The sequence below is a fragment of the Dyella sp. OK004 genome, from assembly GCF_900114495.1.
Classification (GTDB): domain Bacteria; phylum Pseudomonadota; class Gammaproteobacteria; order Xanthomonadales; family Rhodanobacteraceae; genus Dyella_D.
Genome location: NZ_FOZI01000001.1, coordinates 73,132 through 130,802, shown reverse-complemented (window position 1 = coordinate 130,802; position 57,671 = coordinate 73,132). Strand labels below are relative to the sequence as shown.

At 60.6% G+C, this 57,671-nt stretch carries 53 protein-coding genes (1 of these 53 running past the window's edge); 40 read left to right on the top strand and 13 right to left on the bottom strand.

Translation table 11 applies throughout. From position 1 onward, the window contains the following. The 5 genes from BM338_RS00670 to BM338_RS00650 all read left to right on the top strand — a co-directional run. A protein-coding gene (locus BM338_RS00670; protein WP_143109221.1) for a hypothetical protein crosses the window boundary here: on the top strand, positions 1–223 show its 3' portion. 56 nt of this gene lie to the left of the window's left edge; 223 of the gene's 279 nt are visible here — the last part of the coding sequence; its start codon lies off the left edge, out of view; it ends in the stop codon at positions 221–223. A 65-nt stretch (positions 224–288) separates the two neighbouring features. Further along, entirely contained in the window at positions 289–699 is a 411-nt protein-coding gene (locus BM338_RS00665) for a hypothetical protein (RefSeq protein ID WP_090448863.1), read from the top strand. Positions 700–940: 241 nt separating this feature from the next. Then, positions 941–1,753, top strand: a complete 813-nt coding sequence (locus tag BM338_RS00660; protein ID WP_090448862.1) for a hypothetical protein — start codon at positions 941–943, stop codon at positions 1,751–1,753. A gap of 75 nt (positions 1,754–1,828) precedes the next feature. Continuing rightward, positions 1,829–2,152: a hypothetical protein gene (locus BM338_RS00655; RefSeq protein WP_090448861.1), complete on the top strand. Its 324-nt coding sequence runs from the start codon at positions 1,829–1,831 to the stop codon at positions 2,150–2,152. Between the two features lie 81 nt (positions 2,153–2,233). Beyond that, positions 2,234–2,533, top strand: coding sequence for a hypothetical protein (locus BM338_RS00650; RefSeq protein ID WP_090448860.1), 300 nt, complete (start codon positions 2,234–2,236; stop codon positions 2,531–2,533). A gap of 60 nt (positions 2,534–2,593) precedes the next feature. Here BM338_RS00650 and BM338_RS00645 read toward each other — a convergent pair whose 3' ends face one another. Further along, a complete protein-coding gene (locus BM338_RS00645) occupies positions 2,594–3,490 on the bottom strand; it encodes an SDR family oxidoreductase (protein WP_090448859.1) in 897 nt (298 codons plus the stop codon). Between the two features lie 98 nt (positions 3,491–3,588). Here BM338_RS00645 and BM338_RS00640 point away from each other — a divergent pair, with 98 nt between their 5' ends. The 5 genes from BM338_RS00640 to BM338_RS00620 all read left to right on the top strand — a co-directional run bounded on the left by BM338_RS00640 (position 3,589) and on the right by BM338_RS00620 (position 6,283). Continuing rightward, a complete protein-coding gene (locus BM338_RS00640; protein ID WP_090448858.1) occupies positions 3,589–4,425 on the top strand; it encodes a helix-turn-helix transcriptional regulator in 837 nt (278 codons plus the stop codon). A gap of 81 nt (positions 4,426–4,506) precedes the next feature. Next, positions 4,507–4,896 carry a hypothetical protein gene (locus tag BM338_RS00635; RefSeq protein WP_090448857.1) on the top strand — a complete coding sequence of 130 codons (390 nt, stop codon included), beginning with the start codon at positions 4,507–4,509 and terminating at the stop codon, positions 4,894–4,896. Positions 4,897–5,130: 234 nt separating this feature from the next. Continuing rightward, positions 5,131–5,421, top strand: coding sequence for a hypothetical protein (locus BM338_RS00630; protein ID WP_143109220.1), 291 nt, complete (start codon positions 5,131–5,133; stop codon positions 5,419–5,421). Between the two features lie 266 nt (positions 5,422–5,687). Further along, on the top strand, positions 5,688–6,020 hold the full coding sequence (locus tag BM338_RS00625) for a hypothetical protein (protein WP_143109219.1): 333 nt from the start codon (positions 5,688–5,690) through the stop codon (positions 6,018–6,020). Positions 6,021–6,094: 74 nt separating this feature from the next. Continuing rightward, the gene (locus BM338_RS00620) at positions 6,095–6,283 is read left to right on the top strand and encodes a DUF1737 domain-containing protein (RefSeq protein ID WP_090448854.1); all 189 of its coding nucleotides are present in this window, start codon (positions 6,095–6,097) and stop codon (positions 6,281–6,283) included. A 99-nt stretch (positions 6,284–6,382) separates the two neighbouring features. Here the strand turns inward: BM338_RS00620 and BM338_RS00615 are convergent, their stop codons facing one another. After that, positions 6,383–6,760, bottom strand: a complete 378-nt coding sequence (locus BM338_RS00615; RefSeq protein ID WP_218156279.1) for a hypothetical protein — start codon at positions 6,758–6,760, stop codon at positions 6,383–6,385. After that, the gene (locus BM338_RS00610) at positions 6,757–7,053 is read right to left on the bottom strand and encodes an autorepressor SdpR family transcription factor (protein WP_090448853.1); all 297 of its coding nucleotides are present in this window, start codon (positions 7,051–7,053) and stop codon (positions 6,757–6,759) included. The genes BM338_RS00615 and BM338_RS00610 overlap by 4 nt, the downstream gene beginning before the upstream one ends. Before the next feature lie 317 nt (positions 7,054–7,370). On the opposite strand from BM338_RS00610, the gene BM338_RS00605 reads away from it, so the two are divergent. The 6 genes from BM338_RS00605 (at position 7,371) to BM338_RS00575 (ending at position 11,628) form a co-directional block, all read left to right on the top strand. Then, complete coding sequence (locus tag BM338_RS00605) at positions 7,371–7,667, top strand: hypothetical protein (RefSeq protein ID WP_090448852.1); 297 nt, start codon at positions 7,371–7,373, stop codon at positions 7,665–7,667. A 607-nt stretch (positions 7,668–8,274) separates the two neighbouring features. Beyond that, a complete protein-coding gene (locus BM338_RS00595) occupies positions 8,275–8,748 on the top strand; it encodes a nuclear transport factor 2 family protein (protein ID WP_090448850.1) in 474 nt (157 codons plus the stop codon). A gap of 128 nt (positions 8,749–8,876) precedes the next feature. Next, a complete protein-coding gene (locus BM338_RS00590) occupies positions 8,877–9,269 on the top strand; it encodes a DUF7668 domain-containing protein (protein ID WP_090448849.1) in 393 nt (130 codons plus the stop codon). A gap of 447 nt (positions 9,270–9,716) precedes the next feature. Beyond that, positions 9,717–10,199 (top strand): hypothetical protein, encoded by a 483-nt coding sequence (locus tag BM338_RS00585; RefSeq protein ID WP_143109218.1) that lies wholly within the window; start codon positions 9,717–9,719, stop codon positions 10,197–10,199. A 22-nt stretch (positions 10,200–10,221) separates the two neighbouring features. Then, positions 10,222–10,686, top strand: a complete 465-nt coding sequence (locus BM338_RS00580; RefSeq protein ID WP_090448847.1) for a HEAT repeat domain-containing protein — start codon at positions 10,222–10,224, stop codon at positions 10,684–10,686. A gap of 696 nt (positions 10,687–11,382) precedes the next feature. Beyond that, on the top strand, positions 11,383–11,628 hold the full coding sequence (locus BM338_RS00575) for an XAC0095 family protein (RefSeq protein WP_090448846.1): 246 nt from the start codon (positions 11,383–11,385) through the stop codon (positions 11,626–11,628). 53 nt (positions 11,629–11,681) lie between these two features. Here the strand turns inward: BM338_RS00575 and BM338_RS00570 are convergent, their stop codons facing one another. Next, positions 11,682–12,194 carry a nuclear transport factor 2 family protein gene (locus BM338_RS00570; RefSeq protein WP_090448845.1) on the bottom strand — a complete coding sequence of 171 codons (513 nt, stop codon included), beginning with the start codon at positions 12,192–12,194 and terminating at the stop codon, positions 11,682–11,684. A 451-nt stretch (positions 12,195–12,645) separates the two neighbouring features. Here BM338_RS00570 and BM338_RS00565 point away from each other — a divergent pair, with 451 nt between their 5' ends. Next, positions 12,646–13,371, top strand: coding sequence for a hypothetical protein (locus BM338_RS00565; protein ID WP_090448844.1), 726 nt, complete (start codon positions 12,646–12,648; stop codon positions 13,369–13,371). A 329-nt stretch (positions 13,372–13,700) separates the two neighbouring features. On the opposite strand, the gene BM338_RS00560 is transcribed toward BM338_RS00565, so the two are convergent. After that, positions 13,701–14,288: a YdeI/OmpD-associated family protein gene (locus BM338_RS00560; RefSeq protein WP_255367146.1), complete on the bottom strand. Its 588-nt coding sequence runs from the start codon at positions 14,286–14,288 to the stop codon at positions 13,701–13,703. Positions 14,289–15,058: 770 nt separating this feature from the next. On the opposite strand from BM338_RS00560, the gene BM338_RS00555 reads away from it, so the two are divergent. The 7 genes from BM338_RS00555 (at position 15,059) to BM338_RS00525 (ending at position 23,605) form a co-directional block, all read left to right on the top strand. Next, on the top strand, positions 15,059–15,370 hold the full coding sequence (locus BM338_RS00555; RefSeq protein ID WP_090448842.1) for a hypothetical protein: 312 nt from the start codon (positions 15,059–15,061) through the stop codon (positions 15,368–15,370). 266 nt (positions 15,371–15,636) lie between these two features. Continuing rightward, positions 15,637–16,008 (top strand): glyoxalase superfamily protein, encoded by a 372-nt coding sequence (locus BM338_RS00550; protein ID WP_090448841.1) that lies wholly within the window; start codon positions 15,637–15,639, stop codon positions 16,006–16,008. A 337-nt stretch (positions 16,009–16,345) separates the two neighbouring features. Then, positions 16,346–18,208, top strand: a complete 1,863-nt coding sequence (locus BM338_RS00545) for a beta-L-arabinofuranosidase domain-containing protein (protein ID WP_255367145.1) — start codon at positions 16,346–16,348, stop codon at positions 18,206–18,208. A gap of 505 nt (positions 18,209–18,713) precedes the next feature. Next, positions 18,714–20,081, top strand: coding sequence for a phospholipase D family protein (locus tag BM338_RS00540; protein WP_255367144.1), 1,368 nt, complete (start codon positions 18,714–18,716; stop codon positions 20,079–20,081). A gap of 349 nt (positions 20,082–20,430) precedes the next feature. Beyond that, complete coding sequence (locus BM338_RS00535; protein WP_177229187.1) at positions 20,431–21,633, top strand: DUF418 domain-containing protein; 1,203 nt, start codon at positions 20,431–20,433, stop codon at positions 21,631–21,633. A gap of 276 nt (positions 21,634–21,909) precedes the next feature. Further along, on the top strand, positions 21,910–22,857 hold the full coding sequence (locus BM338_RS00530) for a cytochrome b/b6 domain-containing protein (RefSeq protein ID WP_255367143.1): 948 nt from the start codon (positions 21,910–21,912) through the stop codon (positions 22,855–22,857). Further along, positions 22,850–23,605 (top strand): molybdopterin-dependent oxidoreductase, encoded by a 756-nt coding sequence (locus BM338_RS00525; RefSeq protein WP_090448836.1) that lies wholly within the window; start codon positions 22,850–22,852, stop codon positions 23,603–23,605. Before BM338_RS00530 ends, BM338_RS00525 begins: the two co-directional genes overlap by 8 nt. Before the next feature lie 77 nt (positions 23,606–23,682). Here the strand turns inward: BM338_RS00525 and BM338_RS00520 are convergent, their stop codons facing one another. Next, on the bottom strand, positions 23,683–24,729 hold the full coding sequence (locus BM338_RS00520; RefSeq protein ID WP_090448835.1) for a GlxA family transcriptional regulator: 1,047 nt from the start codon (positions 24,727–24,729) through the stop codon (positions 23,683–23,685). A 138-nt stretch (positions 24,730–24,867) separates the two neighbouring features. On the opposite strand from BM338_RS00520, the gene BM338_RS00515 reads away from it, so the two are divergent. From BM338_RS00515 to BM338_RS00500, 4 genes are all read left to right on the top strand, one after another. Continuing rightward, positions 24,868–25,419, top strand: coding sequence for a carboxymuconolactone decarboxylase family protein (locus tag BM338_RS00515; protein WP_090448834.1), 552 nt, complete (start codon positions 24,868–24,870; stop codon positions 25,417–25,419). A 919-nt stretch (positions 25,420–26,338) separates the two neighbouring features. After that, a complete protein-coding gene (locus tag BM338_RS00510; protein ID WP_090448833.1) occupies positions 26,339–29,518 on the top strand; it encodes a TonB-dependent receptor in 3,180 nt (1,059 codons plus the stop codon). Positions 29,519–29,623: 105 nt separating this feature from the next. Next, the gene (locus BM338_RS00505; protein WP_090448832.1) at positions 29,624–32,023 is read left to right on the top strand and encodes a GH92 family glycosyl hydrolase; all 2,400 of its coding nucleotides are present in this window, start codon (positions 29,624–29,626) and stop codon (positions 32,021–32,023) included. A 607-nt stretch (positions 32,024–32,630) separates the two neighbouring features. Continuing rightward, positions 32,631–34,493: a glycoside hydrolase family 2 protein gene (locus BM338_RS00500; protein ID WP_218156278.1), complete on the top strand. Its 1,863-nt coding sequence runs from the start codon at positions 32,631–32,633 to the stop codon at positions 34,491–34,493. Between the two features lie 69 nt (positions 34,494–34,562). Here the strand turns inward: BM338_RS00500 and BM338_RS00495 are convergent, their stop codons facing one another. Then, a complete protein-coding gene (locus BM338_RS00495; RefSeq protein ID WP_255367142.1) occupies positions 34,563–35,963 on the bottom strand; it encodes a glycoside hydrolase family 30 protein in 1,401 nt (466 codons plus the stop codon). 716 nt (positions 35,964–36,679) lie between these two features. Here BM338_RS00495 and BM338_RS00490 point away from each other — a divergent pair. After that, positions 36,680–38,014, top strand: a complete 1,335-nt coding sequence (locus BM338_RS00490) for a Fic family protein (RefSeq protein WP_090448831.1) — start codon at positions 36,680–36,682, stop codon at positions 38,012–38,014. Positions 38,015–38,163: 149 nt separating this feature from the next. After that, positions 38,164–38,598, top strand: coding sequence for a GFA family protein (locus tag BM338_RS00485; protein ID WP_255367141.1), 435 nt, complete (start codon positions 38,164–38,166; stop codon positions 38,596–38,598). Between the two features lie 112 nt (positions 38,599–38,710). Here the strand turns inward: BM338_RS00485 and BM338_RS00480 are convergent, their stop codons facing one another. Next, positions 38,711–40,285, bottom strand: coding sequence for an MBL fold metallo-hydrolase (locus BM338_RS00480; RefSeq protein WP_090448830.1), 1,575 nt, complete (start codon positions 40,283–40,285; stop codon positions 38,711–38,713). Between the two features lie 160 nt (positions 40,286–40,445). Here BM338_RS00480 and BM338_RS21530 point away from each other — a divergent pair, with 160 nt between their 5' ends. Continuing rightward, positions 40,446–40,712: a hypothetical protein gene (locus BM338_RS21530; protein ID WP_177229180.1), complete on the top strand. Its 267-nt coding sequence runs from the start codon at positions 40,446–40,448 to the stop codon at positions 40,710–40,712. Between the two features lie 237 nt (positions 40,713–40,949). Here BM338_RS21530 and BM338_RS00470 read toward each other — a convergent pair whose 3' ends face one another. The 5 genes from BM338_RS00470 to BM338_RS00450 all read right to left on the bottom strand — a co-directional run bounded on the left by BM338_RS00470 (position 40,950) and on the right by BM338_RS00450 (position 49,879). Then, positions 40,950–42,023, bottom strand: a complete 1,074-nt coding sequence (locus BM338_RS00470) for an acyltransferase family protein (protein WP_090450030.1) — start codon at positions 42,021–42,023, stop codon at positions 40,950–40,952. Next, positions 42,020–44,359: a family 20 glycosylhydrolase gene (locus BM338_RS00465; RefSeq protein WP_255367206.1), complete on the bottom strand. Its 2,340-nt coding sequence runs from the start codon at positions 44,357–44,359 to the stop codon at positions 42,020–42,022. The genes BM338_RS00470 and BM338_RS00465 overlap by 4 nt, the downstream gene beginning before the upstream one ends. A 258-nt stretch (positions 44,360–44,617) precedes the next feature. Further along, a complete protein-coding gene (locus tag BM338_RS00460; protein ID WP_090448827.1) occupies positions 44,618–47,356 on the bottom strand; it encodes a TonB-dependent receptor in 2,739 nt (912 codons plus the stop codon). A gap of 85 nt (positions 47,357–47,441) precedes the next feature. After that, on the bottom strand, positions 47,442–48,479 hold the full coding sequence (locus tag BM338_RS00455; RefSeq protein WP_090448826.1) for an ROK family protein: 1,038 nt from the start codon (positions 48,477–48,479) through the stop codon (positions 47,442–47,444). Continuing rightward, complete coding sequence (locus tag BM338_RS00450) at positions 48,476–49,879, bottom strand: APC family permease (RefSeq protein WP_090450029.1); 1,404 nt, start codon at positions 49,877–49,879, stop codon at positions 48,476–48,478. Before BM338_RS00450 ends, BM338_RS00455 begins: the two co-directional genes overlap by 4 nt. Positions 49,880–50,429: 550 nt before the next feature. Between BM338_RS00450 and BM338_RS00445 the strand changes: the two genes are divergently transcribed. The 9 genes from BM338_RS00445 (at position 50,430) to flhB (ending at position 57,542) form a co-directional block, all read left to right on the top strand. Continuing rightward, positions 50,430–51,629 carry an ROK family protein gene (locus tag BM338_RS00445; RefSeq protein WP_090448825.1) on the top strand — a complete coding sequence of 400 codons (1,200 nt, stop codon included), beginning with the start codon at positions 50,430–50,432 and terminating at the stop codon, positions 51,627–51,629. A 261-nt stretch (positions 51,630–51,890) separates the two neighbouring features. Beyond that, positions 51,891–52,406, top strand: a complete 516-nt coding sequence (locus tag BM338_RS00440; protein WP_090448824.1) for a flagellar basal body-associated FliL family protein — start codon at positions 51,891–51,893, stop codon at positions 52,404–52,406. 7 nt (positions 52,407–52,413) lie between these two features. Continuing rightward, complete coding sequence (fliM, locus tag BM338_RS00435; RefSeq protein ID WP_090448823.1) at positions 52,414–53,430, top strand: flagellar motor switch protein FliM; 1,017 nt, start codon at positions 52,414–52,416, stop codon at positions 53,428–53,430. Positions 53,431–53,489: 59 nt separating this feature from the next. Continuing rightward, positions 53,490–53,777, top strand: a complete 288-nt coding sequence (gene fliN / locus BM338_RS00430) for a flagellar motor switch protein FliN (RefSeq protein ID WP_255367205.1) — start codon at positions 53,490–53,492, stop codon at positions 53,775–53,777. Between the two features lie 7 nt (positions 53,778–53,784). After that, on the top strand, positions 53,785–54,153 hold the full coding sequence (fliO, locus tag BM338_RS00425; RefSeq protein ID WP_255367140.1) for a flagellar biosynthetic protein FliO: 369 nt from the start codon (positions 53,785–53,787) through the stop codon (positions 54,151–54,153). Continuing rightward, positions 54,150–54,896, top strand: coding sequence for a flagellar type III secretion system pore protein FliP (gene fliP, locus BM338_RS00420; protein WP_090448821.1), 747 nt, complete (start codon positions 54,150–54,152; stop codon positions 54,894–54,896). The genes fliO and fliP overlap by 4 nt, the downstream gene beginning before the upstream one ends. Before the next feature lie 465 nt (positions 54,897–55,361). After that, a complete protein-coding gene (gene fliQ / locus BM338_RS00415; RefSeq protein ID WP_090448820.1) occupies positions 55,362–55,631 on the top strand; it encodes a flagellar biosynthesis protein FliQ in 270 nt (89 codons plus the stop codon). Further along, positions 55,628–56,398: a flagellar biosynthetic protein FliR gene (fliR, locus tag BM338_RS00410; protein WP_090448819.1), complete on the top strand. Its 771-nt coding sequence runs from the start codon at positions 55,628–55,630 to the stop codon at positions 56,396–56,398. The genes fliQ and fliR overlap by 4 nt, the downstream gene beginning before the upstream one ends. Positions 56,399–56,402: 4 nt before the next feature. After that, positions 56,403–57,542, top strand: coding sequence for a flagellar biosynthesis protein FlhB (gene flhB, locus BM338_RS00405; protein ID WP_090448818.1), 1,140 nt, complete (start codon positions 56,403–56,405; stop codon positions 57,540–57,542). Positions 57,543–57,671 lie beyond the last annotated feature (129 nt).

Below are 57,671 nucleotides of genomic sequence, written 5' to 3'. Positions count from 1 at the left end.
ATCGGCGTTCTTTGTCGTGTTCATTGCTCGCGGCGCGAAGTACAAGGTACTGTCCGACCCGGAATATCCCCGGCTCACGTTGGGCAATCCTTTAACCACACTGTTCATTGATCGTCTGCTGACGCACGATGGTCTCAGGTTTAGGAGTGCGTTCTACAAGACGCTTCTGGCCCTATGGGGTGTTGTGCTCGTCGCGGGCGTGGTTGTGAATCACATTGGCTAAAGTCCGCTTCCGACCCAAAGCGGGCCCAGACGGCAAGGCCACAGTTGGATCGAAGGATCGGGCACATGGATATCAGAGCAGACGTTTGGGACCGCGTTATGGAGTTTGCGGTGCAACTGGCGAACGAAGAGCAGCGCGAAAAATATTGGTCGGCTTACAACGCGCTAAGGGACTATTGCGAGACGCAAAGCCTTGCATGGTATGACCACCCTTTCCTCTGGGAAACTCTTGCGGACTTCACCATTGACGACAGCATTGCAGTGCCGATTTACCAGAGGGCTCTCGATGGTTCCTCGGGTGAGGAAATGCGGGACTTTCGCGTATCGATCCGGTTTGCATTGGCAGAACGCCACAAAGCCAAGGGTGAGGATGAATTGGCTCGCGAATATGCAATAGCTGCGGACGACGAAGCCAAGCACATGGATGACTTGGAGTTGCGCCGAAGAATCAGTAAGTTCCTTCTCTCACGAGAATAGGAAGGTCCGCTTCCGACCGGTAGCGAACCCAATGGGTTAGGCCTCGGGGGAGGCAACTACTGGGCCATCAATTATGGATGGAACCAGATAGCGAATGCACGCTTGCGCTCTTCGAAAGAGGGCACGGCTGCCAAGCAAAGGTTCCCCAATTGATACTCTGGGAAATCCGGGACTCTGGTGGTCCGTCGGTGGACGACCGATACTGATTAGCCACTTATGCAGGTCTTTCACAGGGGAAGTCATGGCCTCATTCTTTCGCATCATGATCGTGTGCACGTGCCTGTTGTTGGCGGCCTGCAGCCAGCAGGCATTGATCGACAAGCTCACGCCTCACCCGGCAGCAGAAATCGCACGATCCGTGCTCGATCAGGTGCGGCAGGGTGATATGGAGCCCATCAAGGCCAAGCTCGACGATGCGCTTCGGCAAGACCCGAGCATCGAGGCCAAACTGAAGGAACTCACCGGATACTTTCCCGCCGGGGCGCCCCGTGCAGTAAAGCTGGTCGGCACCAATACGATGATTATCAACGGGGCCAGCCGCTATAACCTCACCTATGAGTATGAGTTTACCGATGGATGGGTGCTTGGCAACGTGGTGCTGGCTGGAGAGGGTGACGCCATACGCGTGGAGGGCGTGCATGTGCAGCGAATGGCGCAATCTTTAGAACGCCAAAACGCTTTTACGCTCAGTGGCAAAGGGGCGGCCCACTGGATCGTGTTGCTCGCTTGTATTGTTATTCCGGCTTTGAGCCTCTATGCCTTCGTGCTCTGTCTACGTACCCCGATCGCACGCCGCAAATGGTTGTGGGCACTCAGTACCCTGCTCGGCTTCGCGACGCTGCGCTTCAACTGGACCACGGGAGCCTTCGACTTTCAGTTGCTGTCGATCCAGCTGTTTGGAGCCTCCGGCTTTGGTAGCCCTTATGGCCCAGTGATCATGGGGATGTCGTTACCGCTGGGCGCCATCTGGTTTCTGGCTTGCCGCAGCGGACTGATAGCCAATGCGGCAGCGGCCAAGACGGTAGAGGTGCCCGTTGCTCGAGAGCAGGCCTGAGTGGTAAGTGTCCGCTTCCGACCCGAAGCGGACCATTTTGCTCGGAAGCGGTCGTGATCCTAAAGGGAGGGGAAGATGCGGTATGGGCATGTAGTGGATGCCTTGGGGTTGGCGATCATTTGCATCAATTTGATGACCTGGCGTGTCGCGCGACAACTCAGAGGCGTTGACCCGGGTTACTTCAAAACGCGTGATGGCTCGCTTCACTGGTGGGATATTGGTTCTTGGTTTTGCTTGACTGGCATGCTCTTTGACCGGCGACTGCCCGCCTCAAAGCATGGGCGGGAGATGCGTCGGCGCATCATCGTGATCAGGGTGCTCAATGCGTTCGCAATGGGTGCTGGACTGATCTTTCTCTGGGTGACCTTTACTCATCCGGAGCTTATTTTCGGGCAGTAACTTGGGGTCGAGCGTTCAATGAACGAATGTCCGCTTCCGACCCAAAGCGGACAAGCCACTTCCCCATCTAAGGACGGTGCTATGAAGAAGCTTCTCGACATTGCTGATGCCCTAGAGACGCCTAAGCAGGGTGTCGTCCTAGTCGGTCGTACCAAACAGAAGGACGCAATGCTTCAAGCTGGTGACCTCTTCGAACTGCGCTTACCTACCGGGCACCGACGTACGTTGACCGCGCTTGGCGTACAGCCGTTTCCTAAGTGCTTCACTGAGGCCACGACACTAGGCATCCTCGTGGGCGACCAATGGACCGAACTGGAAACCGGCATTGGTTCCGAGCTTTGGGTCAACTTGGATTCGGGACAGCATCAAGGCACCAGCTAATGTCTGCTTTCGACTGCGACTTCAGGCGGTCGTTGCAACACATTGAAACAGGTAGATCGTTCAGCGGACGCTGGAGTAGTCCATCCGTTCGAGATCGTCTAGCAGGCCTGGGCCGCTCGGATGCCATTCCAGAACCTTGCGTGTCCACGCGCTCGACGCCAATAGGTCCATGCCGACGAATCCGGCCAACCATCCGAAATGATCTCCCGCATCACTCGGCGAGATGGACTTTGCGGGCACACCCAAGCCTGCACCGATCACTTCGGCGATATCGCGAACACGAATACCCTCTTCGGCAACGGCGTGATAGCGCGCGCCCGGCTCGCATTTCTCGATCGCCAGCCGATAGAGCCGCGCCACGTCGAGCACATGCGCAGCTGGCCAATGGTTGAGCCCTTCGCCGACATAGGCCGATACACCTTTGGCGCGGGCCATGGCGATCAACGGGCTGATAAGGCCCTGCCTCACCGTGTCATGCACCTGCGGAAGCCGCACGACTGACACGGCGACACCAGCCGCGAGCATCTCCGCCCCCGCGACCTCCGATGCCGACCGCGGGTTGGGATGTTCTGTATTGAAGACATCCTCGGTCGCAGGCTTGCCTGGCATGGTGCTTCCCATGCCCGTTCCCGACGTGATCAGCAGCGGACGGTCGGAACCCGCCAGCGCCGAACCCATTGCCTTGATGGCCTGCCGATCCTTCTCGCAGTTGGCGACGAAATTGGAGAAATCATGATCGAACGCGGTGTGGATCACGGCGTCCGCCTTGGCTGCGCCGCTGCGCAGACTGTCCAGATCTTCCAGATGGCCGCGATGCACCTCGGCGCCAGCGTAGGCGAGAGCATGCGCACCCTCATCCGATCGTGTCATGCCAAGAACGCGATGTCCGGCGGCGAGCAACTCCGGCACGATCCGGGAGCCGATAAAGCCGGTCGCGCCGGTCAGGAATATGCGCATGGAGAGTCTCCAAAGATGGGTATTGGATCTAACTTATTCCAGCGCTCATACTGGTAAAGAAGTGACGTTATCAGGGTATAAGAACCAACAGGATCGCCATGTCTACGCCTATCGGCAATCAGCTCGGCACCTATTTGAAAGACCGGCGCAACCGGCTCGACCCGGCTGCCTTTGGCTTCACTGGCGGGCGCCGGCGCACGCCAGGCCTGCGCAGGGAAGAGGTCGCCCAACGCGCCAACATAAGCCCCACCTGGTACACCTGGCTGGAGCAGGGGCGGGGAGGGGCGCCCTCGGCAGATGTGCTCAACCGTATCGCCAGCGGGCTGATGCTGACCGAACCGGAGCGCGAACACCTTTTCATACTGGGCCTCGGTCATCCACCCGAAGTCCGTTACAGAGCCGTTGAAGGCGTCACGCCGCGGCTGCAACGTGTACTCGAGGCGATGGAGGTCAGCCCCGCGATCGTCAAGACCGCCCTATGGGATGTCGTGGCCTGGAACCGCGCAGCGGCGGCTGTGCTCACGGACTACGGTGCGCTACCTCCCGCAGAGAGGAATATTTTGCGGCTGATCTTTTCCAATTCACGGGTACGCGCCGCGCAGGAAGACTGGCAAAGCGTGGCCCGGTTCGTTGTCGGCGCATTTCGTGCAGACGCTGCGCGTGCGGGCGCTGTTGCGGAGATCGGCCAGTTCGTTGAAGAGCTGTCCCGACTGAGTCCCGAGTTCGAAGTGCTATGGCTGGCCAACGACGTCAACGCCTACGGAGAGGGCGTAAAGCGCCTGCACCATGCCGAACTGGGTCTCCTGGAGCTTGAGTTTTCCGCCTTCGCTGTTGATGGGCGGCCGGATCTGGGAATGATCGTGTACAACCCGGCGACCAGCGCGGACGAGGATCGGATTCGTGCGTACATCAAGTCGCGGGCAGTGTTGAGTTAAAGGTCCGCTTCCGACCCAAAGCAGACCAAAAGTGAGCCTTGGGAATCGCATGAAAGTTATCTATGACCTTCGCGACGATCGATGGACAATCGAGCATGTGCAGGAGGCGTCCCTGAGCTCGGGGCAGTCGGACTTAAGATCACGCATGGGTTGCTTGGCTCGGAAGAGTGGTGGGACAACATCTGGAACAAGGAACTTCCCACCCAAGTATTGCAAGGCACCATCGCTCAATTTTGGACTGGCCGTGCCGGGGACTTCCCGGAGGTGGAAGTGATCGATGCCGACGGTGAGCATTCGCGGTGGCTACTTCAGATAGAGACCAGCGTGGCCCAATGCGAGCTCAAAGTGGGAAGCGCGATCGAGATTTCGTACGTGAACCAGGAGTTCAAATCAGCTTTTAATGGAAGGTCGATGAATCCATTCGTCTTAATGGTCAGGGCGGAGGACAGAAGGGCGACGTTCGCGGGCTAAGGTCCGCTATCGACCCGAAGCGGACATACGGAGATGCCTGGAAACCATCAAGCGTCACCTTTTCTACAGGGGGGGAGAGTGCACAGATTTTTGGGGGTTATTTTTCTGCTTGTGCCTTGTGCCGTGTTCGCACAGAGCAGTGAGTCGGCATCGATAGGTTCACCGCCGACAGTCACATCATCCCGAGTGGACCGTTACGCAGAACATCCTCTCTCGGACTACCAAGCCAAAGTCATGAACGAGGCGACCAAACTTTCGCTCGCGTGCCGTCTTTTCCGCTATTTCTATGGCCGATGGCCCGCGAACTTCCATGAAATTTCGGAGAAGAGCACAGGCATAGATCTTGGGGTCTTCTTAGGAAGGGCGCTCGTTACGCCACTCGACAACGATGCGGCAAAGATCAGTGTTTTCGATGGTGAGAATGTGAGGGAAACGGTCGCCACGCCCATTGATTTTCACATGTCCAATAGCCAAGTCCGGGCCGCACAGGAACCAGGGTTCATGATCGACATTCCGAAGAATTGACGCTTGGGCGAAGATCGCAAGGCGTTCGCTTCCGACCCATAGCGGTCCTGGCGCAAAGCGGCTATTTGTCCGATACCACTAGGCACCGATAGGAGCAAGGGATGAATTGGAAGGGATTGTCTTGGCTACTACTTCTTTGCTGCTTGCCCGCGTTCACCGCGGCGGCACCAGGCGATAGCGAGGTCATCAGAACGAAGCATTCCTTCGCTCCAGTTGCGTTCGCCATAGGTTGTGGGGCTACGACTCGGAGTGAGGATAGAAGCGATTTGAGACGTTCCGCCCGTGCTGTGGGCTATATGCACCAAATCGAGTGCATTGACGTAGGTAAGCAGGTTGAAGGCGTGAAGCTAATCGCGATAGCTATTGGCAAGAACGAGAAACTCGACCAATTCGATGTCATCCTAAAGCTCGATCCGGATAGTGCTCTGAAGCTCGCAAAACTTACAGATCACGGAAATCCGCAGCCAATAGTACTGACGGTAAAGCAAGAAGTTGTCGTAGCAAGCTATATCCAAGTCCCCTTTCATGGTGACAAATTCTGGATATCCGCAAATACGCTGGATGACGCTCGGAAGACAGCGGATTTGTTCGACAACTAGAGTTCCGCGAGGTCCGCTTTCGACCCGGAGCGGACTTAGTCCATTGCGTGAAGCAACGTTAGGGGATTCTCAAGATGTCTAATCTGCCGCCCAATGGCTTGCCTCGATATCGCTTGCTCACGGGCAAGGATGATGCTGCATTCTGTCAACGAGTGTCCGAGGCACTAAGTCTTGGTTACGAGCTGTACGGCTCTCCTGCGGCGACATTCAATGGAGACCATGTAGTCGTCGCGCAGGCAATACTCTGGCCAGTGAAAGATTAGGGTGTCGGGCGAAGTTCGGCGGCACTTATGCGACGTCCGCTATCGACCCAAAGCGGACATCACGGGCCACCAAGCTCGCGAGCCCGAGGAGAGCCTGAATTAGGCGGCTTTCGCCTTGGCTCGCAACGACAGGCAATAGCCAAGCGTGACTGCTATACCCGCCAAGACTGCGACAGTCCCGGCCGTTGTCGCTACCGGAATGGGTGCGAACGCCCACAGTCCGGCATAGACAAGCCCGCTCAGCACCAAGGACCAGCTCGCGACCCGCCTGGCCTGGCCGGCGCAGGCAGGGACCGGGACCATGGTCTTGGGCATCCGGTTGCCATACCAGGCCATCCAGAGCCCGATAATGCCGATGACCACGCGTGTGACTGTGTCGCGGTCGATATAGCCCAGCTTGTGCGCGAAGGTCGCGCCGAGCGCCAGGGCGAGCATGACGCCCGCCCAAGCGAGACTTCCAATCAGTTCCTTTTTCATCGTGCAGTCTCCTTCTTAGGCTCCGGCGCCTCCGCGCCCAAGCCGAACGAATGGACGAAGCCCAGTAACGCCTCTTCAAGCACCGAGAGCTTCAAGTGATAGGTGACGGACTTGCCGGCCTTCTCGGCGTGCACCAAGTCGGCCTCCTTCAGCACCGCGAAGTGCGCCGACATGGTCGGCTTGGAAACGTTGAATTGGTCGCAGAGATCGCCTGCAGTCATCGGCCCTTTACGCAGGAGCTGCAGTACCCGCCGGCGGGTGGGATCGGAAAGGGCTTTGAATACCTTGCTCATGATGTGATAGTTAGCTAATCATCTAACTATGTCAGGGGGCGATCATTGCACCGTCGTATCCCGCATGCGTAACTGGAAATAGATTCGCCAGGTCTTGAGATGCCTGACGTCCGCTTCCGACCCGAGGCGGACATCACAAAACGGTCGGTTTGGCTTTTCTTGGAGGGGGTGAAATGCCGAGCGTCGAAAGTCGCTTTTTCCGAATGCTGATGGTCCTGCCGCTTTTTATCTTGTAGCCGGCGCTCTCTGCGCAAGGTGACTCGCAGCATGAAGATTCGGCAAGCATCTGTACCGTCGTCCAGCGGCCGGACGCCTTCATGGCACGCGTTGTTCGGATCCAGGCGATTTACGCGACAGACGAGATGTACTACGGGGCACTTCTTGACGACGCCTGCAATCCGCCGAGATCGATCAATGTAGTTGACCCGTTTTATACGCGCGGCGATGAGAGCGTGACTTCGTTTTTTAAACTGGCGAAGGATCGTTGCGAGAAACTCGGTCAACTGGTGTGCCCCACCAAGACCAGGCTAGACGTGGAAGCCCTGATCCGGAAAGACCAAAACGGACATCTCATCGCAGAGTTGAAGCATATTTACTCCGCACAATCGCAGTGATGCTTAGGAACAAGTATCTGCTTTTGACCCGGAGCGGATATTTCCACAAGGGGGCAATGGTGAGTCGATTACCCGCTAGGCGGATCGCCTACGAAAGGCCCCTAACCGGAGCCCTGATACACCAAGCTATGTCGAACCTCTTTCCGCGAAGGAATGACTACGGTGATGGTTCATTCGAGGAGTTGGTGACAGAACTGGGAGCGCTCGGAATCAGTTGCGTTGGAGATTTCAGGCGCCTGATGACCCACTATAGGCGCGTGCTTCTCAGCTTTGATCGAGCCCCGTTGTCGGAGTTCGAGCGCCGCTTGGCCATCAATGACTACGGTGCTGACTTCGTGACGGATGCTACGAGGCGCCAATACTGGTTTGCTTATCCGGGTTTGGTGCGAACGGCAGTCGAGATGCATTTTGGCGAGGACGCAGTGCCGTCAAAGTGCGAAGACTAGATGACCGCCGGGAGGTCCGCTTCCGACCCGAAGCGGACATACACACTCATGTGCAGTTCCGCTTGGCGGTGAAGCCGCCCAGGCTAGCGCGCCTGGGCGGCTTCACCCCATCAGGTGATGCACTTCAGAATTGAATTCGCCACCGAAGAAAGGTACGAACGATGAAAAGGCTCCATGCGATTGTGACTTCTTCGCTGATGCTATTGATTGCAGCCTTTCCTCTGCGAGCGGAGTCGCCTGCATCCCTGCATGACACCATTGCGGCGCTTGATAAAGCGCTTTTCGATGCTTTCAATACCTGCAATTTTGAAGCGTGGAAGCGCTACTTGGCGGACGACATAGAGTTCTATCAGGACAACGATGCGGTAACGACGACACGCGATCAGTTGATTCCGGCCTTCAAGGGGCGGTGTGGCCCAAACAATGTTTCCAAACTTCGACGCGAAATAGTCCCCGGGACGCTTGAGGTATATCCAATTAAAGACTACGGCGCGGTCGAAATCGCCACACATCGCTTTTGGATTGTGGAGCCGGGCAAGCCCGATGAACTTACGGCGACACCTCGGCTTGTTCACGTGTGGCGCAACGACCATGGTAAATGGCAAATCACACGCGTCATCAGCTATGGCCATTGATCCGCGAGCTCTTGAGCCTCACTCGTGATCTTCGTGAGGCCTCATCATTTGCGTAATGTCCGCTTCCGACCCGAAGCGGACGTCAGCAAGGATTTACCTGGACTCGCTAACCGAGGAGCTAGACAGCAATGGAACGTCTGCCGCTCTCCGCCACTGATGATCAGCTCATCGAGTTTGCTGATCGCTGGGCCGCGCTCATGGAGCAAGAGAACTATGAGGGCGCGTTCGCATTTACCGGCCATGTTCCTGAAATGAAATGGTCGCCCTCACTCGTGCGAGATGTAATCAAAGCCTATGACCGGCGCGATCCGGCGCAACGAGTTACGGTGTATGGCGAGCCGACTGACATCACTCAGAGAAAAGAAGTGAGTCGCTGGGCTCGCAATAGGAGAGGCGAGATCGCGGAGATCTGGTACGACCTCAATATTGATGGCCTTGCATCAGATCTCACGGCAACGTTCGTTGTCGTTGAAACTGACGCGGGCTTGGAGATAAAGCTGAACGAGATTCATGTCATGTAGCATGACGCCAAGGTCCGCTATCGACCCATAGCGGACATTGCGATACTTTTCTTAAAAACATGTAGAGAGGGCTGCATGGGGATGGCAAGGGAGTGGAACCTGAGTTGGCGATTGCGGTTGGTAATCGCCTGCTGTGCTGTGGGATACCTGCTTTTCGCCAGGCCATGGAGTGGGCTCAATCAGTCGATTGCGATAGGTGCGTATACCTGCTCGGCGGCATTCCTAACCTTGGCGCTGGTTCCGAGGCAAACGCGACTTTGGGTGGCCGTTTGTGCGGCGCTTGCAGTGCCGGTACTCGCAGAGGTCATAATCAATTTGGTTCATTTGTTGCGGTAGTCGGTGGCTTCGCATGTCCGCTTCCGGCTCATAGCGGACATTGCAAGCTCACAATGGGTCTCTAGTAAGAGACATCGGGGGGCCATGGAAGATGCGCGACGTATGGAAAATATGAGCGAGCAAACCTATTCCCTTCGCTACCGATCGGGCCGCATGGAGGTCTGGCGGTGGTATTGGCGTGTTTGGCGAGCCAAGTATTGGTGGTGGCACCTACTAAGCGCCGCAGCTGCATTTGGGATGATCGTGGCGCTGTCGGGCACCAAGCTTGGGCCGAGCAAACTCTTGGTCGGATTCCTGCTGACAGCGTTGATTTTGATCACCCTGATGGCGGCGTGGCCACAGGTGATGTTCAAGAGCAAGGAACGCATTCTAGATGTGGGGCCCGAAGGTTGGTCTACGCAGATTGGGAGAAAGTCCGGCTCGCGGTCCTGGGGGCAGGTCGCATCGATTGAGAGTGCCTTCGGCCTCATAGCGATCGTCAGTACCTCCGGTAATTCGATACTTGTTCCGGAGCGAGCATTTTCCGATCGGGCTGCGAAAGAGGCTTTTCTTCAAGACGCCAAGCGCTGGCACGAAGCGGTCGCTTCTCGTTAGGTCATCAGGGACATGGAGACAGATGGAAACTGCAGCAATTCACGAGCACGTTTTGCGCTTCCAGTCGCCTTCGTCCTTGGAGCATGAGGACGTATGGCAGAAGTTAAAGCCACTTGGCGCCCTGGTCGTGCCTCATTTTCTTGAGGCGTACCCGAAATTTCGTCAGGCACGGGCAAGAGTTTCGCTGCTGTTCTACGCAACGGGATTTGCTCGCATCAGCGAAGAGGCGTTTCAACTCGGAGTTCTTGGATGCAAGGACAGGGCATCCCTGGTGCGTTATCGCGCGTGCGGATTGCTCGCCTACTCGCTGAGGCCGGACGCATTGCCGACACTTCACGATCTGCTGACGCATACCGACAAAAAGACAGTCGAGGACGCGGTGGCCGCCATGGACGCGATACGTTCGGGGAACTACCACTACTTCATTGACCGATCCCACTCGGGCAAAACCTTCTGGGAAGTAAACCGAGGTGACATCCCTCGCTGAGATGTCCAAAGGCGGCGAAACCCGGGCGTATTGGATTTTCAGAGTTAGCTCTCCCGGAACCGCAGACTGCCCACGAAGCTCAAGTCGAATGGCTCGCAGCAGAGGAGTGGCTGGCGCTCCTATAGACAGCATTCGCAAACACCACCAGCAGCCGACACATTCCGCACGTAGCGTGCAGTCCAATCCCTACAGACGTCCATCTGATCTTTTGCTAGCTTCGTTCCGTTGCTCGCGGAGTCTGTCTCACGTCGACGCAAGCAACCATTGCAGTGATGCAGTGTAGAAGCGCGAGCCAGAGGTGTTGGAGCACCCCTGACTCGCTAACCAAACCAACTTACACAGGAGTTGATATGGCTAGGCCAGATCATACGGTACTTGCTCGCCCGCCAAACCCCTCGGCGGCACCCTCACCGATCAACCGGGCGGTTCGCGTTATCAGCGAACACGATTGAGGAACCGCGGCGCTGCCGTTTCCATGCGAATCCACTTATGCCGTTGCACCCGGCGCGTTGCCGCGTGCCTCGATGGAAAGTGCAGACGCTGCGATCCACTTCTTCAATCACACCGCACCGGCGCTCACGCATGAGCCGTCGGTGAGCCCTTGAGTCCTGTGATCGCCCCGCGGCACGTCGTGCATTGCGCACGGTGTGCCGCACCTGGGCGAAACCAACGAGTCCACGCCAAGGAGACACCACCATGGCCGGTATCGCACGCAAGCCGCAGCCCCTCGCGCTGCACTACGACCTCCCCGAGCACGCGTACCGCCGGTTATGCGAGATCCGCGACGTGCTATGGCAACTCGCTGACCTCGCTGCCAGTGCCGACACCAAGACGAGGCCACTGAAGGTCGATGCCAGGCCCGTTTTTGCGTGCTTCGCCAAGCACGCGGATGAACTTGCTGCTGTTGTCGATAGCTGCGAGTTGCGACCACCAGGAAACTAGGGCCAGGCTCCGTACCAAGATCGGGGCCAGCTCAGCCTGACCCCGCTATGCACTTAGCTCTTGCCGACCTCCGTATGCTGCGAATACGCAGCGTGCCAGCCGCCGTTGTAGTAGACGAAGACATCGGAGGACCGCACGCCTTTTTGCGGGCCGAGGGTCTGGTCGTAGAACGAGACGATGGCCACGTCGCCGCTAATCACCACGGTATGTCCGGTGGGGTGCGCTTTGAGATAGGCCTTGATCTCCTTCATGCCTTTGTCCGAATCACGATTCTTCGTCGCATGGGCAAGAATGTCGGCCTTGGCGTGAACGTTTCCGTTGAACCCGACGGAGCGGTATTCGGGAATCAGCAACTGCTCGAGATACATCAGGTCGCCGGTGCCTTCGGCCTGCTCCCAATGATCCTCCGTCGCAAGCACGGCGGCTTCGGTGTGAGCGGTTTCATCGGGCTTGGCGTGCGTGGTGTCGGCGGCATGCCCGGCAACACTGGTCAGGCCGATGGCGAGCGACGTCAGCAGCGTGCTTGCGCGACGGCTAAGGAGGGATTTCGATGGGATGTGGTTCATGGCGATGGTGGCCCTGGCTGGATGGGGACGTGGAGGTGCGCGATCCCATATTGGCGCGGGCCGGTATGCGTGACATGCGATGGGTGATGGGCGGGCGCTGGGCCGTGACGAACGGTTGCTGCGTCAAGTCAGGCGGTTGGCGTAGGCCGAGTGTGTGACATGCGCCGGCGATGGTTTCTACACTCAGGATTTAATGTTCTAGTGGTGTCGGCACTAGACGAGTAACTGATGAGTGAGATGTCCGCTTCCGACCCGGAGCGGACAGTTCTTCGCCCGATAGTTATTCCACCCGTCGGATATGGACGCGCGCTGAGCTGCAATAGCTGGGGGAATGTCGGCGCCTACTTTCGATATAGAGCGTCTGGTCCACCTATTTCCGCGCTCGATGCCTGTCCGCGGCGAATCGTGTCGGCTACGATTCTTCCGGGGTGTTCGATATCGGGGAAGTGTAATGACCAGCATTGACGTGGCCGGTCGTGCGGCGCCCAGAACGCGACCGGCGTTCTATCTGATCCTGTCGCTCGTGATGGCCGCCGTAATCATTGGGGGTTTCTCCCGCACGGTTCCGGATGACTTCACTGCGTCACCAAGCTTGCCTGTGCTCCTCTATGTCCACGGCGCAATCTTCTCGCTGTGGGTCGTGCTGTTGGTGATGCAGCCGGCACTGGTCCTTCGCGGATCGATCCGGCTTCATCGACGCCTCGGCCTGGCGGGCGCGGTCCTTGCGGCGGCTATGGTGGTCATGGCCTTAACCGCGACTTTCCTCGCCATACACGACAACCTGGTGCCATCATTTTTCCCGCCGGCTGTCTTCCTCGCCATGAACACCCTTGGCATCCTCGTGTTCGGCGTCCTGGTGACGGCGGGCGTGAAGCTTCGCCGCCAGGCTGACTGGCATCGCCGACTGATGCTGTGCGCCACGGTGTCGATCCTCGGGCCTGGCGTTGGTCGGCTGTTACCCATGGACTCGTTCGGGCATGCCGCACCAATGGTGATGTTCGGGGTGATCATGCTGTTTGCCCTCGCCGGGCCAGCGTATGACCTGTTCACGCGACGCCGGGTACACGCAGCTTATCTATGGGGCGTTGGTATCATCATGATCAGCATGCTGATTACGGGCCCGGTAGCGTTCTCGCCACCAACCCAGGCGTTGCTGGCGTGGATCCATTCGACTTAATGAATAGCAACGTTGCTGCGGAGGTTCGGCAGCGCGAGCCGATTTTCCGCACCGCAGTCGGCCTATGATTGAAAGACAGGCGTGTTTCGATGCTCCCTGCCAGGATTTGGCTGGAGGGTCGAGTGACGTGGACGCTTGGCGGAGCCTGTAACTCACGACGTCCGTTTCCGCCCCATACACAGATCGGCCGCTTGTGCGCTGTCGGGCAGTGTCCGCTTTCGACCCCAAGCGGCCTGTCGGCGGCCGCGGCTGGAGAGGGCAGCTTAGGAGAGGCGATCATGGACGCGGGAGTGGCGAATGGCAGTGCTTCGACGCACTGGCCTGGGCAGTCAGTGAAATTTCTCGCCGCGCGCGAGCATATCGATAATCAGTTTTATGCGCTTGATCTTTGTCTCTGAGCGCTTTGCTGTTTGCAACCGGTAGGCAATCGAATACAGATTGGCTTTGTTGAGCGTTGCGTAGAACTGCTTTGCCTTGGCGTTACGTGCGAGCTCCTCGATGAACTCCGGAGGCACCGTTGCGTTAGCGGAAGAATCATACGCAGTGGTCCAGCGCCCGTCAGCTTTGGCCGCTTCTACTTCCTTGAGACCAGCAGGCGTCATTTGGCCCTCCTGGATAAGCCGATCCACATGCGCAACATTTATCTTGGACCAACCGCTTTTCGCCCTGCGCGGGGTGAATTTTTGCACCCAGGAGTTCGCGTCAAACGGCAGCTTTTTCCCATCTATCCAACCGAAACATAGCGCCTGGTCAAGCGCCTCGGCATACGTGACCGATGGAACACCAGAGTCTTTCTTGTAAATTCGCAGGAGCAGACCACGGGCTCGGGCGTGCTCCTTCGCCATCCATGCGCGAAGTTCTTTTGATGACCGAAAACTCTGCGGTTCCGGCATAGCACGGGAAGGTAATTTGCCCATAGATGGCTCACTTCAGGTTCGTGCGGGTTTATCGTCGTACTGTATCAAGTCGCGGGCGTGCTTCCAGCACAAACATATGACCGCTCCTGGCCGATTCCGGCCCATAGGCCAACGCTGATCAAGATCCTGGCGCGCTGATCGCGACCCATGGCTTCGATTGATCAACTTCGTCGGTGTGTGCACGCGATGAAGCCGGGGACGATGACATTGGCGAAATCATGGAACTTGAATTGGCACGCTCGGCTTGTGATCACATGTTTCGCCTTGGAATATCTGCTCATTCTTAGGCCATGGAGTCAGTCCAATCCTTCGGCATCCGTTGATTCCTACTCGTGTGCAGGCGCCGTGTTCACCTTGACCTTGCTTGTACGAGGAACCCGGTTTTGGATGGCTATGGGAGCGGCGTTTGGCATGGGGTTATTGATCTTGATCGTGGGCTTCCATCTGAGCTAGTGCACGGTCCGCTTCCAACCCTTAGCGGACATTGTTCGATGGCTCCGCGGGAAGGTTGCAGGCAGGGGCGATCTCATGCGGTTAGCTAAGGAAGGCGAAGTGCTTGGCCCCGCTATCTGTGGCGGGATGGCCTTCATTTGCGCGCTCTGCGGCTTTGGCTTGGTGGTTCTAGCTTCCACTTATCCGCTTTCTTCCGTTGCCGTTTGTCGGAGCATTGCTGGCGATCTACGGCATCGCAGGCGGTTGGGTTGCACTGATCTGGGGGCGGGTTCGGGTTTTTCGGTGGAAGTGGAGATAGTTGGGCTTACAATCGCCCAATGGATTATCAGCTCGTCATCAAGTTCTGGCGCAAGTCTCTGGCCGACGAAGCCTTTCTCGCAGCGATTGAGGGAAAGTTGAAGGAGGCATTGGGCAATGCAGTCGAACTGGAGGGCTACGATGTCAGTCCAAAAGAGATCAATCTTTTCATGCTTGCGTCTGACCCGCGAAATTCGTTTCGGCGCGCAAAAGACGTTCTCGAAGGATTGGGCGTTCTGAACGGCGTTTCAGCCGCCTTCCGCGTGGCAGGCGGCACCCGCTTCACATCCATCTGGCCGCTGCGCACCACTCGCAAGTTCAGACTGCCGTAGTGCTATGAAAGCCCGCTAATTCGTCAGAACCGATGCCGCCGAGCAAAGCCGTGTAGCAGGGTAGGAAGCAGTCGCTTTAGCGGCTCAGAGAGTCTGTTCCCTTAGATTGGCGATGCTTGAGGCATCGTTAACGTCTGCTTTCGACCCAAAGCGGACAGTTGGTGACTAGGGGCCGCGTTCAGCAGGTGAGCGCAGATCTATAATTCGGACGTGCACGTCCGTCTATTCGGTAGTTGGGACGCGCAACGTACCCTCGGAGAAATATCATGCATAGGTGGTATGCAAGGCCGGTCCTCTTTGTCAGTGACGTCAATCGTGCATTGCACTTCTATACCGATATGCTTGGTTTCAAAAGGGCGTGGCACGAGGGCGATGGGCAGGGCAAGGTATGTCAAGTCGATAGAGCGGGCTGTGAAATTATTCTTTACGAGGATGCTGGACGTAGAGACAAAGGGCGCCTGTTTGTAGAGCTCACTCGTGAGGGTATTGCGGAATTCAAGCGCGAAATTGCTGAGCGCTCCATTCCTAGCAAGAAATCCTGGTGGGGCTACGATGTGATCCAGATTGACGATCCCGATGACAACGAGCTGCTCTTTCCGTTAGCGGATGGTGATGACGAAGCAAGTCATGCTGCCTAACTATTCGTTCAAGGCGGACGCCTCCGGCTCCACTTAACTCCAGTGTTGAATGTCCGCTTTCGACTCAAAGCGGACACCCTTGGAATGAAGCCGAAATTCCCGGGCCTATTTGAATTTGTCGGACAATTGAACAACACTCGCCGGATCGCCGCCGGCCGAGAGTAATCGCATGCCACCGCTGTCTTCGATGAGCCGCCGTTCCTTTCTGCAAGGCATGGCCTTGGCAGGGGTGATGAGTGCGATGACATTCCGCCCGCTTCGCGCAGACGCGACATCGGCAGCAGAAGCGGTTGCGGGGCGTGCGCAACAAGCGCCGTTATTTACGCAAGCGCCGTTGATGCAACAGCCCTTTGCGCTTCTGCCGACCGGTTCAATCAAGGCGAGTGGCTGGTTGTTGCGGCAGCTGCAAATCCAGGCGGGCGGCCTGGGCGGTCATCTCGATGAGTTCTGGCCGATCCTTGGGCCGGATAGTGGATGGTTGGGCGGCAAAGGCGAGTCGTGGGAAGACGGCCCCTATTTTCTCGACGGGCTGGTTCCGCTGGCATGGCAACTGGATTCGCCGAAGCTCAAGGCGAAGGCGATGCGTTTTATCGACTGGACGCTGGACCACCCTTGGGAAAACGGCATGTTCGGCCCGCGGAGCAATGACGACTGGTGGCCGCGCATGGTCATGCTCAAGGTGCTGACGCAGTATCACGAGCTCACCGGCGATCCCCGCGTTGTGCCGTTGATGACGCGTTATTTTCATTATCAGTTGCAGGCGCTGCCTGCACGGCCGTTGCGCGATTGGGGGCGCATGCGATGGCAGGACGAGCTCATTTCCGTGCTGTGGCTCTATCAGCGCACTCGTGATGCAGCATTGCTTGAGCTTGCGCATCTGCTCAAGCAGCAAGGTTACGACTGGCAAAGCATGTTTGCCCATTTCCCCTTCACGGAGAAGACCGATGCGGACGCATTACGCAAGCAAGCCGGTGGTTCCGATGCCTTTATGGAAGACCTTGGCTTGCAGGTGTATGGCGTCAACATTGCACAGGCGTTGAAAGCGTCTCCGGTGTGGTCGGTGGCGTCGGGGAGCGGGACCGATCGCGATGCCGTACATCATCAACTGAGCATGCTGGACACGTATCACGGCTTGCCCAATGGCATGTTTTCCGCCGATGAGCATCTTGCCGGCCGCAGTCCTTCGCAAGGCACCGAGCTGTGCACGGTGGTAGAGACCATGTTTTCGTTAGAGGTGGCATTGGCCATTACCGGCGATGCCGCGTTGGGCGATCGGCTGGAGCGCATCGCGTTCAATGCGCTGCCGGGTGCGCTGACCGATGACATGTGGGCACATCAGTACAACCAGCAATCCAACCAGGTCGAATGCAGTCTGCACCGTCAACCGTGGACCACCGACGGGCCGGAATCGAATCTGTTTGGACTCGAGCCCAATTTCCGCTGCTGCACGGCGAATTTCCATCAAGGCTGGCCGAAGTTCGCCAATAGCTTGTGGATGGCAACGGCCGAGCAGGGGCTGGCTGCGATGGGCTACGCGCCGTGTACGGTGACGACCGTAGTGCGTGCGGTGCCCTTAGTGGTTGAGCAGGTCAGCGATTATCCATTTCGGCAAACCGTCAGCATCACACTGAGGCCGCACCGTGCCGTTGCGTTCCCCTTGCGGTTGCGCATTCCCGCGTGGTCGCAGGGCACGCGAATCGCAGTGAACGGAGCGCCGGTCGAAACGACTCCTGGCTTCACGACGATTGATCGCATATGGGCGCCCGGCGATACGGTTGAAGTGACGTTCAACGCCGCGGTAAAGATCGAGCATGGCTACAACGGCGCGCTGAGCTTCACTCGTGGGGCCTTGGTCTACGCATTCCCCATCGGGGAGAACTGGGTCGTCTGGCGCAAGCGTGCCCCAACGAACGATTGGCAGGTGTATCCCGGCTCGCGCTGGAATATCGGCATCAAGCCGGATGTGCCTGTCACGGTGAGCGAGCACCCCGTCGGCGAAAGGCCGTTCGCAGGTGCTGCGGCTGCCGTGCGACTAGCCATGCAAGGGCGTTATGTGCCCGCTTGGAAGGCGTCGGAAGGTAGTGCCGATCCTGTGCCGGCCCATGCCGAATCATCCACCGATGAGAGCGTGCAATCCATCACGCTGGTGCCGTATGCGGGAGCCAAGTTGCGCATCACGGCGTTTCCATCACTTGGCTGATCGTCGGAGCGTTTCGGAAGCGCTCATTCGAAGTCAGCGACTGCGCCCAGTCGAGGCTCCAGTCAGGTTGAGAGACCGAATTGGGGCTCCGGCGATCCCTGGTGCTTCTAGCGTTGCGGATTCCGGGACTATGGTTAGCGGGAATGCTCGGCTGGAAGCCTCTATCTTTCGGCACCAACCCTGAACAAGCAGGTGCAGACTTCTGCGGTCAGTCGGGATAGGGCCTGGCTGTGCTAAATGAACGATGTAACCGGAGCGGGAAAGGTCCACGAGTCGCGGACTGGCTGGCCTATCTGAGGGTGTAGGTATGCGAACAGATCGTTGGGTCGTCGCGTTCGCCTTCACAATCCTTTGTGTTTTCCTTCAGGCGTGCTCCACGCTCCCGCCCAGCACAGAGAAGGCGGAGACGCACCACTTGTCGACAGCGGCCGATACCGCATCAGCGCGGTACGCCCATTCGGAGGTGGACAAGCATCCGCACCAGTCGGGCTTTCGGTTGCTGACATTGAGCACGAACGCCCTGCTAAGTCGGGTGGCGCTAGCCGATCATGCCGCGCACTCGATCGACTTGCAGTACTACATCTTTGCCAACGACATGACCGGACATCTGATGATGCAGCATCTTCTTGCCGCTGCCGATCGCGGCGTGCGTGTCCGGATGCTCATCGACGACAACAACTTCGATGACAAGGGTCATCTGTTCGAAGCGCTGGATTCGCATCCGAACATCGAGGTCCGGCTGTTCAATCCATTCCAGACGCGGGACCCGACGCTGCTGTCCCGTGTCACCCAGCTCATGTTGGAATGGCGACGCCTCAATCGGCGTATGCACAACAAGTCGTTCATCGTCGACAACAGCGTGGCCGTCATCGGCGGACGCAATATTGGCGATCCTTACTTCGACGCGGGCAGCGACACGCGCTTCCGCGACCTCGACGTGGTGGCTATCGGCCCCGTTGTCCCGCAGGCTTCCGAAGCGTTCGATGCTTACTGGAACTGCGATGCCGCCTATCCACTCAACCAGCTCAAGAAGACGGATGGCTCTGGCCAGCGCCTTGCAGCCGCGCGATTGATTCTCCAGAAGGAGGTGCGGGCATTTGCACAATCCGACTATGCGCAGGCCGTGCTGGATGAGTTGCCGGATGGGCCGACCGCCGACAGGCGAGGAGCATGGTTCTGGGGCGATGCCGAGCTCGTAGCCGATCAGCCAGAGAAGATCGAGGCCACCGGCGACGTGCCGGCGCTGCGCATCGGCCCGCGGCTAAAGACCATGGTGGACGGCGCGCAGCACGAGATACTGGCGACGACGCCATACTTCATACCCGGTGATGCCGGCACGAAGCACCTCGTGTCGCTGGCACAGAGTGGCGTGTCCATCAAGATACTGACGAACTCACTGGCGTCGACTGACGAGACGGCGGCGCATGCGGGCTATGTGCACTATCGCAAGGCGCTGGCCGAAGGTGGCGTGCAGCTCTATGAGCTCAAGCCAACGTCGGGCCAGAGTCAGTCATCCACATCTATTGGTAAATCGTCGGGTATCAGTCTTCACGCCAAGACCATCGTCGTGGACGGCCATCAGGTCTTCATCGGCTCTCTCAACATGGATCAGCGCTCCAAGTTGCTCAATACCGAAATGGGCGTCATCGTAGATTCGCCTGGATTGGCCCATGCCGTCAGCGACTTCTTCCATACGGCGACGCGGCCTTCCAATGCGTATCAGGTGACGATCGATTCGGCTTCCCACGACCTCGTCTGGCGGGCAGAGGATGATGGCAAGCCGGTCACTTATCAGCGCGATCCCGCTGCAAACACCAAGCGGCGCACGGAAGTGACGCTGCTGCACCTGCTTCCTATCGATGGCCTGCTCTAGTCGCCGCGTGGATGACGCTCGCGTCACCCGGTTCTTCCGGTACCTGTTCCAGCGCAGCGAGCAGAAAGTCCGTCCGCATCGAAGTGCTGATCCGCCGGCCTACGATTCGGCGTGCGAACACGTCGATGACGAAGGCAAGGTGGCAATATCTACTCGCTCGTAGCTCTTTCTTGAGCGAGGATAGGGGAGACCCCTGGCATACGAAGTCGGTTGGAAATGCTCGTTTCCGATCCAGAGAAGTCCGGACAGTTCCTCTACGGGAGTATCGATGGAACCTTACTCACGCCCATCCACGCACTCGGTCATAAGCACGCGACCCGTACGTACGCGTCATGAGCTGATTGACTCCTTGCGTGGCTTCGCTCTGTTCGGCGTCTTTCTGGTCAACCTGACCTATCTTTCGCTGTATGCCTTCCTTCCAGAGGAGCAGCAGGAACATCTGATTACCGCCGGGTCGGACCGGGTTGTGGCTGCTTTGATGACGTGGCTGGTGGACATCAAAGCCATCACCGTGTTCTCCCTGTTGTTCGGCCTGGGTTTCGCATTGCAGATGGAGCGCACGGATACCGCGAGCACCCGTCGTTATGTGCGGCGAATGCTTGTATTGGCCGTAATCGGCGCGATCCACGGCTGGTTCATATGGTGGGGCGACATCTTGTTGACCTATGCCGTCGTCGGTTTGTTGCTGCTCCCGTTTCGCCATGCAAGTGCGCGCATGTTGATCGGCAGCGGATTAGTATGCGCGCTGCTGCTTCCGCCGTTGCTGCTACCTTGGATTCGTCCATTGATGCAGGGGTTTCCGCGCTCGAATGACGTCTACGCCCAGGCACTGCAGGCGTTTGGCGCTGATTCCTGGTCAGTCGCCTTGTTTCAAAATATTTTCACCGCACAATGGGCGCGCACGACCAACTGGGCCCTGCTGCTATTCGTATTAGGGCGTTTTCTGCTTGGCTATTGGGCCGGCCGTGTCGGATTGCTGCAGCACCCGCGGCAGCATCACAAGTTATTGTGGCGGCTATTTCTTGGCAGCCTGGTCGTTGGCCTGTGGGCGATGCTAGTGGAAGCGTTTCAGGCAGATCTGCGTGCCGAGTTCCCCCTGCTCAACAGCGAACTCGGCAGATACGTGACCCGCGTGATTCAACGTACGGCGCCATTGGCGGTTGGCATCGCCTGGGCCTGCGGTTTCGTGTTGCTGTACCTGCTTCCATCCGCGCAGCGTTGGTTGTCTAAGCTGGCACCCGTCGGGCGCATGGCGCTAACTAACTACTTGTTGCAAAGCATCGTCGGCGTCGCATTGTTCTATGGCATCGGCCTGGGGGTAGGGCCGCGCTATGGTCTTATCGCCGTCACGCTAGTCGGTGTGATGGTGTTTTCCTTGCAGGCGATCGCCAGCTATTGGTGGTTGCGGCGTTTTCATTTCGGCCCGGTAGAGTGGCTCTGGCGAAGCCTTACCTACGGGCTGCGCCCTGCATGGCGCAAGACCGGAGGCCACATAGACGGGGAAGCATCTTCCTCAGCCGTAAGCTCGGCTATCGAAATGGAAAACAGATGACGAGCAGGGCTTCGAAGGCATAGCCGCACACCGCGCACATGACAAGTTAGGCAATCCAAGGGGGCTATGTAAGGTGATTTCCGTGCGGCTAGGGACCCTCTTATCTATTCCACGTCCGCAGGAATCCTGGACTGCCAAGCGACTGCGTTTCGACCCGAGGCGCATGTGGTATCCGCTCTCCGCAAAGGCCCCAACGAAATCGGCGCGCCACCGCCGAGGCAGGAGTAAGCTGATTGCCGTGCCGCTCGGTTTGCCTTGCTTCCGCGGAGTATGGCTATGAGTACGGAAGGCCTTGATGCAGACGTATCCCCTCCGATTCCCATGGCGGTTACGGAATCGCGCAAGGTGATCTATCGGCACCCACTGCCGATTCGGATCATGCACTGGATCAACGTTATCGCGCTGACGCTCATGCTCTTCAGCGGGCTGCAGATATTCAACGCGCACCCAAGTCTGTACTGGGGCAATCGATCCGACGAAGGAACCGAAATTCTGGCCTTGGACGCCCGCAAGGACGCGGCGGGGAACTTGGTGGGTGTTACGCATATCGGGAAGCATGAGTTCACCACTACCGGCGTTCTCGGTGTCTCGAGCGGAAAGGACGGCAACCCTCAAGTGCGCGGGTTTCCGTCCTGGCTCACCGTGCCTGGCCCGCAATGGCTGGCGATGGGGCGACGCTGGCACTTCTTCTTTGCCTGGGTGTTTGTGCTGAACGGGCTGTGCTATGTCGGCTACGCCGTGGCTACGCGACACTTGCAACGAGACTTGTGGCCCACCGGGGCAGACTGGCGCGGCATAGGGCGATCCATCGTCGATCATTTGCGCTTTAAGCACCCTCATGGCGAAGAGGCGTTGCGCTACAACATCCTGCAGCGACTGGCCTACCTGACCGTCATCTTCGTATTCGGCGTGGGTATCGTGCTGATGGGTCTGGCCATGTCGCCACGCATGGATGCCGTGCTTTCGCCCATGGTCGAAGCCGTCGGAGGTCGACAATCGGCCCGCACCATCCATTTCATCATCGCCTGGGGCTTCGTCGTCTTCGTGCTGATCCACCTGTTCGAAGTGTTGATCAGCGGCGTGTTCAACCAGCTGCGAGGCATGATCACCGGCTACTTCGCGATCAACACCACGCCGATCAATACGAGCACCCCGAGCGAGGACACGCCCAGTGAGGATGTGCCCAGTGAATCCGCTCCGACGGAGGAACGCCCCCATGACTGACCGCCGCTCGTTCCTGCATATGGCCATCGTAGGTGCGGCTGGCATCCTCGTTGCCGGCTGCGACCGTATTTCGCAAACCGTGTGGGGACCTAAAGTGCTCGGTAAGGCCGAAGGCCTGAATCGCCGCGTGCAAGCCTTGCTGTCGCCATCCAGCAGCATGGCGAAGGAATATACCGAAGCTGACATATCGGCAGTGTTCCATCCCAATGGCACCACCATGCCAACCACGCCTGCCTATCAGGCGCTGATGGCCAACCATTTTCGCGACTACAAACTTCAGGTGGACGGGTTGGTGAGCCGACCGGCCATGCTTTCCATCGAGGACCTCAAAGGCCTCGATGTGCACACGCAAATCACCCGGCACGATTGCGTAGAAGGCTGGAGCGCCATTGGCAAGTGGCAGGGAACGCTGCTTTCTGCCGTGCTCGATCATGTCGGCGTCGATCCGCGGGCGCGCTTCGTGATGTTCCACTGCTTTGACGACATGGAAGAAGACACGCCTTACTACGAGAGCATCGACATCGCCGAGGCCAGGCATCCGCAGACCCTATTGGCCTTCGCGTTGAACGGCAAGCCATTGCCTGTACCGAACGGTGCGCCCTTGCGCCTGCGGATCGGGCGTCAGCTTGGCTACAAGCAGGCGAAGTACCTGGCGCGCATCGAACTGGTCGATTCGTTCGAGGATATCGGTGATGGGCAGGGCGGCTATTGGGAGGATCAAGGCTACGAATGGTATGCCGGGATCTGATGTCCGGGGCGCCTCTCTCACCCTCCGGACCGATCGGTTGAGAACGCACCAACGGGGTCACGCCAATGGGGTCAGGTTCACTTTCCCTTGTTGGATGAGTGAATCTGACCCTGCTTAGCTGAGCCGAAACGCGCGCGGTAATCCTGTGGTGTCGTGGCGAGCAGGCGCAGGAAGCTTCTCCGCAGTGTCTCTTCCGAGCCAAACCCACATCGCTGCGCAATCCGTTTGACCGGCAGCTGCGATTCTGAAAGCAACCTGCGCGCTTCCTCGACTCGCAGCCGCTCTACGGCGCGGGCCGGTGTCAGGCCGGTGGTCTCGCGATAGTGGCGGCTGAAGCTGCGCGCACTCATTGCAACCTGCTCGGCCAGTACTTCAAGCGAAAGGTCCTGGGCCAGATGCGTACTGATCCACGCATGCAGCGCGCCGAACTTGTCATCCGCCACTTGCAACGAGAGCGCCGTACTGAATTGGGCCTGCCCACCCGGTCGCTTCAGAAACACCACCAGGTAACGTGCCACAGCTAGCGCCACGTCGCGCCCGAGGTCTTCTTCCACCATGGCTAGGGCGAGGTCGATGCCCGCGGTTACGCCAGCCGATGTCCAAACGGAGCCATCGCGCACAAAGATCGGATCGGGTTCGACGCGCACGGCGGGAAAGCGCCGCGCCAGCTCGGTGCAGAACGACCAGTGGGTCGTCGCGCGGCGGCCATCCAGTGCGCCGGCAGCGGCGAGTAGAAATGCACCGGTACAGACCGAAGTGACACGTCGCGCCGATCTGGCGCGCGTTCGTATCCAATCCACCAGCGCCGGATCCGCCGCCGCCGCGTCTACACCCGGGCCGCCGGCAATCACCAACGTATCGAGCGTCACATCCAGCGGCGACAACACCTCCGTTGTCAGCCCAAGCCCACTTGATGCGGTGACATGCACTCCCTCGCGCGCCACGACATGGAGCGCGTAGTGCGGCGCTCGACCTGCCTCGGTGAGAGTGTCGTTAGCCGACGCGAAGACCTGCAAAGGGCCGGTGAGATCGAGCATCTGCACGGCAGGAAACGCAACGACTTCGACTCGCCGTAACAAATCGGGTCGGGCCGTTTCTGGCGCGAATCGAGGGTTATTTGGCATAGGTGCCGGAACCTGTCCTCGCATGATGGGTGCGTCCAGTTTAGCCGAGCTCCCGGAGATGCCCGTGGTCGCCCACGACATCCACTTCGAGATTGGCTCCTTTTCTGCTTTTCCCACTCCCCACAAAAGTCGAACATCATGCAAACCTTTCCAGTTCACACCACCGACTCCGCCCCTGAACTGTCGAAGCCCGCGCTACAGAATCTGCAGCAGGCATTCGGCATGATCCCCAACATCGCTGGTGCGATGGCCAATTCTCCTGTGCTGATCAGCAGCTTGGTCGCACTGTTTCAAAAGGTGCACGGCGGCAGTTTTACCGAGGCGCAAATCCAGTGCGTTCTCCTCACCAACGCAGTCACCAACGCAAGCGCATGGCCGGTCGCGTTTCATACGGCGCTGGCGCTGAACGAGGGTCTCGATCCAGCCGACGTCCAAGCCATCCGTGAGCGGCGTGCGCCGAAGGACGCCAGGCTCGCTGCGCTCTCGACGCTTGCACGGACACTGATCGAGAAACGCGGACACCTTGCCGAACAGGATGTCGATCAGTTCATCGCGGCAGGCTTCGGCAAGGATCATCTCCTTGAGGTCATCGCGATCGTCGCTGCGTCCACCATCACTAACTACACGGGCAGCGTCGCCCATCCACCCGTCGAGGCACCGTTCCTGGCGCATGTGTGGCACGCCCCGTGAGGGAGCTGCCTCGCGTATCGCTGGCCAACTAAGCGCCGCACACCGGCAGAGGTTTACTTCGGTCGCATTCCAGATGCCCGCTTTCGAAAACGAACGTTGCGGGCAGAACATCGGCTCGGCATGTTGTCGCTGCCCGCTTCCGACTGCGGACACTGTCCGCAGTTTGGCGATCTAGCCGGCGCAAACCCCATTAATCAGAAGCTGAGTTTTTGCATCGCAGCGTGACACGCTGCGTCTTCAGCGTCTTAATTTGCGCCAAGGGGATTTAGATCGATCCAAGTCAAGAGTGATCCAGGTCATATCGCAGTTGCGAAGGATCCGAATGACTTGGAGAGGGCGAGGAGCTATGGACGCACGCGTCAGGCGCCGTCCGGGATGTGCTGCTTCCCGCCAAACCGGTTGAGGGGATTGGGGAGTCGCCGCATGAAACCAGAAACTGTCCGTATTCCCGTAATGACAGGCCCACACGCAGCCTGCGTGCCCGTGTTCGCGGGGGCTGTCGCCAGCCGCTGGGATAGTGGCCGCCTTGTTCCCCGCACGAATCACGGGGCGGAGGACAGCGAGTTCTGTCGATGCGTTCCATCCATCGATCGGCGACCGCAACGACGGCAACCGCTGTTTTTCGGCAGATTGCAGTGGCGTTCGGAAAATGCGCCCGGCTCCGGCTGCGCCGGTGCAAGCGGCGACGTGCCGCTTTGGCGACGCCAGACCCGGGCCTTCGCGGCAGCGCATCCGGGGCCTTAAAAACATCCACCGCTGACGAGCCGAGTGCCCGTCGGATATCGAAATTTTAGATCGATCTAATTCGAGAAAAAAGGAGGATGCCTGCTGCAATAAACCGCGCATCGCAGCAGTGATCAACGGGGGATCACCGCGCCGACTCCTGAAGGGCGCATACCAAAGTAGGGGAATCAAGAACATGACTTACCTGCCACACGTATTTACGCGCAAGCCGTTGTACGCCGCACTCGCCTTGGCGACCTTGTCATTTGGGGGCAGCCTCGGCGTACCAGCGGTCGCCTTTGCGCAGACATCTACGCCTGCTGCAACGACAACACCGGCGCCGGCACCAGCGTCCGATAGTGCAAAGGCGAAGGACAAGAAAGCCAATAAAGAGAAAACCGGGGACGCCACCAACCCCACAACGCTGCAAACGGTCGTCGTCACGAGCTTTCGTCAGTCGGTCGACCAGAACATGCAGGACAAGCGCGATTCCAATTCGATCGTCGAGGTGATCAACGCGCAGAACATCGCGCAGTTTCCCGCGAAGAACATCGCCGACGCCCTCGCGCACGTTCCCGGTGTGGTCATCACACGCGAGTCCGGCGAAGGCAAGACGGTCAGCATCCGTGGCCTCGCGCCCGAACTCACGCTGACGGAATTGAATGGCAACTACGTGGCCTCGGCCGATACCTCGGCCGGCCTGACGCGTTCGTTCAACTACACGCTGATGCCGGCCAACATGTTCTCGGACATCAAGCTGTACAAGAGCCTGGAAGCGCGCCTGGACGAAGGCGGCATTGGCGGCAACGTGGACCTGCACACACGTCGTCCGCTGGAGATGAAGTCCAATGACGGCTTCGTTTCCTTCAATGGCGCGGGCTCCGACAACAGCAGCAGGATCACCCCCCAGGCCTCGGCGCTGTGGTCCTGGAAGAACAAGGATGAGACCTTCGGCTTCCTTGTTGCGGGCTCGTACCTAAAGCGTCGCGATATCGACTACACGGCCAATGCCTCGAGCTGGCACTGGTGGGACAACAACTGCACCGACACAGCAACGTGTACCCATCAGCCGACGAACGTGCATGGCCAGGCGTACGGCCCCGACGTGGCACCCAACCTGGCCCTGTGGTCGGGTGGTGGGGTGGTCGACCAGGCCGGCAACGGCTATTCGGGCTACTGGATGCCGCAGCAGTTCGCCACCAGCCGGAACCAGTTGGACCTGAAGTCCAAGGGCGCTCAAGCCACCTTGCAGTTCAAACCCATCGACCACCTCCTGCTGACAGGCAACTACTTCCGCTTCCAGCGCGAGCAGACCCAGATCACCAATACCCTGGAGGTTCCCGAGTGGGGGCTGCCCAGCAACAACAACTTCGCGGACCAGCAGGGCAGGTTGCTCGCTCCCAACGGTCTGACGTTCGACTCGTCGCACACCATCGTCACCGGTGCGAACTACGTTCTTCCGCGCGCCGGGCAGGGCTGTAACTCAACGACGAACCCCGTCACCGGCGCGCAACGACAAGCGGTGAACGTCTGCTCCACGGAGATACCGTGGCTCAACGGCAATTACTCCGTTGAAAAGGCCACGTCGCAGACCCTCAACCTTGAAGGCGAGTGGGATACCGGCGGCAGCCTCAGCGGATCGTTCAACGTCGGCCGCACCTGGGCGACGGGTGGTCCGTCGGTAGAGCTGGGCATGGCCGCCAAGCCGCGTAACTTCGTCAACGGCCAGTGGGTGGACGGCAGCAACGGAGCCGCGTGGACGCTCAACGGCACGCCGACCATCACGGCCTCGCCTGATGTGCTGCGGAACATGCTGGCCGGCCAGGGACAGGTGGATCTTGGCTCGACCGGCTCGAACATGGTCAATACCAAGACCTCGCAGAATTTCGCCCAGGCGGACTTCACGTGGGCCTTCGACGACAGCTGGATGCAATCGCTGCAGTTTGGCGTGAAGTACCGCAACAACCACGCCGAGCAGCAGAGCAACGAACTGCGTTGGTACTGCAAAGGCACCAAGTCGCAGTTCCAGACCTGCGATCCGAATGCTGGCCAGCTGCCAGCGGGCTTCCTGCTGCCGAACCCGTTGGATGGTCATACCGAGGCTTACAACGACAACACCTTCCCGGCAATCAATTTCCCGGCCTACTACAACTATCTCAACTCGACCTACGATCGGGTGGTCTACAACAAGCCCCAGGACAAATCGACGGTCAAGGAAAAGATCGCGGCCGCCTATGTCCAGGCCAACTTCGATACGGGCACGCTGCGCGGCAACGTCGGCCTGCGTTTCGTCAGCACGAAGCAGGACCTCACGGTCGCCAACGACATCACCACCAACAACGCCGTGTATTACCACGATGCGGGCGGCAACATCCTGATCTGTCCGACCACCGGTAAGAACATCGCCGGCGGCCCATGCGCGCCGGGTGACTTCCAGTATCTGCCGCGCGAACAGTCGGTGATCGAGACATTCACCAATGCCACCACCAGCAAGCGGTACAACAAGATCCTGCCCAGCTTCAATGTCGCGTGGACGCTCCCGCACGACGTCGTGGTGCGCGTCGCCGGATCACAGGCAATGGCTCGCGCTAACTACACCGACCTGGCCCAGCTGGGCAGCCTCACCAACAACACGCAGGACTACTACAACGACCGCAAGCAATTCGGCGCACCTCTGCCCGGGTGGTACGGCAGCGGTGCCAACGCGGGCCTGAAGCCCTTTACGGCCACGCAGTTCGACGTGGCGGGCGAGTGGTATTACGCGCCCGAATCAGTGATCGGCGTGGACCTGTTCCAGAAGAAGGTGAAGAACTTTGTCGTACCAGTCACCGTCAACAACATCAACGTGAACGTCGGTGGCTCACAGCAGAACTTCATGCAGTACAGCACCAACGCCAACGGTCGCTCGGGCACGTCCAAGGGTGTGGAGATCTACACGCAGCACACCTTCAACATGGGCTTTGGCTACATCGCCAACTACACGCTCAACAAGACCAACGAAACCCCCGTTTCGCTCGGCGACACGCAGGTGGGCAAATCGGAACTGATCGGCAGCGCCAAGTTCGCGGCGAACCTTTCGGTGTTCTATGAAAAGAATGGACTGCTGCTGCGCGCCACCAGCAACTGGACGGGCCGGACCATGCAAGGGCTGTCATCGGGTCTTCCGATCTATACGCAGCCTTATCACCAGCTCGACTTGAACGGCGACTACGAGTTCAACAAGCACCTGATGTTGACCGCGTCGATCATCAACCTGACGCGTTCCACCCCTCGCCAATACCTGGGTGGCGACACCACGGCGCGGCTATACCAACTCGAATATGCCGGACGCCAGTACTACATGGGCATCACGTACAAGTTCGGAGATGGTGGTTAAAAAACGGCGAGCGGGGTCGGGCGTCCTGCCTGACCCCGCTACCCGGCCTTCTGCTTTTGCTGCCGGCACGGTAGCGGATGCGCTGATTTCCGCACCGAGGAAACCATGAACCCATCTCTTGCACACCTTCGCCGTTGCGTCTCGTTGATCCTCAACCGGCACACTGCTCTGAGCATCGTGCTGGCGATCGTCGCGCTGGGAACCATCGGCGCAAGCGACGCCCAGAGCGGCCATGCGCCTCGATCCACCACGCAGGCCGTTGATGAAGCTAACCCGCTGGTCGGTACCGCGCCGCTGGACCGGCAGGTGCTGATCGGCAACGCGCCGCCGCCGGGCGAGCCGCTGTATTCGGGCATGACGTCGCCGGGCGCGAGCCTGCCGCAAAGTTCGACCGAAGCGGCACCGGTCAACATCAACGTGGATCTCAGTTATCCCACTGGCGTCGCCACCTCTTATGACTATGGCCGCCCCACGATGATCGGTTTCACCGGCGGTGGTGGCTCGACCTATGGCGGTCGCGGCGCGCCGATGGTCATGCCGGTGGTGGGCGACTGGACCGTGCCGCCGGACTACACGCCGTCGTACTACGACAAGGCGAGCGAAAAGGCATCGCCCGGTTACTACGCAGTCGATCTCGCCACGTTCCACACCCGGGTCGAACTGACGGCGACGCAGTGGACTAGCCTGATGCGTTTCACCTTTCCGGCGAGCCACCGCTCGAACGTCGTCGTCAACCTGCGCCGTCCTGGCGGCAAGGTGGAGGTGGTCGGTGACCGCACCCTTCGCGGCGTCAATGCGGATGGAAAATCGGAGCACGACTCGAACGGCCCCTGGTTCGTTGCCGAGTTCTCGCGGCCGTTCGCCAGTTTCGGCACCTTCCGTGCGGACCAAACTAACCAGGGTTACGGGATCGGCAATGAGGATGTACAGGCTGGCCGGCGCAACGTCTCCGGCAGCTACGCGGGCGCCTACGGCACCTTCGACACGCGGGCGGGTGAGCAGGTACTGGTGAAGATCGCTCACGGCCACAGTGCTGAAGAGGCCGAACAGCGGCTACGCGCAGAGGACCCTGATTGGAATTTCGAGCGTGTGCACACGCAGGCACGCGCGGCATGGGCACAACTGTTCGACCGTGTTGAAGTCACCGGCGGCACACCGAAGCAGCGCATGCTGTTCTATTCGACGCTGTACCACGCCTTCGCCAGCCCGCGGCTGGTTGTGCGCAAGGGCGATCGGTTTACCGACACCAACGGCCACGTGCAAGTCGCCGACTACGACCGCTACGGACCGGTGCCTTTCTGGGATACCGGCCGCAACCAGGTCGCGCTGCTGATGCTGCTCGAGCCGCAGGTGGTGCAGGACATCATGCGTTCCGAGCTGGACATGGCACGCGAACGCGGTTACATGAACACGTCGTTCCATGGCGACCATGCCGTGTTCCTCTACGACGGCGCGTGGCAGCGCGGCATCCCGTTCGACTACGCCGCCGCCTATGAGTACCTGCGCAAGAACGCGACCGATCCTAACGGGCCGCGCGGTTACCTGGCCGAATACATGAAGAGCGGCTGGATCTCTGACATCGTCCCGCCGGCAAGTTCCAGTCCGCCCTATGCTGGCGGCAAGGCGGGCGTCGCCACCACGCTGGAATACGCCTGGGACGATCACGCGCTGGCGGATGTCGCCCGTCGGCTCGGCAAGACGGAAGACGCTCAAATGTTTATGCGTCGCGCGGCGAACTACCGCAACGCATTCGATCCGTCGGTGGGTTTCTTCCGCGGCCGCACCGAAGACGGCAAGTGGATTTCGCCGTTCGATCCGGGCGAGCCGTACTACAACTTCATGATGAAGGAAGCCTCGGGCTGGTCCACGCTGTGGCTGGTGCCGCACGACATGCAAGGGTTGATCGATCTGCTCGGCGGACGCGCCGCGTTCAATGCCAAGCTCGACGCATTCTTCTCCACGCCCTACCAACCCAAAGGCATCTGCCGCGACTGCACCGGCTTGATTGGGCAGTACGTGCAAGGCAACCAGCCAGACCAGCAGGCGGCCTACCTCTATGCGTGGAGCGGCCAGCCCTGGAAGACGCAGGCGCTGATACGCCGCATTCTCGCCGAGCTGTACGGTAGCGACGCCAGCGGCTACGGCTTCCCCGGCATGGACGACCAAGGCTCGACCTCATCCTGGTATGTGCTTAGCGCGATAGGCTTCTATCCGGTCGATCCCTCCAGCCCCGACTACATCCTCGGCAGTCCGATCTTCGACCGGGTCCGCCTGCGCATGGGCAATGGCAAAATCTTCGAGATCGTCGCGCACAACAACTCGGTCCGGAATATGTACATCCAGTCCGCCACGCTCAACGGCAAGCCGTGGACCAAACCCTGGTTCAGCCATGCTGACATCGCGAACGGCGGCACGCTGGTGCTCGTGATGGGGCCTGAGCCAAACAAATCTTGGGGCGCTGACGCGAGCGATGCGCCGCTTTCGATGTCGGTGGACCGGCAGTGATCGCCGGGGCTTCGCGAAGCAGCGATGTTGGGTTATCGCGAGCTTGCCGCTTATGCAGCGGGCATTCCGAACCGCTGCCGCGGTCCGGGTCACTTTCTCTTTGCTGGCCCAAAGAGAAAGTAACCAAAGAGAAATGGCCTGAAGAGCAGGCGGTGTGCTTTGTAGCTACACCTTTTCCAGTGTCAGACGTCTGGAGGGCTTCTCTTCCTGTCCTCACTCTTCTGGATCTGATTGGCTTCGAGTCAGAGCCACGCGCGCTTTTCTCCTCCCCCTGCTTGCAGGGGGAGGCCGGGAGGGGGTGAGCCCTTGCGAAAACCTCTCCCGATACGCTTCCTCAAGTACTCACCCCTCCCCAACCCTCCCCTGCGAGCAGGGGAGGGAGCAAGGCGAAAAACCATCCCGCAGCCTGACACTGGAAGATGCGCAGCTACGAAAGCACGCCTCGCTCTTCCGACCATTTCTCTTTGGTTACTTTCTCTTTGGGTCAGCAAAGAGAAAGTGACTCGGGCGCCGGCAGGCGTCCGAAATGCCCGCTGCATAAGCGGCCAGGTCGCGACAGCGCAACGATTGTCGCAACCACAAAGCAACATCTGATGAGGATGGGCAAATGACGAGCAACATCAAGGTATGGAGCGCGAGCGCTTGGATGGCTATGGCCATGGTTTTTGCGTCGATGGCCATGGCGGCGCCGGATCAGGCGACAGTCTGGAACGGCAAAGTCGCGCCATTAGCGACGCCGTGGACAGCCGCGGTGTCGCCCGGCAACGCGTTGCCCGAGTATCCGCGCCCGCAGCTGGCGCGCCCGTCGCTGGAGCATCCGCAATGGATGAACTTGAACGGGCTATGGCAGTACGCACCAGGCGACGGGAAAGGCGCACCGCCGTTCGGCCAGGCGCTAAAGAACCAAGTGCTAGTGCCATATCCGATCGAGTCAGTGCTCTCGGGCGTGCAAAAGCATTCGGACTTCATGCTCTACCGCCGGCTGGTGGACATCCCGTCTGCCTTCACCGCGCATGGCCAGCACGTGCGACTGAACTTCGGCGCGGTGAGCCACGACGCCACGGTGTACGTCAACGGTACGCAGGTGGCGCGCCATGCCGGCGGCTATACATCCTTCGGCGCGGACATTACGTCAGCGCTTCGCCCGCACGGGCCGCAGGAGATCATCGTTGCCGTGCATGCGCCGGTGGACGGCGCCAACGTGATGGTTGGCAAGCAGCGGCTGAAACCCGAAGGCATCTTCTACACCGCGGCCTCGGGGATCTGGCAGTCGGTGTGGCTGGAGCCGGTGCCGGTCACCAGCGTGGCGCAACTGAACTTCACGCCGGCAAGCAGCCTGGATGCCTTCACTGTCACTTCGAAACTGCACGGCCGCAGCGAGGACGCCACGCTGCATGTCACCGCCTACGCGGATGGCAAGGCGGTGGGTGAGGCGAGCGGACCGGCTGGCCAACCGCTGCATCTGGCCATAGCGCATCCGCGCCCGTGGAGCCCGCAGGATCCCTTCCTGTACACCTTCAAAGCGACGCTTAAGCAGGGCGATCAACGCGACGAGGTAACCAGCTATGCCGGCCTGCGCTCCATCGCCGTCACGAAGCTGGGCGGACGCAACCGCATCGTGCTGAACGGCAAGCCGACCTTCCTACTGGCTACGCTGGACCAGGGCTACTGGCCGGACGGCATCTACACCGCGCCCACCGACGCGGCGCTCAAGTTCGACATACAGAAAACCAAGGACCTGGGCTTCAACACCATCCGCAAGCACATCAAGGTGGAGCCGGCGCGCTGGTACTACTGGGCCGACCGCATCGGCTTGATGGTGTGGCAGGACATGCCAGCATTGCCGACCGGGAGCAACGACAAGCTCAGCGCCGCCGACAAGGCCAGCTTCCGTGCCGACGTCTCGGCCATCGTCGACCAGCTCGACGGCGAAACCTCGATCATCGGCTGGATCCCGTTCAACGAAGGCTGGGGCCAGTGGAGCATTCCTGCCGCCGCCGAGCTGGCTGCGCAGATCAAGCAACTCGACCCCTCGCGTCTGGTCAACGCGCGCAGCGGCCTCAATTGCTGCGACACCAAGGGCGATCCGCACGCCGGCGACGTCATCGACGTTCATGACTACCAGGGCCCTGGCCTGCCCAGCCCTGACGCAACGCGCGCCTCCATGGACGGTGAGCATGGCGGCCTGACTCTGGGTGTTCCCGGCCACGTCTGGCCCAACACGCCCATCAACCCGTACGGCGAGGTGAAAGACAACGCCGCGCTGAACGACGGCTACGTCGCTAATACCGCCGTGTTGCGTGACAAAGGTCCGGCCATAGGCGTGTCCGGCAGCGTCTACACCCAGATCACGGATGTCGAGGGTGAGCACAACGGCCTGTTCACCTACGACCGCAAGATCGAAAAGGTGGACGAGACCAAGGTGCGCGCGATCAATGAGGCGACGATACGCGCAGGCGGGAAGCCCTGAGGTCTGCGCGTGATGGATCGATGAGGCTACCGATCATCCGATAGCTCTCGTGCACACAAACAGATTCCGCTACTGGGCCTTTTTCAACCACCAGAGAGCGCGTCGCACCCATGCACCCACTTGGTCCGGGTTCCATACGAAGGTCGCTACGCTTTGCGGCGGCATCATGTATTCGAAACGGGTCAGGCCTTCCGCCACCGAGACGCGGCGCGTATCCGCATTGCTATTCACTATCACCAGAACGATCGATCCATCGGTAGCATTCTGGAATGCCACATTGTCGATGCCCTTGTCGGTAGCGGTGGATTCCACCCGAACGGCGCCGGGCAAAACGAATCTGCTGAAGTGCGCCAACGCGTAATATTCGTCGTTGCGGCTGACCGCGCCCGTCTGCGAGTCGATCATGATCACACCCTTGCAGGCATCGCATCCGCCGAAATGCGGGCCGTGGTTCTCGTCGAGCGCCAGGTTCCAGTACACGACGCCGCGAGCCCACTGCCTGATTCCGGCGATCAGCAGGTTCCGTGTAAACCAGATCAGCTCGCCGTTGATGCTCGACGCCCAATCACCCCCGGAACATTCGGTGATGTAAGTGTCCTTTTGAGGATACGCACGATGTACGCGGCTCTGCGCATAGGGGCTGCCTTGGTAGCAGTGCCAGGCAACGCCATCGATATAGCGCGCGGTATCGGGGTCGGCCAATACACTCGATGGCTGCTCGGGATGGTTCCAGTTGTGATCCCATTCCAGGATGCGCGTTTTTGGCCGGCGGCCTGCCAGCTTCGGGCCGAGATATTCCGTGACGATGCGCGCCCGCGTGGCCGCAGTCATTTCCATGCCGGGGTAGGTGATCGGTATGAAGTTGGGCTCGTTTTGCAAGGTCAAGGCGAAGATGGGGATGCCATAGCCGCGGTAAGTGTCGAGGTACTTGACGAGATAATCCACGTACGCACTTTCGTACTGCTCCAGCAACTGCCCGCCGATCAGGTTTTCGCTGGTCTTCATCCACGCCGGCGCGCTCCATGGCGACGCGATGATGTACAGCTCCGGATTGATGGAAAGAACCTCACGCACCGTCGGTATCACATCTTGCAAGTTGGACGCGACATTGAAGTGCAGCAATTGCGGGTCGGTCTGGCCGATGGGAACATCGTCCAGGGTGTACGGCTGCAACGAGAAATCAGAGGCGCCGATGGTCAGGCGCATCATGTTTAGGTTGAGGTTGGGTGGCGGGCCATACAGCTCGTGCAACAAAGCGCCGCGCTGCAGCTGATTCATTTTGTTCTGTAGCAACCACGCCGACGAGTCCGTCATCGCCGCCCCGAAACCGACCATGGTTTGATATTTGCTGTGGACGTCGATGACCACATCGGAGGACAACGAGCCGCGGGCACTCATCTCGATGTTGAGCTGCTGCATCAGCTTCAGTCGGCGATCCGCCGTGCTCAGCCACAGCTCGACGGTGGGCATGATCGGCCGCGTCGAAGGGGGAGCTTTGGGTTTTGCCGCGGGAGGCCTGAAGCGCGGCGCATAAAGGGCAGCCAATGTGACCAGAGTGATCAGGGCGATGAAGACGCCGGCCGCCCGTTTGGAGTCCGACCTGCGCTCATCCATGGCGCGCGCAAAGCCCTTCAATCACATCGCAGTTCACTTGGATCACGTGGCTCCCGGGCGTCCGTATCAAAACAGGGGGCGAGATCGGTTTTCGAAACCGGGTGGGTTCATTTCCTTCCAGCCCTGGAGTGAACCCGATACCGTTGTTGCAGCATAGCGAACCTCGGCAAAAACGGGATCGGGTTCGCCTCTCGCTGTGTCCTGATTAGCGTCGAATCTCAGCTATCAGCTCCCTCCCCTGTTTACAGGGGAGGGTTGGGGTGGGGTGAGTACTTGAGAAGGCGTTTCTGGTGGGGTTCTCGCAAGGGTTGGCCCCCTCCCGGTCTCCCCTGTCCCACGGGACTAGCTTCGCGTCGCAAACAGGGGAGGGGAAAGGCGTGCTCAGAGCTGAGATTCGACGCTAATCAGGTCTCTGTGTGGGGCGAACAGGGCGCTGGCGATGCTTCCCTTGCCTGGCGCCGGGACGGTGGCTAGCTAGCCTGGGCAGGGCCGTCGGGGCGTGTCGCCATGCGGTCTACTATCGTTTTTCTACTAATTTAGTTATGTTTTAGTAGTAAATCGACAGGTGCCCGATGAAACTACCCGTTGCCCCTCCGCCCTGGAACGAGCTGTTCGACCGGTATTCCGGCGATCTGGTCAGGATCATGTCGAAGCATCCGGGGCCGGAGGTGAAAGGCCGCTATGAGCATTGGGACCATTTGCGCCACCTTTCTCCCCCGGATGGACTGACAGCCGAACAGTGGTGGCTAGGCATCAAGATGGCGCGGATTGCGCTGCAACGCCGGCTGCCGTTGGAGGATAAGACCGACAGCGCATTCAAGGTGGTGCTCAGCGACAGCATCCAACGTAAGTTGTTTCTAGTCGCGCGCGATGCTGCGGGCGCGCTTCGCGGCCAGGACGGTGTTCAGTCCGACAGCATGCGTGAACGCTATTTGGTGCGCTCGCTGATGGAAGAGGCGATGACCTCATCGCAGCTGGAAGGTGCGGCAACGACTACCCAGGTCGCCAAGGACATGCTGCGCAGCGGCCGTCAGCCGCGCGATTACGGCGAGCGGATGATCTGGAACAACTACGTCGCCATGCGGGAGCTGAAAGAGTGGCGGCAGCGTCCGCTTACGCCCGATGCCATTTTTGAAATGCATCGCATGCTTACGGAAGGGACACTCGAAGACGAAGGGTGTGCAGGCAGGCTACGCCGCGAAGGCGAAGACATCGTGGTCGAAGATGAAACTGGCCATGTCCTGCACGTTCCGCCACTCGCCCGAGAGCTACCGGCGCGCTTGCAGGCTCTGTGCAATTTCGCCAACCAAACCGACGATGACGAGCATTTTATCCATCCGGTCGTGCGTGCCATCATCATCCACTTCCAGATCGGATACGACCACCCGTTCGTTGATGGCAATGGTCGCACCGCTCGCACACTCTTCTATTGGTCGATGCTGCGCTCTGGATTCTGGATGTCGGAATACCTGTCGATATCAAGCATTCTCAAACGAGCACCGGCTCAATACATACGCTCCTACCTGTACACAGAAACCGACAGCAGCGATACGACCTACTTTGTGTCGCATCAGCTCGATGTGTTGCTGGAGGCTATCGACGGCGTGCATGGCTACATTGCCCGAAAGCAACGTGACCAGGAAGATGCAGCTGCCTTGCTAAAGCCCGGCAGCAAGCTGGCTCGTCAACTTAATCATCGCCAGCGTGCTCTTCTCCTTAATGCGTTGAAGCACCCGGAAAAGCTCTTCACCATTGACGTACATCGACGTACACACGACACCTCCTATCAGACGGCACGCGCCGATCTGCTTGGTCTGGTTGACGCCGGTCTCATGGATCAGCACCGTCAAGGCAAGGCCTTCGTGTTCATCGCGCGGCCGAATCTCGGAAAAAAGCTGCGCGGCTGATGTTTTGTTGCGCTACAAGGAGAAAGGCTTGGACAAGGAACGGAGCTAGTTGAGTGCAACCTGATGACGATGCGCAAAAGGATGCCGCCTTCGATCAGAGGCTAGTACGACAGGCAACACAAACAGCGCCCCGATATGGAGATCAACGCATGCACGCTACTCATAACGACCATGCCGTGAAGCTTGAAGGCGGCTGCTATTGCGGCGAGGTCCGCTACGTCGCCGAAGGTGCGCCCATGTTGAAGGCGCAGTGTCACTGTCGCGAATGTCAGTACTACAGCGGCGGTGCTCCGCATATGTTCCTGCTGATGCCGCCCGATGGCTTCCGTTACACCAAGGGAGAGCCGCGGCGGTTTTCGCGAAGCGATCTCGAGTATCCCGTGACCCGGGAATTCTGCGCGACATGCGGTACGCAACTGATTACGCGGCGGCCCGGGCTGGACGCCATCATTCTGAAAGTCGGCACACTCGACGATCCAGCCGTTTTCGGCCATCCGCAGATGGCTATCTTCACGGTCGACAAGCAACCCTTTCATCAAATTCCCGATGGCTTGCCGACATTCGAGCGCATGCCGAGGCGATAGGGGGAAGGGGATTCGCGGTTTCGATCTGCCACTCTGCGTCGGGCGCGACTTTCGCGGGTTGAGTTGGACGCTCAATTACCTACTTGTCGGTCCGGCTAGCCTTTCGTGCGCTTCACGTCGCGCCCGGTGCTCCATCGACGCCTGCATCTTTAAGCGTTTTCAGCAGCGCCTCCCACGCGGTAGGGCGCATATGCATGCCAATCATGCGCAATCCGTCGGTGGCAATGGGTGTCGCCTCGACCGAATGCTTCAATTCCAGCAGCGATTCGGGTTGCAGCAGCGCACCGTTCGGTCCCAGTGGCATGACCATCTCGCCGGTATGCAGCAGGTGCGCGCCGGCGATCCAGGTCATTTCCATGGGCTGCTCACCGTCGTTCACGGGATACAGCACGATCGCGTTATGGCCCTGGCCGATGGCCGTCGCTTTCGATACCGGGCGAATGATGGGGGCGACGGGATGGGTTGCGAGTTCATCCGGTGCTAGGGTGTGTGGCGCATTGAGCATCGCGCGGATGACGGCGACGTTGCGGTCGCGTACGTAGATCGGAATACCGCGCGCTGCGTATTCGCGCACGCCGGCTACGTGCCAGTAGAACGCGGTGGACGTGATCAGTGCTTTCACCCGCATGCCGGGAAAGCGTCGCGCTGCTTCATCGAGCACCTTTCGCGAATAGCCGGTGGAGATGGGCGCATCGATGATCACCAGCCCATCGTCCTGGCGCACGATGGTGCTGAACCATGAGCCGGGGATCTGCACGATGCCGGGGGAGATTTCCGTAATGGGGGCCTTGGGATCTGGCGCCAGCGCCACGGGTTGACCGAGCGCAATGTCATCCAGCATTGCGTGGGATATGGGGACGGAGGTTACGGGCAACGCGAACGCGTTCGCATCGAGTGCCGCATCCATGTGCAGATCATTGCGGACAGTCGTTCTCAGATGGACGCCGTTGCGGTACAGGTCCGATTGCACGGGATAGCGCACGCCATCGAACAGCGCGTAGTTCATCAACTCGATTCGATCAGTCAGGTCACCCATGGCGTTATAGGCGAGGTCAACGCTATTGGCGCGCTGTAGTACGCGCGTGACTTCGATGGCGCTGGGTAGGCCGGTGGTGGCATCGAGAAAGAGGCGCACGGGATAACGCCCCACGTGGTACGAAACGACGTGCTGTGGAATGCCATGTGGCGAAGCGTCCTTCTCCCGCACGAGATCGTTGGCTTTTTCGGCAAGGAGGAGTGCGGCGATCGGCTCATCGACGTTCCACGCGGGCGGCGCGTCGTCACGCACGATCCTCAGCGGCTGGCCGGCCATGGTTCTGTCCGTGCGTTCTTCGGTTGACGTCAGCAGTGTTCGGGTGTGCAGCGAGGTAGGCTCCGCGCCGGCACCGAGCTGGGTCTCGTCGGTCAGCCGCCGGCCGCCCTGCATATCGTCCAGGACGGTCGCATGGGCGGCCCCCTGGAAAATATAGGGCGCATCGGCATGGTCGAATTCGACCGTATCCCAGGCTGCACTGATGGTTTCGGCGCGCAAGGCAGCCACCTGGTGCAGATCGTGAGTCTGGCCCATAGCCTTCAGCGCCCGGGAGACCAACGCCTGCGCGCCGGCGTCCGCGGCGTGGCCCGGCGTACTGAGCAACAGGCTGGCGGCGATGGCAAAGGAGAGCTTGATCAGTGCTTCGGATCGCATGGGTAACCTCAGTGGAAGGCACCCCTACTCACTGGCGAAGGACTCGCTTGGTGGCTTCTGCTAACTGCCAGGGGCAAACCAGATTGCGTCGCTCCTGACGAATACGCACCGGACCTGGGACAAGCGGCAACACGGCCGTGCCTAGCGGCATCCTGGCGAGGTGAGCGGTGGTTGGCCGAACGCACAAAACCACAGTTTTACGAATCCGCCGATTGGCGTAGCCTTCCACTGGCGGGATGCCTGCAAGCGCAAGCCCGAGGGGCTTGCGGACGGGGCGCTCGATGTGCGTTCAACAGACTGTAACCATGACCGGGGAATTGATATGAGCAAGGGTATGGATTCAAAGAAGAGCGATAAGAAGAAGCCGGCCAAGACCATGAAAGAAAAGAAGGCGGCCAAGGAGGAAAAGAAGAAGAACGCCAAGTAAGAAGGCTGTTCTGGTGCGGGGCACTTGCCCCGGCTGTGTTTGGTTGCCGCAGGCGACGACGAAACTCAGTACGACTTCGGCGCGCCAGGAAGGGGAAAAGCCAAGGGTCATGAGGCGAGCATTGCGAGCTCAAGCAATGCGACACCCACCGCCGCGGTGCAGCCGGTCCAGCCGGAATCACCGCGGCCACCTGCTCAAACGATATGGGTACGGGCTGTTGAGCCAGGGCGCGGCGAGCTACAGCCTCACGTAAATCCGCTTGCGATCCATCACGAAAACGATGAGCCACCAGAGCGCAACAAAAGCGATGGCGTACCCCAGCGAGAACAGCCTGGGATCGGCATGTTGCGCGGATGACCTGGCTGTCAGCAACGATTCGATGGCAGCCTGCAGGCCGCTGGCGGGAATCAGTATCTGCATGATTTCCGCGCCGGCATAAGCCGCAAGGGCATTGACTCCAAAGCGCCGGCCCAGCGGACGCCAGCCGCGCTGGTCGATCAGATAGTGGAACAGCCAGAGCGCGAGCATGGCGAGGCCGCCGGTCCAGAGTACGAACGACGGCGTCCAGAGATTTTTGTTGAACGGCAGCCAATGCGACCAGGCGAGCGCCACGAGTGATGCAGCGAGACCGGCGCCGATCAGCCTTCTGGCATGTCCGCCCCGCAACCAATGGCCGGCGCACAAGCCGAGCAGGCTGGTCGCGAGCGAGGGCAGGGTGCCGAGCAGTCCTTCAGGGTCGTGACCGCGGCCGGTGCCGGCGTCGATCTGATAGACGGCGCGACCGAACACGGTGCTGTCGAAGCGATCGACGAGGTTCACCCATGGGTCGAGGGAGCCACCCGCCCACAGCAATCCCCAATAACCCAGCAGCAGGAACACGATAGCTGTCCACCAGGTGCGCGGTTGTGCGTACAGCGCAAACAGACTGGTTCCGGCGAAACACAGGCCGATCCGCTGCAATACACCGGGCAGCCGCAAGTGCGCTTCCGGTATCAGCCACCATTCGAGCACGTTGATGGCGACACCGAGAAGCAGGATGCGCAGTGCACGCTGCATCGCCTGCCGCGTGAGTAAACCGGGCGATACCCCTTGTTCAAGTCGCGGCTCGAACGCGAGCGCGGTGGAGACGCCGACAATGAAAAGAAAGAAGGGAAAGATCAGGTCGGTGGGCGTGCAGCCGTTCCAGGCCGCATGTTCGAGCGGGGCATAGACATGGGCTTCGAGCCCCGGGTCGTTCACCAGCAACATGGCGGCGACGGTACAGCCGCGCAACGCATCGATCGATGAAAGGCGCGTGCTCGTCGTGCTCATGGACGCGGCTTCTTCAATGACGCGGCGGCGGGCTGCCATTGCAGACGGCCGACGCCGTAATACGGCGCTTGCGGTGATCCTGTCATCACAAGACATAGCGAGTGCGTGCCATGCATCGGCGGCAGTGCGGCCGTCAGCGTGAAGCGGGCCGGTGAGCTGGTCGGGTCGGGGAGGTTGGTTACCGACAAGGCGGGCCCATCGCAGCGGTCGGCGCGCAACTCGAGCTCGCCATGCTTTGTCGCCGTGGCGCGACTCGTGATCAGTTTGGCGTCGTGGGCGAGGGCGACGTTGCGGGGCAGGCGCGCCAGATCAATGTTGACGACAGCGGCGCCGTCGAGCGGCAGCGGTGGCGTGAGCCGGCAACTGTCGAAGACGTTGATGGTGTAGGTCGGCGTCAGCGACGTAGCATCCGGCGTCGGCTGCGCGCGCATCTCGTCGATGTGTTCCGACGGGCAGGCGGTCAGTTCGTTTCCTTCGAGGCTGCGCAAATGCGCTTCGTCCAGCACGCGCTCGCGGGTATTGGCCAGAAGGCTGCCGGATGTGGTCAGCGTGGCTGCGCGTATGGTCACCGGCAGGGTCGCTGTGAACGGTTTTGTGTAGACGGGTGAATGCGTGTCGGGCGGGGGCCCATCCAGCGTGTAGTGGATGACGCCGCTGCCAATCTGGTTGGAGAGCGTAACGGTCGCCTTGCTGCTGGCCAGTGCCTGTCGGCGATCCACGCCGATATCCACGGCATACGCGCTGTCCGCATAGCCAATGCCTTGCTGGCGATATCGGGCGAGCTGTGCGGGAAGGCGGGCGAGGAAGCTTTGCCAGTTCCGCTTGTCGGCCGGCGTCCACACGTTCTCCGCCAAGGCATCGAGCCGCGGGAAAATGGCGTGCTGGAGATGCGCTGCGGTCGGCATATGTTCCGTCCAGACATTGGCCTGCGCGCCCAGAATGCGCCGCACCTGCGTGTCCGCAAGCTCTGGCGGCACGATCTCGAATGCGTAGACGCTTTGCAGGCTCTGCATTGGCAGGCGCCCTGCGGTTTCGTCGTTGCGGGTGCTTTGCACGTAGTCGAGGTAGAGGAAGGGATCGGGGGCGACAACCACATCGTGGCCGGCGCGCGTGGCCTGTTCGATGCCTTTGATGCCGCGCCAGGACATCACTGCGGCATCGCCAGGCACGCCGCCTTCGAGGATCTCATCCCAGCCGATCAGGCGCCGGCCATGGTTGTCCAGGTAGTGACCCAGGCGCCCCATCAACCAGCTTTGCAGTTGCTCGGGATGTTGCAGGCCCAGTGCGCGCATGCGCTGTTGCACGGCCGGCGATGCTTCCCACTGATCCTTGATGGCTTCATCGCCGCCCAGGTGGATATAGCGCGAGGGGAACAGCGCCATCACTTCATCGAGCACGCCTTCGAGGAAATGCAGGGTCGGCTCGTCGACGTTGTAGAGGTAGGGATTGACGCCCCAGTCCGCCGAAACCGCCGGACGCTGGCCAGTGACGCCGAACTGCGGATACGCCGCGACGGCCGCCTGTGCGTGGCCGGGCATGTCCAGCTCCGGCACGACGGTGATGTGGCGCGCGGCGGCATAGGCCACGACATGCCGGATGTCGTCCTGGCTGTAGTAACCGCCGTAGCGCGCGGGCTCACCGTCCTTGCCGGCATCGGGCGGCGTGCGCCATGCGCCGGTGTGGGTCAGTTCCGGGTAGCGCTTGATCTCGATGCGCCAGCCCTGGTCGTCGGTCAGATGCCAGTGGAGTACGTTGAGTTTGTGCAGCGCCATCTGCTCGAGGATGCCCTCGATCTCAGCCACGCTCTGCATATGCCTGGCCGAATCGATCATCAGGCCGCGCCAGGCGAAACGCGGCCAGTCGGCGATATGTACGGCCGGCACATGGAATGTTTTGTCCGTGGCGTTAGCGCTGACCAGCTGCGCCAGACTCACCGCGCCGTAATACAGCCCGCTTTCATCGCGGGCGATGATGCGCGCTGCCTTGGCTGTGACGTCGAGGGTGTAACCCTCGGACTGCGTGACCGGCGCATCGGCGCGCCGGCTGATGACGATGACGGTTTGCTCCATGGCCGCCCGTCCCTGTGCCGGCGATCCTTCGCCGACGGTCAGGGATGGGCCACCGAGACGTGCCAGCATGTCCGAAAGCGCGTGAGCTACCCGAAGTGCCGCCGGGTCGGAGGGATCGACGCGAACCACGATTCGCGCTCCGATGGTCAACTGCCCTTCGTGTGTTTCCACCGTTGAGGGTCGGGGGATCAGTGGTAGCTCGGCACTTGCGGACGCGAGGCACGAATGGAAAAAGAGTGCGCTGAAGAAAACAGGAAGGATCTTCAATGGACTGATCTTCATGAGTGGTGACGACGTCTGGTGAATGACATGTCCATCTTTTCCGCCAAATGGCGTCGAATCTCAGCCGAGGCTGATGCTTGCCTTCCCGCGCATATAAGGGCTCGCTTTTAATCTCCTCCCCCTGCTTGCAGGGGGAGGTCGGGAGGGGGTGAGTACTTGAGAAAGCGTCTCACGCAACGTTTTCTCAAGTACTCACCCCCTCCCCAGCCCTCCCCTGCTAGCAGGGGAGGGAGTTAGACATCCTTAAAACTTGAAATGCAGATTCATCATGTACCGGCGACCCGTGGTGTAAGTGTTGAGTGGTTCGCGCTTGGTGTCCTGATACTGGAAGTATTTCTCGTCGAGCAGGTTCATCGCGTCCAGCGTGACGGAGATATTGGGGTTGAAGGTCCAGCCCAGGCTCGCGTCGAGTTCGGTATAGGCGTCCACCGTGGCTGGCGCGGCGCCGGCGATAAAGCCGCCTGCCAGGTATTTGCTGCGCCAGCCGTAGATCAGGCGGGCGGACAGCGGGCCTTTCTCGTAGTACGGGCTGAGATTGATGGCGTTGTCCGAACTGTAGGGCAGCGCTTGACCGGTGCTGTTGCGTGCGTGCGTGTAGGTGTAGTTGGCGGAAAGGCCAAACCCGGTGTCGCCGAACGGCTGCTGGTAGTTCAAGGTAAAGCCGCGGATCTTGCCGGCGCCTGCGTTGTAGGGGCGGATGACGGTGTAGTCGCAGTAACCGGATACGTCGCAATTGCCTAACTGGCCATTGACGTACTTCTGCACGAAGTTGGCGTGATCGGAGTCGTTGAAGCTGTTGTAGAGGCGCTCGGTTTTGGCGACCTGGTCGATGTAGTTGAGTACGTGCTTGTAGAACACCGAGGCGGCCAGCACCGACTGTGAGCTGAAATACCATTCGGCCGATGCATTGAAGTTGTAGGACTTGTAAGGCTGGAGTCCGCCGTTGCCGCCGGTGCCGTTGAGAATGTCGTCGTTGAGGAAGGTGTTGGGCACGAGCTGGTTGTAGGGCGCCCACGAAATGACTTTCGCGGCCGAGAGGCGCAGCACCACGTCATGCTGAGTGTCGTAGGCGAGATTGAAAGCAGGAAGCCAGTCGTTGTAAGTGGCCTGCGATGTCCTGCGCCATGCGTCCGGCACCGGGTAGACGGGCACGCCGACGGCCTGGATGTAATTGCCGTCGATCTTGGTGTGCACGTAGCGCACGCCGAAGTTGCCGCGGAACGAATCGACGTTGAAATTGCCCTGGGCGTACAGCGCCTCCGCTTCCTGGCGCACGCTCCAGGTGCCGTTGATGTAGTTGGCCGGGCTCACCGCCGTCCAATCGATCGGGCTGTGGTCGATCCAAGCGAGCTCGGCGCCGTCCGTTGTCTGCACATGCCGGCGCTGATCCGCCGAGAAACCGGAGAAGTGGCTGCTGGTGAGGAAGTCGGTGTAGCTGATGCCACCGACATCCGCCAGCGAACCGTTGGTGATGCCCTGCGCATACGAGCGATAGTCGGAGCCTTCGTTGTGGCGGGTATAGCGCGCGCCGATCAGCACTTGGTTCACCGCGCCGTCGAAGTCCTTGCTGAAATCGAGCTGGCCGTAGAAATCCCGCGAGGACAGCGGATTGCGCAGCAGGCTGTCGCTGCCCGAGGGCGAGATCCAGTTGGTTGGGTCGCGGGCTGCGCTGGGGTCATCGAAGTGGATGCCGTGCTTGATGTCCCAGTTGTAGCTGCCGCCGTACAAGAAGCCGAGGTAATACTCCTGCAGCGTGTTGCTGGCCTTGCTCGCGCCAGTCTGGCCGGTGAGTTCCCAGCCATCGCCACGGTAACTGCCCTTGAGATCCAGGCCCTTGGTGGTGACCACCGACTTGCGTGCGAACGAGTCGAGATAGATCGTCGGCGAGCAGCCCGCCGCGGCACCACAGACATGGCCGCCCTGGACCACGCCATGGTTGGCCGGCGTGGTGAGCGCATCGAGGTTTTGCTCAGGCCCCTGGAAATACAGCGACTGCTCGAAGTTGCTGAAGTTTTCGCGCACATACAGCGCGCTGGCGGTGAACTCCAGGCGATCCGTCGGCTTGTACTGCACGGTGCCGGTAACCGTGTCGCGCTTGCGATGCTGCTGGAACCACGCCGCGTTGAGCGAGTCGGGCATGAGGTCGCTGCCGGCCACCTGGCCGTTGGCGAGAAGGCCTGTCACCAGGGGGCTGACCTGGGAGGCATCGTTCATCGACTGATAGTTGAAGATCTCGGTGCCCTGGCGATCCGTCTGCTCTTCGTAATGCGACACCGATACCAATGCGCCGAGCGTCGATTGCGTGTTCTTCCAGCTGTACAACACGGAGGCGTTCGGGCGCGCCTTGTCGGCCTGGTCGCCATAGTTGAAACCAACCGTGCCGGTGACGGTGTTCGCCTTCAGGTCTAGCGGCTCACGCGTATGCATGATCACGGTGCCGCCGATGCTGCCTTCGGGCAGGCGCGCTTCCGGTGACTTGTAGATCTCCAGGCGGCCCAGCACCTCCGGCGCCAGCAGGGTGTAGTCAAAGCCGCGATTGGGCTGTTCGCCCACCAGCCATGGCGTTTGTGCGACCGGATGGCCATCGAGGAAGGTGAGGTTGAGGCTGGGATCGGTACCGTCGATGCTGACGCGCTCACCCTGGCCGAAACGCCGGTCGATGGTGACGCCGGGTATCTGCGCCATGGCCTCGGCGACATTGGTGCTCGGGAATTTGCCGATGTCCTCGGCGGTGATCGCATCGACGATCGCGTCCGCATCGCGCTTGGTGTCCAGCGATTTGGCCATGCTGCCGCGAATGCCGGTGACCGTGACTGCCGCGAGATCCTTGGCGTTCTTCGCCTCGGCCCTGGTCTGATTCGATGCCGGTTTCGTATCGGTGCCCGACGCCGGCGGCGTCGTACTCTGGGCCTGCGACGGCCATGGCGTGCAACACAGCCCGGCGACGATGGCGGCTGCCAGTAGAGATGTTCGATGCTGCATGGTGGTCCTCCCCTCCAGTGCTGAATTTTTGCGGTCGGCGATGACGAGTGCGGCTCCCCAGCCGCGACCTGCACGCCTTGGTCGGTTACAGATGCTGTTTGGCTTCCCTGGCCCCTGCGGATGGCTGGCTAACGGCATCCGGTGCCTCGCCCATGGATGTGTCGAAGATCGATGACGGAAGTGCCGGCAGGTCGGTAGCGCGGCGTGCCAGTTCCAGCGCGCCCCACAGCGGCGCGTCGTCGGCGAAGCGCGCGCTCACCAGGGTGGGCGGAAATGGCACCAGCCGTTGCAGTGACTGCGCGAGATTCTGCTCAAGCACGGGGTATTGCTGGTTGACACCGCCGCCAATGGCGATGCGCTCCACGTCGAAGGCGATCGACAGATTCACCAGCTGCGCCGCCAGGGCATGAAGCCGCCGCTGCAATTCGCGCTGCACGTGCGGCTCGGTGCTGCGGAACAGGTCTTTGGCGCGCTGATCCGACCCCAGCATCTGCTGCGCCAGCGCGTCCAGCGATGCGCCGGAAAACACCGCCTCCATTGGCGCGACACCTTCGCGCCAGCCACGCCACTGTTCGGGCGCGTGCTGGTCGAGAAAAGGCGTCAACTGATAGCCGATCTCCAGTGCTGCACCGTTGCGACCGCGATAGACCTCGCCATTGATGATGGCCGCGGCGGCAAGGCCGGTGCCGATGTTGAGGTAGAGCGCATGATCGGTGCCGCGCAGTCCGCCCCACGCATGTTCGGCCAGGGCGCCGGCCTTCACGTCGTTGTCCAGCGTGATGGCGGTGGTGTCAAAAGCGGCGGCGAGTTCGCCGTGCAAGTCGATGCCTTCCAACCCTGGTGTGTTGGGCGCCATGCGCAGATGGCGTTCGCGCACTACACCGGGGAAGACGGCGGCAACGCCCAGCAGGGGGCCATTGCCTTCGGATGCCGCGCAACGTTTCGCCGCGGCGATGAGTCGTTGCAGCGCGGCGCGGCCAGTGAGTTCCGCTGCGTGCGTATCCAGCCGGTCGCGATGCAGCTTGCCGGTAGCGGTGTCGTAGCTGGCGATCTGCGTCTTGGTGCCGCCGACGTCGATCGCGAGCAACACGCCCTGCGCTGAGGTTGGCAGGTTCCGGCTCATGCGTGCTTCGCCTTCAGTGCGTGCGCACGCGACCACCACAGATGCGCGATCGATCCGAGCAGCAACCACGCCAGCGACCACTGGATGGGATACGCGCCCGGCGCGTTCTGGTTCGACGCCATGTAGATGTATACCCAGCCGAGCAGTGCGATCAGCGCGGGCACGGGGTATAGCCACATCTTGTAGGGGCGCTCTAGCTCCGGGCGGTTGCGGCGCAACGCGAACAGCGCTGCGATCTGCGCCACCGACTGGACCAGGATCATCACCGTGGTCAGCAACTGGATCAGCGTGGTCAATGAGGTGAGACGCCCGACGGCGAAGCCGAGCGTAGTCAGCACACCCATCGCCAGCAGGCCCCAAGTAGGAAAGCCCAGGCGCGGGTGAATCTGCGAAAACGCCTTGAAGAAGACGCCATCGCGCGCGGCCTCGTAAGGCACGCGCGACCCGCCGAGCAAACCGGCGAACACCGACGCGGCCGCCGTGATCAGGATCAGCACGGTGACGACGCCCGCGGCGTTCGCGCCCCATGATTCATTCAGAACGACAGATGCCACCGAACTGAATGCCGCCGAGTTCGGGTCGAGCATGCGATGCCAGTCGACCACACCGAGCACGCCGATCTGCATCGTGAAATAGACCACGAACATGCCGAGGATCGACAGCACGATCGAGGCCGGTATGACCTTGCCCGGGTTCTTTACTTCGGCCGCGAGGTACGCCGAGGTGTTGTAGCCGAGGTAGTCGTAGGTGCCGATGGTCAGGCTGCCCGCGAGCCCGAACCAGAACGCGCTGCTGCCCAGATCGAACGCGCCTGCCGGAAAGCTGAAAGCGCGCGCGGCATTGAAGTGCGATAGCGAGGCAGCGATCAGACAGACGATGCTGGCGAGCATCACGATCCACAGCGCGATGCCGAGCCGGCCGATTGACCGCGTGGTGCGCCATAGCAGGCCGATGGTGATCCAGATCAGCGCTAACCCGATCAGGTTGCCGTGCAGCGTGCTCATCTTCGGCAGGAACCAGCCGAGATATTGGACAAAGCCCATCACGCCCGTGGCCATGGTCATCGGGATGAACAGCATCGCCGTCCACACGAAGAGAAAGGGCAGCAGCGTGCCGGTGCGTTTGCCGAAGGCTTCCCGCAGATAGATATAAGTGCCGCCGGCGCCGGGCAGGGAAGCGCCCAGTTCGGCCCAGACCAAGCCGTCACACAGAGCCAGCAGGGCGCCGAGCAACCAGCCGAGATAAGCCTGCGGGCCGCCCATCACCACGATCATCGCGGGAATGGTGATGAAGGGGCCGGCGCCGCACATCTGGCTCATGTTGAGGGCCACGGCCGACGCCAGGCCCAGCCGCGGTTTCAGCTGAGGTGCCTCAGAGACTGGGTGCGTCTGGCTTCGCATGCTCTCGGCGATCTCCGGAAACAGCGTGACGGTGGTGGGCAGGAGCTGGCTGAGCGAAGAAAAGCACAAGTTTTCTATTAATTCAAGTTGAAGAAATTAATTGAGTGAGGTTGTAGTGTTCGCCATGGGCGGTGCCGCCGGGGTCTAGTTGGTGTTGAGTCTCAGCAGTGCGAGCGGTTGACTCCCTCCCCCGCTTGCGGGGGAGGGTTGGGGAGGGGGAAGTACTTGAGAAAGCGCTTCCATGAGAGGTTTTCGCAAGAGCTCACCCCCTCCCGACCTCCCCCTGCTAGCAGGGGGAGGAGAAAAGCGCATAGCTGAGGCGCGCCACCAATCAGGTTGCCAGATGGGTTTCCGACGCATCGTCCATTGGAGTTGCATGAGGTCATTGCCCAGGCGGGGCGGCGGTGGCGCTTGAAGGCGGCATATAGAATCCAGTCGCCTTCCGGCTCGAACATCCGCCCCATCGTGGCGACTGACCCGCGATTTGCCTGGCGCCGCATGGCGCCGCGTATCCCGCGTCTGACTATCCTCAAATAGCGAACCGCCAGCGATGCCGATGTCTTCCAAGTCCAACAAGCCGACCACGGGGACCAACCTCGAACATGCCCGGCTGCACAATCGGCGTGTCGTGCTGGAGGCCATCCGCCAAGCCGGCAGGCTGACCCGTGCGGACCTGACGCGGCTCACCTCGCTCACCGCGCAGACCATCTCCAACATCGTCGCGGAGTTGATCGCCGAATCGAAACTGTCGGCACACGCTCCCGAAAAGATCGCCCGAGGGCAGCCGCCCATCCCGCTATCGATCAACCCCGACGGCGGTTTCTCGATCGGCTTCCACGTCGAGCAGCATCAGATCGTCGCGGTACTGCTGGACTTGAAGGGAGTCACGCGCGGACGGCGCGTCCACGCCGTGAGCTACCCGACCTTTGCCGAGGCCTTGCCGCTGCTGCTGAAATGCATCGATGCGTTTCGCCGCAAGGTATCGGCTGAGCGATTGCTCGGTATCGGCATTGCGCTGCCCGGCCCCTTTGGCGTTGAAGGCATGAGCGCGGTAGGCCCCACCAGCATGCCCGGCTGGGACGACGAGCAGAGTCTCGCCGTGTTGCGCCAGAAAACCGGGCTTCCCGTGCTGATGGAGAACGATGCGACGGCTGCCGCGATGGGCGAGCGGTTGTATGGCGTGGCCGGTGGCATGCGGGATTTCGCGTACCTGTTCGTCGGGCACGGCCTCGGTTCCGGGTTCTACCTCGACAACCGGCTCTACTCCGGGCATTGGCGCAATGCCGGCGAAATCGGCCACGTGATCGTTACGCCGAACGGCAAGCCCTGCTACTGCGGCAAGCGCGGCTGCCTGGAGCGCTACGTTTCCGGCGCATCCCTGCTGGAGCATTTGGGTGTTGGCGCCGATCAGAACCTGAGCGATCTGGATCTGACCGACCGCAAACACACCGCGGGCATTCAGCGCTGGCTGGCCGAAGCCGTACCTGCGCTTCGCCATGCGGTTAGCGTGCTGGAATCGCTGCTGGATCCGGAAACCGTACTCATCGGCGGCACCCTCTCCAACGACATCCTGGGGCGACTGATCGAACAGTCACCGCCGTTATTCCCCTCCGTCAGCGTCAGGGCGAACCGCGCCCATGCGCGACTCCAGCTGGGCACGGCGGGACCGGATTGCGTGGCGCTTGGCGCGGCCGCGCTGGTGGTGCTTGCCGAACTCAGCCCCGACTATCAGGCCTTGTTGAAAGCCTGACAGCGTCGAACTGCGAAGGCAGGCTGGTCTTCGACATGATTTTCCGATCCTCATGCGGGGAAGGGCGATGCCGACGCCGTGGCATTGCCGCGACAACCCTCCGACACGCGTCAATAAAACGCCGCGCTTCCTCGTCGGCCCGTCGCAAGCCGCACCACTAAGCCATTTCCCTAGATGGCACACGGATTGCTTTTAGACCTTGGCCCGGCACCGCGATGCATCGCTGCCGGGCATGGATCCGTTTTCTTTTAGAGGTCATGCATGTCGAACGCTGAGCAAGTTCCCGCCGAGGTTCCCGCCACGAAGGCAGGTGGCGGGCGGAGTGTGGTTTTAATTCTGGCGGTGGCGCTGCTGGTGGTATCGGCGGTGTGCGGCTATGCCTTGTACACGCTGCGTGGTCATGGCGCGGCAACGCCGGGACATGTGGCCGACGCCAAGAGTGCGGACAAGCCGAAGGGGCCGGAGCTGTATCTGCAGCTCGATCCAGCCTTCGTGGTGAATTTCCAGAAGGCGGATTCGCTCAGCTATCTGCAAGTGGGCGTGACCCTGATGGCGCACGACCCGGCCGCAATCCAGGCCGCGAAGGATGCCGATCCGGTGATCCGCAACGCGCTGGTGATGCTGTTCTCCAGCCAGGACTACACCGCGCTGGTCGATACCACGGGCAAGCAGAAGCTGCAGTCGAAAGCGCTGTCGGCGGTGCAGAAGATTGTGGAAGACAAACTCGGCCGTCCCGGTGTGGACGCGCTGTATTTCACCAGCTTTGTGATGCAGTGAGGGTGTCGTGAGCGAGCTGCTCTCCCAGGAAGAAATCGACGCGCTGCTCAATGGCGTCAACGGTGGCGAGGTGGCCACCGGTGGCGATGAGCCGCCGCCGACAGACGCGGTGCTGTCTTACGACTTCACTCAGCAGGACCGCATCGTGCGCGGCCGCCTGCCGACGCTGGAGATGGTCAACGACCGCTTCGCGCGCTACTTCCGCACCGGTGTTTTCGGCGTACTGCGCAAGACCTGCGAGGTCTCGGTGCTGGGCGTGAAGATGATGAAGTTCAGCGAGTACGTGCACGGGCTGGCGGTGCCGAGCAATCTGAACCTGGTAAGGGTGAAGCCGCTGCGCGGCACCGCGCTGATGGTGATGGAGCCGCGCCTGGTCTTCACCGTGATCGATAATTTTTTTGGCGGCGATGGCCGCTACCACGCGCGCATCGAAGGTCGCGATTTCTCGCCAACCGAATCGCGTGTGATCCAGATCGTGTTGGCGGAGATCTTCGTCGCGATGGTGGAGGCTTGGGCGCCGGTGCTGCCGTTGAACTTTGAATTCATCAATTCGGAGATCAATCCGCAGTTCGCCAATATCGTCAGTCCCACCGAGACGGTGGTGGTATCGCGCTTCCATGTGGAACTGGATGGCGGTGGCGGCGAAATTCATTTGACCCTGCCGTATTCGATGGTCGAGCCGATCCGCGTGTTGCTGGATGCCGGCGTGCAGAGCGACCGCGTCGAGCGCGACGAGCGCTGGCTGGAAAGTCTGCATCAGGAAGTGCTGGATGCCGAAGTCGAGCTCAGCACCATGTTGCTGGAAACCAGCATGAACATCGGCGACTTCCTGCGCCTGCGTCCCGGTGACGTGATCCCGGTGAACCTGCCCGAACTGTGCACGGTGTTCGCTGAGGACGTGCCGATCTTCCGCGGCCATCACGGCAAATCCGGCGGCCACAAGGCCGTGCGCTTCCAAGCTTTGGCTGGCCGCCGCGAAGTGCGCGCGTCCGCCGACTTCTCCAACGGGAACCCTTCCGCATGAGCACCACCAACGATTCCGCCACACTGCTTGATCCCGCCGGCCGCCCCGAATACGAAACCATGCTCGGCGTGGCGGGCGAGGGCGGCGACGTCAATCTCGACCTGATCCTCGACGTGCCGGTGACGCTGGCGATGGAAGTGGGCCGCACACGCATCAGCATCCGCAACCTGCTGCAGCTCAACCAGGGCTCAGTGGTGGAGCTGGACCGCGCAGCCGGTGAACCGCTGGATGTGTTCGTCAACGGCACTCTCGTTGCGCACGGCGAAGTGGTGGTGATCAACGAGAAGTTCGGCATCCGCCTGACCGACGTGATCAGCCCCGCCGAGCGCGTGCGCAAGCTGCGTTGAGGTGGTGATGATGCTCGCCGCCGCCTTGCCGGTCGCCGATGTCAGCGTGGGCGCGGAATTACTGCGCGTAGTGTTGAGCTTGGCCGGCATCATCCTGCTGATCTTCGCTGCCGGCTGGCTCAGTCGCCGCCTGCAGGCGCGTACGCAGCCGGGTGGCCGGCGCATTCGCTGCGTCGAATCCTTTGCGGTCGGTGCGCGCGAGCGCGTGCTGCTGGTGGATGCCGATGGCAAGCGCTTGTTGCTTGGCGTGGGGCCGGGCGGCATGCGCACCTTGCATGTGTATGAAGGCGTGGCGCCCGCGCCGGCCGATGTGCCGCCTGCGGCGCCGGCTCCGTCGTTCGCCGACGTGCTCGGTTTGTGGAAGCGCAAATCATGAAGTGGCTGCGTGCGCTGATCCTTCCTGCGTTGCTGCTGACGCCGTTCGCGGCGCTGGCGGAGCCGGCCGGCATTCCGGTGTTGAATGTGCAGAACGCCGCGGGTGGCGGGCAGAGCTGGACCTTGTCCCTGCAGCTGCTGGCACTGATGACGGTGCTGACGCTGTTGCCGGCGATCCTGCTGATGATGACCTCGTTCACGCGCATCATCATCGTGCTGGGTTTTCTGCGACAGGCGCTGGGTACGCAGTCCACGCCGCCGAATCAGGTGCTGCTGGGGCTGGCGCTTTTTCTCACGTTGTTCGTGATGACGCCGGTGCTCAACCACGCTTATCAGGATGGCGTGAAGCCGTACATGGACGGCCAGCTGACGGTGGAGCAGGCGATTCCGGCGGCGGCAGCGCCGTTCAAGCATTTCATGCTGGATCAGACGCGCGATGCGGATCTGCAGTTGTTTACCAAGTTGGCGAATGAGCAGCCGTATGCCGACAAAAGTTCGGTGCCGTTCCGGGTGGCGATGCCGGCGTTTGTCACCAGCGAGTTGAAGACGGCGTTTCAGATGGGGTTTTTGTTGTTCATTCCCTTTCTGATTATCGATCTGGTGGTGGCGAGTGTGTTGATGTCGATGGGCATGATGATGGTGTCGCCGATGATCATCTCGTTGCCGTTCAAGATTATGTTGTTTGTGTTGGTGGATGGGTGGGCGCTTTTGTTGGGGACGTTGGCGGGGAGTTTTTACTCATGATGGCGCCACGCGCTCTTTCTCCCTCTCCCCTCCGGGGAGAGGGCCGGGGTGAGGGGTGGGTGCTCGGTTCGCCATTTCCTACTTCGTCATTCCGGCGCAGGCCGGAATCCAGTGGCGTTATCGCGCGGTTGTCGCGTCTGCGTGCCTTGGCTCGCCTGCCGCGGGCTTTCGTACCGCTGCCGCGGTCCGAGTCACTTTTCTTTGCTTGCCCAAAGAAAAGTAACCAAAAGAAAAGGCACCCCTCTTGCGCGCCCTCCGGCTACGCCTGCGGGTCCGTGAGGGTCGGCCGGGCTTTTCGACAGGACATCCATGTCCTGTCGAAAAGGCGCAGGCATCCCTGCCTGCGCCCCCTACGGGGCCTGATCGTCCAACCCTCACCGCTCCACAGGGGACCCGTTACGGGCTCGCTTCGCATCGCCGTGCTTTCCCCCCCTCTCTTTGGCAACCTTTCTCGTCGGTGTCGCCATGACGCCTGAATCCGTCATCGAATTCGGCCAGCACGCGCTTTACGTCGCGATGCTCGTAGCCGCTCCGCTGTTGCTCACCGCGCTGGCCGTCGGTCTGTTGATCGGTGTGATCCAGGCCGCCACGCAGATCAATGAAATGACGCTCAGCTTCATCCCGAAGCTGATCGCGATGGCGTTGGTGGCGTTGATCACCGGGCCGTGGATGTTGCGCACGCTGGTGCAGTTCACGCGGCATTTGATCGAGGGGTTGCCGGGGGCTGTGCGGTGACGAGCGTGGATCTGGCGCAGTTGCCGGTGTGGCTTGGTGGCTTGATGTGGGCCACGGGGCGGGTGGCTGGGTTGTTTTTGATGGCGCCGGTGTTTGGGGCGTCGGTGTTGCCGGCGCGGATCCGGGTGGCGTTGATTCTGTTGTTGACGATGGTATTGGCGCCGCTGGCGCCGGCGCGGATCGATCCGATGACGGCGGATGGTGTCGCCACGATGGCGGGGCAGGTGTTGATCGGCGCGGCGGTGGGTTTTGTGTTGCGGCTGACGTTTGAGGCGGTGGCGTTCGGCGGGCAGTTGGTGGCGCAGAGCATGAGTCTCGGCTTTGCCGAAGTGGTGAATCCGCAGGGTGGTGGCAGTTCGCCGGTACTGAATCAGTTTTATCTGTTGCTGGTGACGCTGTTGTTCCTGGCGATGGATGGACATTTGCGTTTGATCGCGCTGCTGGCGGACAGCTTCACCAGCCTGCCGCCGGGTGCGGATGCGATCACTTCGAATGGCCTGCATGCGGTGGTGGCGTTCGGCTCGCAGTTGTTCTCAGGCGCGGTGCGGGTGGCGTTGCCGGCGATGACGGCGTTGCTGGTGGTGAATATGGGCTTTGCGGCGATCAGCCGCGCGGCGCCGTCGATGAATCTGTTCGCGGTGGGTTTCCCGATCACGATCTGTCTGGGCTTTATCGCCCTGTGGCTGGCTTTGCGCAGCCTGCCCGGTGCATTTGCGTCGTTGCAGGATTCGGCGTGGTCGTTGATGCACGAACTGGTCGGAGGCTAGGGCGATGTCCGAGCATGACGATCAGGAACGCACCGAACAACCTTCAGAAAAAAAGCTGCGCGAAGCGCGGGAGAAGGGTGATGTCCCGCGCTCGCGTGATCTCTCCGGCGCGATGGTGGTGCTGGCGGGTGTCGCCGCCTTGATGAGTGGCGGCGAGCGGGCATATCTGCATGCGCACAAGATCTACGCGATGAGTCTGGGCTACGGGCGCGAGGCTTTGTTCTCGGGCGAGTTGCCTGCGCGTGTGCTGGGCGCGGCCTTGCGTGAGGCGCTGTTGCTGTTTACGCCGGTGGCGGTGGCGACGCTGCTGGCGACTTTCGCCGCGCCGGTCTTGCTCGGTGGTTTGAGTTTCAGTGGGCAGGCGTTGGAGCCGAAGTTCGACCGGCTTGATCCGATCGCCGGTTTCGGGCGCATCTTTGCGTTGCGCGGACTGGTGGAGCTGGCGAAGTCGTTGCTGAAGCTGCTGTTCATTGGTTCCGCCCTGGCGTGGGTGTTGTGGCATTCGCAGGACGCCATGCAGGCCACGGGGCGCGGCACGGTGGTGTCGGGGATCACGCATGCGTTGTCGCTGCTCGGGCGTGCGGCCTTGTTGTTCGGCACCATGCTGGCGCTGATCGGCGGTATCGATGCGCTGTACCAGCGTTTCGATTACGCCAAGAAGTTGCGCATGAGCAAGCAGGAAGTGCGCGACGAGATGAAGGAGAACGAGGGTAACCCCGAGCTCAAGGGGCGCATCCGTCAGGTGCAGCACCAGCTGGCGCGCCGCCGCATGATGCAGGAGTTGCCCAAGGCAGACGTGGTGGTGACCAACCCCACCCACTTCGCGGTAGCGCTGAAGTACGACGACGGCCGCATGCGCGCGCCGCGCGTGATCGCCAAGGGTGTGGACGTGTTGGCGATGCAGATCCGCCAGGTGGCCGGCAGTCATCGCATTCCGATGGTGGAGGCGCCGCCGCTGGCACGTGCGCTGTATGCCACCACGGAACTGGGGCGCGAGATTCCGGCGTCTCTGTATATCGCGGTGGCGCAGGTGCTGGCCTATGTGTTTCAGCTGCGTCAGGCCGTTGCGCACGACGCTGCGCCGCCGATTCCGCCGTCGCCGGATATCGATCCCGATCTGATGGGGCCGTACCGTGAAGGCTAGAGCACGTGGTTGCGAGCTGTTAGCTCCTCCCCCTGCCTGCAGGGGGAGGCTGGGAGGGGGTAACGCTCTTGCGATTGCCTTGCCCGCAGCGCTTTCTCAAGTACCCACCCCTCCCCAACCCTCCCCTGC

Excerpts from the sequence above, each read along its gene's own strand:
- BM338_RS00510 (WP_090448833.1), top strand. The coding sequence starts at position 26,339 with ATGACTTACCTGCCACACGTATTTACGCGCAAGCCGTTGTACGCCGCA.
- BM338_RS00665 (WP_090448863.1), top strand. The coding sequence starts at position 289 with ATGGATATCAGAGCAGACGTTTGGGACCGCGTTATGGAGTTTGCGGTG.
- BM338_RS00575 (WP_090448846.1), top strand. The coding sequence starts at position 11,383 with ATGGCCGGTATCGCACGCAAGCCGCAGCCCCTCGCGCTGCACTACGAC.
- BM338_RS00560 (WP_255367146.1), bottom strand. The coding sequence starts at position 14,288 with ATGGGCAAATTACCTTCCCGTGCTATGCCGGAACCGCAGAGTTTTCGG.
- BM338_RS00640 (WP_090448858.1), top strand. The coding sequence starts at position 3,589 with ATGTCTACGCCTATCGGCAATCAGCTCGGCACCTATTTGAAAGACCGG.
- flhB (WP_090448818.1), top strand. The coding sequence starts at position 56,403 with ATGTCCGAGCATGACGATCAGGAACGCACCGAACAACCTTCAGAAAAA.
- BM338_RS00520 (WP_090448835.1), bottom strand. The coding sequence starts at position 24,729 with ATGCCAAATAACCCTCGATTCGCGCCAGAAACGGCCCGACCCGATTTG.
- BM338_RS00445 (WP_090448825.1), top strand. The coding sequence starts at position 50,430 with ATGCCGATGTCTTCCAAGTCCAACAAGCCGACCACGGGGACCAACCTC.
- fliO (WP_255367140.1), top strand. The coding sequence starts at position 53,785 with ATGATGCTCGCCGCCGCCTTGCCGGTCGCCGATGTCAGCGTGGGCGCG.
- fliN (WP_255367205.1), top strand. The coding sequence starts at position 53,490 with ATGCTCGGCGTGGCGGGCGAGGGCGGCGACGTCAATCTCGACCTGATC.
- BM338_RS00565 (WP_090448844.1), top strand. The coding sequence starts at position 12,646 with ATGACCAGCATTGACGTGGCCGGTCGTGCGGCGCCCAGAACGCGACCG.
- BM338_RS00580 (WP_090448847.1), top strand. The coding sequence starts at position 10,222 with ATGGAAACTGCAGCAATTCACGAGCACGTTTTGCGCTTCCAGTCGCCT.
- BM338_RS00495 (WP_255367142.1), bottom strand. The coding sequence starts at position 35,963 with ATGCCCACCGTCGAGCTGTGGCTGAGCACGGCGGATCGCCGACTGAAG.
- BM338_RS00545 (WP_255367145.1), top strand. The coding sequence starts at position 16,346 with ATGCAACAGCCCTTTGCGCTTCTGCCGACCGGTTCAATCAAGGCGAGT.
- BM338_RS00530 (WP_255367143.1), top strand. The coding sequence starts at position 21,910 with ATGAGTACGGAAGGCCTTGATGCAGACGTATCCCCTCCGATTCCCATG.
- fliQ (WP_090448820.1), top strand. The coding sequence starts at position 55,362 with ATGACGCCTGAATCCGTCATCGAATTCGGCCAGCACGCGCTTTACGTC.
- BM338_RS00570 (WP_090448845.1), bottom strand. The coding sequence starts at position 12,194 with ATGAACCACATCCCATCGAAATCCCTCCTTAGCCGTCGCGCAAGCACG.
- BM338_RS00555 (WP_090448842.1), top strand. The coding sequence starts at position 15,059 with ATGGATTATCAGCTCGTCATCAAGTTCTGGCGCAAGTCTCTGGCCGAC.
- BM338_RS00650 (WP_090448860.1), top strand. The coding sequence starts at position 2,234 with ATGAAGAAGCTTCTCGACATTGCTGATGCCCTAGAGACGCCTAAGCAG.
- BM338_RS00450 (WP_090450029.1), bottom strand. The coding sequence starts at position 49,879 with ATGCGAAGCCAGACGCACCCAGTCTCTGAGGCACCTCAGCTGAAACCG.
- BM338_RS00455 (WP_090448826.1), bottom strand. The coding sequence starts at position 48,479 with ATGAGCCGGAACCTGCCAACCTCAGCGCAGGGCGTGTTGCTCGCGATC.
- BM338_RS00480 (WP_090448830.1), bottom strand. The coding sequence starts at position 40,285 with ATGCGATCCGAAGCACTGATCAAGCTCTCCTTTGCCATCGCCGCCAGC.
- BM338_RS00585 (WP_143109218.1), top strand. The coding sequence starts at position 9,717 with ATGAGCGAGCAAACCTATTCCCTTCGCTACCGATCGGGCCGCATGGAG.
- BM338_RS00470 (WP_090450030.1), bottom strand. The coding sequence starts at position 42,023 with ATGAGCACGACGAGCACGCGCCTTTCATCGATCGATGCGTTGCGCGGC.
- fliP (WP_090448821.1), top strand. The coding sequence starts at position 54,150 with ATGAAGTGGCTGCGTGCGCTGATCCTTCCTGCGTTGCTGCTGACGCCG.
- BM338_RS00655 (WP_090448861.1), top strand. The coding sequence starts at position 1,829 with ATGCGGTATGGGCATGTAGTGGATGCCTTGGGGTTGGCGATCATTTGC.
- BM338_RS00505 (WP_090448832.1), top strand. The coding sequence starts at position 29,624 with ATGAACCCATCTCTTGCACACCTTCGCCGTTGCGTCTCGTTGATCCTC.
- BM338_RS00620 (WP_090448854.1), top strand. The coding sequence starts at position 6,095 with ATGTCTAATCTGCCGCCCAATGGCTTGCCTCGATATCGCTTGCTCACG.
- BM338_RS00645 (WP_090448859.1), bottom strand. The coding sequence starts at position 3,490 with ATGCGCATATTCCTGACCGGCGCGACCGGCTTTATCGGCTCCCGGATC.
- BM338_RS00500 (WP_218156278.1), top strand. The coding sequence starts at position 32,631 with ATGACGAGCAACATCAAGGTATGGAGCGCGAGCGCTTGGATGGCTATG.
- BM338_RS00590 (WP_090448849.1), top strand. The coding sequence starts at position 8,877 with ATGGAACGTCTGCCGCTCTCCGCCACTGATGATCAGCTCATCGAGTTT.
- BM338_RS00515 (WP_090448834.1), top strand. The coding sequence starts at position 24,868 with ATGCAAACCTTTCCAGTTCACACCACCGACTCCGCCCCTGAACTGTCG.
- BM338_RS00660 (WP_090448862.1), top strand. The coding sequence starts at position 941 with ATGGCCTCATTCTTTCGCATCATGATCGTGTGCACGTGCCTGTTGTTG.
- BM338_RS00635 (WP_090448857.1), top strand. The coding sequence starts at position 4,507 with ATGGACAATCGAGCATGTGCAGGAGGCGTCCCTGAGCTCGGGGCAGTC.
- BM338_RS00485 (WP_255367141.1), top strand. The coding sequence starts at position 38,164 with ATGCACGCTACTCATAACGACCATGCCGTGAAGCTTGAAGGCGGCTGC.
- BM338_RS00605 (WP_090448852.1), top strand. The coding sequence starts at position 7,371 with ATGGCACGCGTTGTTCGGATCCAGGCGATTTACGCGACAGACGAGATG.
- BM338_RS00595 (WP_090448850.1), top strand. The coding sequence starts at position 8,275 with ATGAAAAGGCTCCATGCGATTGTGACTTCTTCGCTGATGCTATTGATT.
- BM338_RS00615 (WP_218156279.1), bottom strand. The coding sequence starts at position 6,760 with ATGAAAAAGGAACTGATTGGAAGTCTCGCTTGGGCGGGCGTCATGCTC.
- BM338_RS00610 (WP_090448853.1), bottom strand. The coding sequence starts at position 7,053 with ATGAGCAAGGTATTCAAAGCCCTTTCCGATCCCACCCGCCGGCGGGTA.
- BM338_RS00630 (WP_143109220.1), top strand. The coding sequence starts at position 5,131 with ATGAACGAGGCGACCAAACTTTCGCTCGCGTGCCGTCTTTTCCGCTAT.
- BM338_RS00440 (WP_090448824.1), top strand. The coding sequence starts at position 51,891 with ATGTCGAACGCTGAGCAAGTTCCCGCCGAGGTTCCCGCCACGAAGGCA.
- BM338_RS00490 (WP_090448831.1), top strand. The coding sequence starts at position 36,680 with ATGAAACTACCCGTTGCCCCTCCGCCCTGGAACGAGCTGTTCGACCGG.
- BM338_RS00550 (WP_090448841.1), top strand. The coding sequence starts at position 15,637 with ATGCATAGGTGGTATGCAAGGCCGGTCCTCTTTGTCAGTGACGTCAAT.
- BM338_RS00460 (WP_090448827.1), bottom strand. The coding sequence starts at position 47,356 with ATGCAGCATCGAACATCTCTACTGGCAGCCGCCATCGTCGCCGGGCTG.
- BM338_RS00525 (WP_090448836.1), top strand. The coding sequence starts at position 22,850 with ATGACTGACCGCCGCTCGTTCCTGCATATGGCCATCGTAGGTGCGGCT.